Source organism: Streptomyces sp. NPDC048604 (genome assembly GCF_043199435.1).
In the GTDB taxonomy this organism is placed as follows: domain Bacteria; phylum Actinomycetota; class Actinomycetes; order Streptomycetales; family Streptomycetaceae; genus Streptomyces.
Genome location: NZ_JBICVX010000012.1, coordinates 224,358 through 282,028 on the forward strand (window position 1 = coordinate 224,358; position 57,671 = coordinate 282,028).

50 protein-coding genes and 7 pseudogenes (2 of these 57 cut by a window edge) are annotated in these 57,671 nt (G+C 69.9%); 36 read left to right on the plus strand and 21 right to left on the minus strand.

The genetic code is table 11. The features are described from left to right. The 3 genes from ACGFMM_RS24835 to ACGFMM_RS24845 all read right to left on the minus strand — a co-directional run. Positions 1–24 carry the beginning of a GNAT family N-acetyltransferase gene (locus ACGFMM_RS24835; RefSeq protein ID WP_393648624.1) on the minus strand. 909 nt of this gene lie to the left of the window's left edge, so the window shows 24 of its 933 coding nt (coding positions 1–24); it begins with the start codon at positions 22–24; the stop codon falls past the left edge of the window. A gap of 711 nt (positions 25–735) precedes the next feature. After that, positions 736–1,374 (minus strand): HAD family hydrolase, encoded by a 639-nt coding sequence (locus ACGFMM_RS24840; protein WP_393648625.1) that lies wholly within the window; start codon positions 1,372–1,374, stop codon positions 736–738. Positions 1,375–1,943: 569 nt separating this feature from the next. Beyond that, positions 1,944–3,125: a low temperature requirement protein A gene (locus tag ACGFMM_RS24845; RefSeq protein ID WP_393648626.1), complete on the minus strand. Its 1,182-nt coding sequence runs from the start codon at positions 3,123–3,125 to the stop codon at positions 1,944–1,946. Between the two features lie 154 nt (positions 3,126–3,279). Between ACGFMM_RS24845 and puuE the strand changes: the two genes are divergently transcribed. The 5 genes and pseudogenes from puuE (at position 3,280) to ACGFMM_RS24870 (ending at position 8,364) form a co-directional block, all read left to right on the plus strand. Then, positions 3,280–4,182 (plus strand): allantoinase PuuE, encoded by a 903-nt coding sequence (puuE, locus tag ACGFMM_RS24850; RefSeq protein WP_393648627.1) that lies wholly within the window; start codon positions 3,280–3,282, stop codon positions 4,180–4,182. Positions 4,183–4,543: 361 nt separating this feature from the next. Beyond that, positions 4,544–5,128 carry a DinB family protein gene (locus ACGFMM_RS24855; protein WP_393648628.1) on the plus strand — a complete coding sequence of 195 codons (585 nt, stop codon included), beginning with the start codon at positions 4,544–4,546 and terminating at the stop codon, positions 5,126–5,128. A gap of 202 nt (positions 5,129–5,330) precedes the next feature. Continuing rightward, positions 5,331–5,594, plus strand: a pseudogene (locus ACGFMM_RS24860) (transposase); the annotation flags it as partial. A 210-nt stretch (positions 5,595–5,804) separates the two neighbouring features. Next, positions 5,805–6,013 (plus strand): annotated as a pseudogene (locus ACGFMM_RS24865) (LexA family protein); the annotation flags it as partial. Positions 6,014–6,525: 512 nt separating this feature from the next. Then, on the plus strand, positions 6,526–8,364 hold the full coding sequence (locus tag ACGFMM_RS24870) for a VWA domain-containing protein (protein ID WP_393648629.1): 1,839 nt from the start codon (positions 6,526–6,528) through the stop codon (positions 8,362–8,364). A 382-nt stretch (positions 8,365–8,746) separates the two neighbouring features. Here the strand turns inward: ACGFMM_RS24870 and ACGFMM_RS24875 are convergent, their stop codons facing one another. Both ACGFMM_RS24875 and ACGFMM_RS24880 read right to left on the minus strand, forming a co-directional pair. Next, on the minus strand, positions 8,747–9,811 hold the full coding sequence (locus ACGFMM_RS24875) for a ferritin-like protein (RefSeq protein WP_393648630.1): 1,065 nt from the start codon (positions 9,809–9,811) through the stop codon (positions 8,747–8,749). 153 nt (positions 9,812–9,964) lie between these two features. Then, a complete protein-coding gene (locus ACGFMM_RS24880; RefSeq protein WP_393648631.1) occupies positions 9,965–10,324 on the minus strand; it encodes a hypothetical protein in 360 nt (119 codons plus the stop codon). Positions 10,325–10,725: 401 nt separating this feature from the next. Here ACGFMM_RS24880 and ACGFMM_RS24885 point away from each other — a divergent pair, with 401 nt between their 5' ends. Continuing rightward, complete coding sequence (locus ACGFMM_RS24885) at positions 10,726–11,028, plus strand: hypothetical protein (protein WP_393648632.1); 303 nt, start codon at positions 10,726–10,728, stop codon at positions 11,026–11,028. A 27-nt stretch (positions 11,029–11,055) separates the two neighbouring features. Here ACGFMM_RS24885 and ACGFMM_RS24890 read toward each other — a convergent pair whose 3' ends face one another. Then, positions 11,056–11,361, minus strand: a complete 306-nt coding sequence (locus ACGFMM_RS24890; RefSeq protein ID WP_393648633.1) for a beta-Ig-H3/fasciclin — start codon at positions 11,359–11,361, stop codon at positions 11,056–11,058. 1,268 nt (positions 11,362–12,629) lie between these two features. On the opposite strand from ACGFMM_RS24890, the gene ACGFMM_RS24895 reads away from it, so the two are divergent. The 10 genes from ACGFMM_RS24895 to ACGFMM_RS24940 all read left to right on the plus strand — a co-directional run bounded on the left by ACGFMM_RS24895 (position 12,630) and on the right by ACGFMM_RS24940 (position 27,669). Next, positions 12,630–13,055: a hypothetical protein gene (locus tag ACGFMM_RS24895; RefSeq protein ID WP_393648634.1), complete on the plus strand. Its 426-nt coding sequence runs from the start codon at positions 12,630–12,632 to the stop codon at positions 13,053–13,055. 60 nt (positions 13,056–13,115) lie between these two features. Continuing rightward, entirely contained in the window at positions 13,116–13,643 is a 528-nt protein-coding gene (locus ACGFMM_RS24900) for a hypothetical protein (RefSeq protein ID WP_393648635.1), read from the plus strand. Positions 13,644–13,946: 303 nt separating this feature from the next. Continuing rightward, complete coding sequence (locus tag ACGFMM_RS24905) at positions 13,947–14,390, plus strand: hypothetical protein (protein WP_393648636.1); 444 nt, start codon at positions 13,947–13,949, stop codon at positions 14,388–14,390. Between the two features lie 23 nt (positions 14,391–14,413). Then, positions 14,414–16,921: a tetratricopeptide repeat protein gene (locus ACGFMM_RS24910; RefSeq protein ID WP_393648637.1), complete on the plus strand. Its 2,508-nt coding sequence runs from the start codon at positions 14,414–14,416 to the stop codon at positions 16,919–16,921. Positions 16,922–17,340: 419 nt separating this feature from the next. Then, entirely contained in the window at positions 17,341–17,697 is a 357-nt protein-coding gene (locus ACGFMM_RS24915; protein ID WP_393648638.1) for a hypothetical protein, read from the plus strand. Positions 17,698–17,917: 220 nt separating this feature from the next. Continuing rightward, positions 17,918–20,026, plus strand: coding sequence for a B12-binding domain-containing radical SAM protein (locus ACGFMM_RS24920; RefSeq protein WP_393648639.1), 2,109 nt, complete (start codon positions 17,918–17,920; stop codon positions 20,024–20,026). Then, on the plus strand, positions 20,023–21,318 hold the full coding sequence (locus ACGFMM_RS24925) for a YcaO-like family protein (RefSeq protein ID WP_393648640.1): 1,296 nt from the start codon (positions 20,023–20,025) through the stop codon (positions 21,316–21,318). The genes ACGFMM_RS24920 and ACGFMM_RS24925 overlap by 4 nt, the downstream gene beginning before the upstream one ends. Beyond that, a complete protein-coding gene (locus ACGFMM_RS24930) occupies positions 21,315–22,667 on the plus strand; it encodes a TfuA-like protein (RefSeq protein ID WP_393648641.1) in 1,353 nt (450 codons plus the stop codon). The genes ACGFMM_RS24925 and ACGFMM_RS24930 overlap by 4 nt, the downstream gene beginning before the upstream one ends. After that, a complete protein-coding gene (locus tag ACGFMM_RS24935; protein ID WP_393648642.1) occupies positions 22,664–24,220 on the plus strand; it encodes an MBL fold metallo-hydrolase in 1,557 nt (518 codons plus the stop codon). The genes ACGFMM_RS24930 and ACGFMM_RS24935 overlap by 4 nt, the downstream gene beginning before the upstream one ends. Before the next feature lie 20 nt (positions 24,221–24,240). Beyond that, a complete protein-coding gene (locus tag ACGFMM_RS24940; protein ID WP_393648643.1) occupies positions 24,241–27,669 on the plus strand; it encodes a thiopeptide-type bacteriocin biosynthesis protein in 3,429 nt (1,142 codons plus the stop codon). Positions 27,670–28,426: 757 nt separating this feature from the next. Here the strand turns inward: ACGFMM_RS24940 and ACGFMM_RS24945 are convergent. After that, a pseudogene (locus ACGFMM_RS24945) lies at positions 28,427–28,624 on the minus strand (hypothetical protein); the annotation flags it as partial. Positions 28,625–28,817: 193 nt separating this feature from the next. Between ACGFMM_RS24945 and ACGFMM_RS24950 the strand changes: the two are divergent. The 3 genes from ACGFMM_RS24950 (at position 28,818) to ACGFMM_RS24960 (ending at position 30,530) form a co-directional block, all read left to right on the plus strand. Beyond that, positions 28,818–29,453: a VOC family protein gene (locus ACGFMM_RS24950; protein ID WP_393648644.1), complete on the plus strand. Its 636-nt coding sequence runs from the start codon at positions 28,818–28,820 to the stop codon at positions 29,451–29,453. Positions 29,454–29,594: 141 nt separating this feature from the next. After that, on the plus strand, positions 29,595–29,843 hold the full coding sequence (locus ACGFMM_RS24955; RefSeq protein WP_393648645.1) for an aldehyde-activating protein: 249 nt from the start codon (positions 29,595–29,597) through the stop codon (positions 29,841–29,843). A gap of 165 nt (positions 29,844–30,008) precedes the next feature. Next, positions 30,009–30,530 carry a hypothetical protein gene (locus ACGFMM_RS24960; RefSeq protein WP_393648646.1) on the plus strand — a complete coding sequence of 174 codons (522 nt, stop codon included), beginning with the start codon at positions 30,009–30,011 and terminating at the stop codon, positions 30,528–30,530. Positions 30,531–30,724: 194 nt separating this feature from the next. Here ACGFMM_RS24960 and ACGFMM_RS24965 read toward each other — a convergent pair whose 3' ends face one another. Next, positions 30,725–31,915 (minus strand): serine hydrolase domain-containing protein, encoded by a 1,191-nt coding sequence (locus ACGFMM_RS24965; RefSeq protein ID WP_393648647.1) that lies wholly within the window; start codon positions 31,913–31,915, stop codon positions 30,725–30,727. Positions 31,916–32,290: 375 nt separating this feature from the next. On the opposite strand from ACGFMM_RS24965, the gene ACGFMM_RS24970 reads away from it, so the two are divergent. Both ACGFMM_RS24970 and ACGFMM_RS24975 read left to right on the plus strand, forming a co-directional pair. Next, entirely contained in the window at positions 32,291–32,848 is a 558-nt protein-coding gene (locus ACGFMM_RS24970) for a hypothetical protein (protein ID WP_393648708.1), read from the plus strand. Positions 32,849–33,143: 295 nt separating this feature from the next. After that, complete coding sequence (locus ACGFMM_RS24975) at positions 33,144–33,536, plus strand: hypothetical protein (RefSeq protein ID WP_393648648.1); 393 nt, start codon at positions 33,144–33,146, stop codon at positions 33,534–33,536. Between the two features lie 115 nt (positions 33,537–33,651). On the opposite strand, the gene ACGFMM_RS24980 is transcribed toward ACGFMM_RS24975, so the two are convergent. Both ACGFMM_RS24980 and ACGFMM_RS24985 read right to left on the minus strand, forming a co-directional pair. After that, positions 33,652–34,182: a GNAT family N-acetyltransferase gene (locus ACGFMM_RS24980; RefSeq protein ID WP_393648649.1), complete on the minus strand. Its 531-nt coding sequence runs from the start codon at positions 34,180–34,182 to the stop codon at positions 33,652–33,654. After that, on the minus strand, positions 34,163–35,449 hold the full coding sequence (locus ACGFMM_RS24985) for an XRE family transcriptional regulator (RefSeq protein ID WP_393648650.1): 1,287 nt from the start codon (positions 35,447–35,449) through the stop codon (positions 34,163–34,165). Before ACGFMM_RS24985 ends, ACGFMM_RS24980 begins: the two co-directional genes overlap by 20 nt. Before the next feature lie 430 nt (positions 35,450–35,879). Between ACGFMM_RS24985 and ACGFMM_RS24990 the strand changes: the two genes are divergently transcribed. Further along, the gene (locus ACGFMM_RS24990) at positions 35,880–36,491 is read left to right on the plus strand and encodes a hypothetical protein (protein WP_393648651.1); all 612 of its coding nucleotides are present in this window, start codon (positions 35,880–35,882) and stop codon (positions 36,489–36,491) included. A 41-nt stretch (positions 36,492–36,532) separates the two neighbouring features. Here ACGFMM_RS24990 and ACGFMM_RS24995 read toward each other — a convergent pair whose 3' ends face one another. After that, entirely contained in the window at positions 36,533–36,823 is a 291-nt protein-coding gene (locus ACGFMM_RS24995) for a hypothetical protein (RefSeq protein ID WP_393648652.1), read from the minus strand. 310 nt (positions 36,824–37,133) lie between these two features. On the opposite strand from ACGFMM_RS24995, the gene ACGFMM_RS25000 reads away from it, so the two are divergent. Next, complete coding sequence (locus ACGFMM_RS25000) at positions 37,134–37,550, plus strand: nuclear transport factor 2 family protein (protein WP_393648653.1); 417 nt, start codon at positions 37,134–37,136, stop codon at positions 37,548–37,550. Between the two features lie 317 nt (positions 37,551–37,867). On the opposite strand, the gene ACGFMM_RS25005 is transcribed toward ACGFMM_RS25000, so the two are convergent. From ACGFMM_RS25005 to ACGFMM_RS25020, 4 genes are all read right to left on the minus strand, one after another. Next, on the minus strand, positions 37,868–38,254 hold the full coding sequence (locus ACGFMM_RS25005; protein ID WP_393648654.1) for a RidA family protein: 387 nt from the start codon (positions 38,252–38,254) through the stop codon (positions 37,868–37,870). Positions 38,255–39,293: 1,039 nt separating this feature from the next. Continuing rightward, complete coding sequence (locus tag ACGFMM_RS25010; RefSeq protein ID WP_393648655.1) at positions 39,294–39,836, minus strand: SixA phosphatase family protein; 543 nt, start codon at positions 39,834–39,836, stop codon at positions 39,294–39,296. 202 nt (positions 39,837–40,038) lie between these two features. Continuing rightward, entirely contained in the window at positions 40,039–40,800 is a 762-nt protein-coding gene (locus ACGFMM_RS25015; protein WP_393648656.1) for a hypothetical protein, read from the minus strand. Positions 40,801–41,392: 592 nt separating this feature from the next. After that, the gene (locus ACGFMM_RS25020; protein ID WP_393648657.1) at positions 41,393–41,527 is read right to left on the minus strand and encodes a hypothetical protein; all 135 of its coding nucleotides are present in this window, start codon (positions 41,525–41,527) and stop codon (positions 41,393–41,395) included. Between the two features lie 589 nt (positions 41,528–42,116). Here ACGFMM_RS25020 and ACGFMM_RS25025 point away from each other — a divergent pair. The 4 genes and pseudogenes from ACGFMM_RS25025 (at position 42,117) to ACGFMM_RS25040 (ending at position 45,462) form a co-directional block, all read left to right on the plus strand. Further along, a complete protein-coding gene (locus ACGFMM_RS25025; protein ID WP_393648658.1) occupies positions 42,117–44,150 on the plus strand; it encodes a S8 family serine peptidase in 2,034 nt (677 codons plus the stop codon). 70 nt (positions 44,151–44,220) lie between these two features. Continuing rightward, a pseudogene (locus ACGFMM_RS25030) lies at positions 44,221–44,340 on the plus strand (IS5/IS1182 family transposase); the annotation flags it as partial. Between the two features lie 56 nt (positions 44,341–44,396). Continuing rightward, positions 44,397–44,498, plus strand: a complete 102-nt coding sequence (locus tag ACGFMM_RS25035) for an ATPase (RefSeq protein ID WP_393648659.1) — start codon at positions 44,397–44,399, stop codon at positions 44,496–44,498. Between the two features lie 466 nt (positions 44,499–44,964). After that, on the plus strand, positions 44,965–45,462 hold the full coding sequence (locus tag ACGFMM_RS25040; protein ID WP_393648660.1) for a hypothetical protein: 498 nt from the start codon (positions 44,965–44,967) through the stop codon (positions 45,460–45,462). 515 nt (positions 45,463–45,977) lie between these two features. Here ACGFMM_RS25040 and ACGFMM_RS25045 read toward each other — a convergent pair. Next, a complete protein-coding gene (locus tag ACGFMM_RS25045; RefSeq protein ID WP_393648661.1) occupies positions 45,978–46,169 on the minus strand; it encodes a hypothetical protein in 192 nt (63 codons plus the stop codon). A 149-nt stretch (positions 46,170–46,318) separates the two neighbouring features. Here ACGFMM_RS25045 and ACGFMM_RS25050 point away from each other — a divergent pair, with 149 nt between their 5' ends. The 6 genes and pseudogenes from ACGFMM_RS25050 to ACGFMM_RS25075 all read left to right on the plus strand — a co-directional run. After that, positions 46,319–46,885 carry a MauE/DoxX family redox-associated membrane protein gene (locus ACGFMM_RS25050; protein WP_393648662.1) on the plus strand — a complete coding sequence of 189 codons (567 nt, stop codon included), beginning with the start codon at positions 46,319–46,321 and terminating at the stop codon, positions 46,883–46,885. 8 nt (positions 46,886–46,893) lie between these two features. Beyond that, entirely contained in the window at positions 46,894–47,427 is a 534-nt protein-coding gene (locus tag ACGFMM_RS25055; protein ID WP_393648663.1) for a TlpA disulfide reductase family protein, read from the plus strand. After that, positions 47,424–49,268 carry an ABC transporter ATP-binding protein gene (locus ACGFMM_RS25060; RefSeq protein WP_393648664.1) on the plus strand — a complete coding sequence of 615 codons (1,845 nt, stop codon included), beginning with the start codon at positions 47,424–47,426 and terminating at the stop codon, positions 49,266–49,268. The genes ACGFMM_RS25055 and ACGFMM_RS25060 overlap by 4 nt, the downstream gene beginning before the upstream one ends. Further along, entirely contained in the window at positions 49,265–49,747 is a 483-nt protein-coding gene (locus tag ACGFMM_RS25065) for a S26 family signal peptidase (RefSeq protein WP_393648665.1), read from the plus strand. The genes ACGFMM_RS25060 and ACGFMM_RS25065 overlap by 4 nt, the downstream gene beginning before the upstream one ends. Before the next feature lie 134 nt (positions 49,748–49,881). Next, positions 49,882–50,628 (plus strand): BTAD domain-containing putative transcriptional regulator, encoded by a 747-nt coding sequence (locus ACGFMM_RS25070; RefSeq protein WP_393648666.1) that lies wholly within the window; start codon positions 49,882–49,884, stop codon positions 50,626–50,628. Positions 50,629–50,696: 68 nt separating this feature from the next. Further along, positions 50,697–51,085: pseudogene (locus ACGFMM_RS25075) on the plus strand (IS5/IS1182 family transposase); the annotation flags it as partial. A 55-nt stretch (positions 51,086–51,140) separates the two neighbouring features. Here the strand turns inward: ACGFMM_RS25075 and ACGFMM_RS25080 are convergent. The 4 genes and pseudogenes from ACGFMM_RS25080 to ACGFMM_RS25095 all read right to left on the minus strand — a co-directional run bounded on the left by ACGFMM_RS25080 (position 51,141) and on the right by ACGFMM_RS25095 (position 54,350). Continuing rightward, positions 51,141–51,698, minus strand: a complete 558-nt coding sequence (locus tag ACGFMM_RS25080) for a hypothetical protein (RefSeq protein ID WP_393648667.1) — start codon at positions 51,696–51,698, stop codon at positions 51,141–51,143. Positions 51,699–52,375: 677 nt separating this feature from the next. Beyond that, positions 52,376–52,534: pseudogene (locus ACGFMM_RS25085) on the minus strand (transposase family protein); the annotation flags it as partial. A gap of 328 nt (positions 52,535–52,862) precedes the next feature. Continuing rightward, on the minus strand, positions 52,863–53,303 hold the full coding sequence (locus ACGFMM_RS25090; RefSeq protein WP_393648668.1) for a hypothetical protein: 441 nt from the start codon (positions 53,301–53,303) through the stop codon (positions 52,863–52,865). Between the two features lie 444 nt (positions 53,304–53,747). After that, positions 53,748–54,350, minus strand: coding sequence for a TetR/AcrR family transcriptional regulator (locus ACGFMM_RS25095; RefSeq protein ID WP_393648669.1), 603 nt, complete (start codon positions 54,348–54,350; stop codon positions 53,748–53,750). Positions 54,351–54,456: 106 nt separating this feature from the next. Here ACGFMM_RS25095 and ACGFMM_RS25100 point away from each other — a divergent pair, with 106 nt between their 5' ends. The 3 genes and pseudogenes from ACGFMM_RS25100 to ACGFMM_RS25110 form a co-directional block, all read left to right on the plus strand. Next, the gene (locus ACGFMM_RS25100; RefSeq protein WP_393648670.1) at positions 54,457–55,314 is read left to right on the plus strand and encodes a haloalkane dehalogenase; all 858 of its coding nucleotides are present in this window, start codon (positions 54,457–54,459) and stop codon (positions 55,312–55,314) included. A 721-nt stretch (positions 55,315–56,035) separates the two neighbouring features. Beyond that, positions 56,036–56,905 carry a tetratricopeptide repeat protein gene (locus tag ACGFMM_RS25105; protein ID WP_393648671.1) on the plus strand — a complete coding sequence of 290 codons (870 nt, stop codon included), beginning with the start codon at positions 56,036–56,038 and terminating at the stop codon, positions 56,903–56,905. A gap of 76 nt (positions 56,906–56,981) precedes the next feature. After that, a pseudogene (locus ACGFMM_RS25110) lies at positions 56,982–57,261 on the plus strand (transposase); the annotation flags it as partial. Positions 57,262–57,273: 12 nt separating this feature from the next. On the opposite strand, the gene ACGFMM_RS25115 reads toward ACGFMM_RS25110, so the two are convergent. Continuing rightward, positions 57,274–57,671, minus strand: partial view of a hypothetical protein gene (locus tag ACGFMM_RS25115; RefSeq protein ID WP_393648672.1) — the 3' portion only. It continues 301 nt past the right edge of the window; only the last 398 of its 699 coding nucleotides appear in the window; its start codon lies beyond the right edge, outside the window — the gene reads right to left on this strand; it ends in the stop codon at positions 57,274–57,276.

The following is a 57,671-nucleotide window of genomic DNA, read 5'->3' on the forward strand; positions in this document are numbered from 1 at the left end:
GGGGGATACGGCTCTCCAGTCCATCCTCGCAATGTCGCAGGAAGAGGCGATGGGGGCCAGCGGATTTAGTCGGTGCCGCGGCAGTAGGCGACGAGGAGGCAGGTCGGCCGGTCCGCGGTGGGATGCCGCGGACCGGTCGGCCCCTTGTGCTACCAGGTCACCGGCCTGTGATCAGGTCAGTTGGCGTTGCGATAGAAGCGGGCGTTGCCGTTGGCGGTGCGCGCGGTGTAGACGACCGGTCGGCCTGGGTAGCGACGGTGCCCGCGAGCACGGCGAGGCCGCCGCCCACGCCTGCTCGTCCTCACAAACCGGGAAGTCGCCCGCTGACCGACGATCTCCACCGAAGTTACCCCCCCCCGTCACCAGCATGAGTACCCCGGAGCCGACGCACACCAGGCCCGTGACCTGCTACTTCACGATGCACACCACTCAATGCGGCCATGAGCTACGACTAGGCTGTTTGGGAAGGCGTCCGTCCCACCGACGATGCGACGGCAACAACAACCTTCAAGGATCTCTACCGCAAGCACATGAGGCACCTCGATCCACGGTTGGGGGATGCTCACAAGTGACAGCACTACGGTTCCTGCAGGCAGCATTGGACGCTCCTCGTGAAAGGTGCTGGTCATGCTGCGGATGCCGTAGGTCGAGCTGTATGCGGCGATCCGGCGAGATCACCGTGCTGGTATGTCATGCGAGCCCTGGAGCGCGCTGGAGGCCGGGGCCGGGCCGACGTCATCCGAGAGGGACCCGCCCTGCGGCCAGGGGCCCGGCATCCAGATGAGCTGCGATGCGCGTGACGGTCCGGGCGTTGTCCTCGAACAGATGCGCCTGCATGCCCGCCGCCTGGGCGGCCTCAATGTTGACTGCGACGTCATCGATGAACAGGCAGTTCGCCGGCCGCACGTCCAAGCTGGCGCACGCTGCCTCGAAGGCACGCAGGTCGGGCTTCTCGATGCCGATCTCGTGCGAGTAGACGATCTGCTCCACCAACTCGTCGAAGTGATAGAGCGACGTCTCCCGTTCCCGGGCACCGACGAAGCTGTTGCTCAGGATGCCCAGCCTGCAGCTTCCGCGCAGCCCTCGCACATAGTCGATCAACTCCTCGTTCGGCGTCCCCAGATACTCCGCCCAGAGATCAGCCATGAAGGCTTCAACCTGAGGGGTGGCGAGGCTCAAACGGGTCGCCACCTGCTCGAGCACCTCGCGCTCGCTGATACTCCCGACACTCCCAGCCCGCCACACGTCGCGCATCCGCTCATGGACAGTGCCCGGTGGCAGCTCCAAACGCTCCTCCCACCGTTGCACCCATCCCGTTTCCGGCGTGATCTCCAGCACGCCCCCGATGTCGAGAATGACGCATGTCGCGGTCACCCGAACTCCCCCTCTTCGTTCTGGCCCGACTAGCGAGCACAGATCGCCCGCTCATGTGATCGGCAGGGACACTGTCGTCCCTCCCCCTGGGGGAAGGTCAAGTGATCTTCGACGCCTGTGACGGCCCTGTCGCATCCTGCCGACCCAACTCGCCTCAATCAGCAGGCGCCTTGGAAACTCGTGACGATTGGCGAAGCCATCGACCGGACGCTGCTGTCCCAACTCGTCAGAAAGCGCTGGCGCGTACGGAACCTCCTACCAGCGCGCCTTCGCCGAAGCGCTTCGCGGCCGGCCGGTCGCTGCCGGGCTGCCGACAGTGCACTGCTCGGCTTCACGGACGCCGTCCTCCGGGAACGGGCCGTCGCCGTCTGCGCAGGCGAGCCGTAAGTCCTGTGTTTCACGGTCGCCTGACCGCGACCGAGCCGCGCGGGACGTCCCGTCAAGCGTGAAACGGCACATGCGGATCATGAGAGGCCGGAATCCCCGCTTGCCGGGGGATCGGAAGAGAGTGACGCCGGTCGCTGTACGGGATGGCGACTGGGCGGCCAGCGAGGCTCGCGCGGGGCGGGCTACGTGGTGTCGGCGGCTTGACGGCGGGACCGGGCGACCGTCGCATACAGCAGGTGGGCGATGGCCTCGGCCGCGAGGAGCAGGACCACCAGCCAGGGCGCGAGCACGTCCGTGCCGAGGACGACCAGGAGAGGGATGCCGATCCCGGGCAGTGCCCAGACGGCCACCTCACGCAGGGGCCGGCCGAACCGGAGCGCGATCAGGGCGTGCGCTCCGTGGTAGACGGCCAACCCGCCGGCGAGGGCCCAGACCGCGCCCCGTGCCAGGTGGTCGTGGCCGGACTCCTCCACGGCGGTGGCCAGTCCGGCGGCCATGGAGATGACGGCGGCGGTGACGAAGAAGTGCAGGAAGCCGCCCACGTCACGGGCGAGGAAGTAGGCCTCGCGGGTGCCGGCGGCGCCGATGACGCGCTCGGCCGCCGTCGAGGCGAAGTCGAAGTAGGACCACCACAGCGCGGCCAGCAGAACGAACCCGAGCACAGCTACGACCCCGGCGGCGGCAGTCCAGGTGTGGTCTGTAGAGGTGATGAGTGCCAGCACCGACTCGCCGAGGACGATGATCACGAACAGTCCGACCCGCTCGACCAGGTGTCCGGTGTGGACCCGGCCCGGGATGCCTCTCCCGCGCGCGGTCAGCAGCAGGACCATCTCCGCCAGCAGCAGGACGGCCCACACCCCGTAGCGCCAGGGAGCCGGAACCGCCGCCGAGCCGGCCCAGAGCACCCCGGAGAGCAGACAGTAGGTCAGCGGCCGCCAGCGTGGCAGGGTACGGGGCGCGGGGAAGCGGGTGGCGGGCCACCACAGGGCGAGCAGGACGAGGCGGGTGCCCGCGTAGCCGAGGGCGTACGCGGGGGCCCGGTCCCCGTCGGCCTCGGGCACCGCGGCGGCCATCACGGCGAGGCACAACATCGCGATCAGCATGACGACGCGACGGCGGGCGCTGTCGTCCTGGAAGAGGTTGGCGGAGACCGTGAGGTTCGCCCACATCCACCAGGGTGGGAAGTAGAGGCCGAGGAACACGGCGAACTCGCGCCAGCCGGGATCGCCGTGGAGGCCGTGCGAAAGCTGGGCGACGACGGCGACGAAGACCAGGTCGAAGAAGAGTTCCAGCCATCCGGCGTGCCGGGGCCCCGGCTCCGACGTGGGCGAGGGCAACGGTGCCGGGGTGTGCGGAGTGCTCATCGGGCCATCCGAGAGGGGATTCGACAGCAGCGCGGGCTGACTGCATCAGATCACGAATCCGGCCCTTCGCCCGCGAGGCGCCCGCCGCACAGGTCCCGAGGCGGCGCCGCTGCGCCTCGTCAGGACGGTGGTGGATCGACGGTAGGGTGCCGCCGTGTCCGACCATCAGCGCGACTTCGTCGGTTACGGCGCCGAGCCGCCGCGTGCCGCCTGGCCCGGCGGCGCCCGCGTGGCCGTCAGCCTCGTCCTCAACTACGAGGAGGGCGGCGAGCACAACGTCCTTGACGGTGGCATGTCCTCAGAGGGCTTTCTGCATGAGGTCGTCGGCGCGCCGCCGGTGGCCGGCGGACGTGATCTGAACGTTGAGTCGATGTTCGCCTACGGTGCGCGGGCGGGGTTCTGGCGCATTCATCGCACGCTCGTGGCGCACGGTGTGCCGCTGACCGTCCACGCGGTGGGGCAGGCTCTTGAGCGCAACCCGGATGCGGCGCGCGCGATGGGCGCCGCCGGTTGGGAGGTGGCCGGCCACGGCTGGCGCTGGATCGACTACCGCGCCGTGCCCGAGGACGTCGAGCGCGGCGATGTCGCACGCACAGCAGCGACGATCGAGCGGCTCGTCGGACGCCGGCCCGTGGGTTGGTACACCGGCCGGACAAGCCACGCCACACGGCGCATCGTCGTCGAGGAAGGCGGTTTCCTCTACGACTCCGACGACTACTCGGACGATCTGCCGTTCTACGTCGAGGCGGCCGGCCGGCCGCACCTAGTGGTGCCGTACAGTCTGGACGCGAACGACTTCAAGTTCTTGCTCGTCCACGGGTTCACGACCGCGGACGACATGCTCGCGTATCTGATCGACACGTTCGACGCCCTGCACGCCGAGGGCGCCGAACGCCCCCGCATGATGAGCGTCGGCCTGCACTGCCGGATCATCGGCAGGCCCGGCCGCATTCGCGCGCTCGACGGCTTCTTGCAGCACGTCGCGCAGCGTGGCGGGGCGTGGGTCGCCACGCGCGAACAGATCGCCCGGCACTGGCTGGCCACGCACCCGCGGTGACCCCCGGGGGACCGGCGCGGCGCACATTGGGGCGGCCCAGCCCGCCCAGCGTTGGTCACCGCGGAAGTCGGCAACCACGACAGGCGGATGTGGTTCCTGGATCGCTTCTTCCACCTGGGGTACCCCCAGGGCGGAATCGGAGTGGACGCCTGGCTCGGCTGGCACAAATCCCTGATAGACGAAGCACACGCACAGGGATTCCCGAAGGCCACGAGCTGAGAGGTCGTCTCACGCGGCACGTTTCGCGAGCTTCTTGTAGCAGGTCAGGCGGTGACCATGGCCAGGCCTCGGCTCTGTCATTCGTTGCGGACCACGTACGCGATCTTGAGACCACGAGCAGCCCATGGCAGGCTCGTGCCGCATGATCGATGAATTCGCGAAAGACAACCTGCACGGGAGACTGCGGCGGGACCGCAAGGCGCTGCTCTGGAAACTCGACGGCTTGTCCGAATACGACGCCCGCCGACCTTTGACAGCGACCGGGACCAACCTCCTCGGCCTGGTCAAGCACGTGGCCACCGTCGAGGCCAGGTACTTCGGCGAGGTCTTCGACCGCCCGTCCCCGGAACCGCTGCCCCGGTGGCAGGACCACAACGGCAGCGATCTGTGGGCGACCGAGGACGAGACTCGCGATCAGATCATCGCGTTCTTCCTGCGCACGTGGGAACACTCGGACGCGACGATCAACGAGCTTCCCCTCGACGCCCCCGGCCACGTGCCGTGGTGGCCGGAGCCATATCCGAACACGAACCTGTTCGCCGTCATGGTCCATGTCCTCGGCGAGTCCAACCGGCATGCCGGTCACGCCGACATCCTGCGCGAGGGCCTCGACGGCCGGACCGGGATGCGCCCCGAACACGAGCAGCAGATCGACGAGGAAGCCCGTGCAGCCTACTGCGCGAAGATCGAGCAGGCCGCCAGGTCGGCCGTACCGATCAAGGCTTAGAAGGTGTCTCACGTGACGTGATGTTCGCGCGGATGATGCCGGTCGTGGGTGCCGATCCATCGAAGCGTCCGGTTCCGGATGAGCTCTGGGAGCCGGCAGCCCGTTGCTGCCGTCGTTCGCTGTTCGCACGGTATGGACCGAGGCCGGCCTGTGGCGTCGGCTGCACCGGGCGGGTGCTGGACGAACTCGGGGCCGGGGCGAGGTGGACTGGACCTCGGCGATCGTCGACGCGGCCTCCGTTCACGCCGAAGAGGGGGATCGCCGGCCGGGCCGAACCCGGTCGATCGCGGCGAGGAGGGGGCGCAGCAAGCTGCACGTGCTGTTTGATGCCCAGGGCATCCCGCTCGCCGTCGCCATGTCCGGCGTGAACATGCACGACAGCGTCGGGGAACCACGGCGGCGCCGACCCGTCGAACTCCGCGCGGACAAGGTGTACTTCTCCGCCGAACACCCGGCCTGGCTGCGTGAGCGCGGGCTCGTCGCGCGCATCGCGTGGCCCGACATCGAGTCCGGCGCACGCCTCGGCGGCGCCGCTGGAAGATCGAACGGCCACTCGGGCCCCGCGCCCGCAGCGCCGTCGGCGCGGAACGCCCCTGGTCCAGAGCGCTGGATCCAGGGGGGCGAGCGAGGTCGACCGCTTCGCCTACGCCAAGCACACCTGGTCCTCGGGTGTCGGCGTGCCGTAGCGCATCACCGCATCGAGGCTGCCCTCTGCGACGGAGACATCCTGACCGTCCGGCACCAGGGCGCCGCCGACCACGGCGACATCGTTGCCGCACTCCTGGGCGGCGAGGCCACCTGCCGCACAACGCGGCGGACGAGCCGACCACGGGCGACGACGCAGCCATCCTCGGCAAGGTCGTCGCCGTTCTGCGCACTCTCTGAGGACTACGACGAGCGGTCCGCCCGGTCGACGTGCGAAGGACTCCCGGACGGACTCGTTCACCACGCTGCCCTGCCGGCGGCCGAATCAACGTGAACGCGGCCGCGGTCTGGGCCGAACGGGGCAGCCCGATCGCTGTGACGCGAGCGGCGCCTGAATTGTGGCCCTCCCCTTCCAGTTGCTGTGGCGGTGCCCGCGTCCCGGTTCCGCTGTAGGGAGGCAGCCCGATCGGGGTTGCGATCGAAACGGCTCTCCCGTCGCGCTCTGCCTCGCTGCACCCAAGACAACAGAGTTGCGGTCGTCGGAAATGCCGGGAACCATTCGCATATGCACATCGTCCAATGAATCGGGTTCGGGTAACACGCACAAACCCATTGATCAGCAGAGCCGCTCAGACCGCCTTGACCCTCACGTCCCACCGTCCCCGAGCGCCCCTGGCCGTCAGGTGCCGCAGGGGACGGAACACAACCTCCTGGAGATCACGTTCATGTTTCCGAGACCACGCCGTCGACGCGTGCTCGCCGCTGTGTCCGTACTGATGCTCGGCGTGCTCCTGTCGCCGGCGGCGTCCGCGAGCGCCGCCCCCGCAGCGCCCGAGGCCCCGGAGTCCGCCCGGATCGACCTGGTTCTCGACCTGTCCGGGTCGATGAAGGCGAACGACGCCGGCGGCCAGACCCGTCTCGCCGCCGCCAAGCAGGCGGTCACCCGGATCATCGACACCGCCCCCGAGCAAGCTCAGTTGGGACTGCGCGTCTACGGCGCCACGTATCCCGGACAGGACAAGATGAAGGGCTGCACCGACACGCAGCAGGTCCTGCCGGTCGCGCCGATGGACCGGGCAGCGCGGGCCGACGCCAAGAAGCAGGTCGCGGCCTTCAAGGCGGTCGGGTTCACGCCGATCGGCGTCTCGCTCCGCGAAGCCGCCAAGGACCTCGGCACGAGCGGCAAGCGCCGCATCATCCTGATCTCGGACGGCGAGGACACCTGCGCGCCGCCGCCCCCGTGCGAGGTGGCCCGCGAACTTAAGGCGCAGGGCGTCGACCTCGCCGTGGACGTGGTCAGCTTCAAGACGCCCTCCCCGGCACGTGCGCAGCTGAAGTGCATCGCCGACGTGACCGACGGCTCGTACGCGGACGCCGACGACGCCGACTCGCTGACGGCCAATCTGGGCGCCCTGTTCCGCAAGGCGTGGCGGACCTACCACGCCACCGGAAAGCCGGTCGCGGGCTCCCTCGACGGCTGCCAGAACGCTCCGCTGGTCACCCCCGGCCAGTACCTGGACAAGTTCACCGGTGGGCGCGACCTCTACTACAAGGTCAAGAAGCGCCCCGACCAGCTGCTCCAGGTGAGCGCCACGGCAGTCGCCGAGGAAGGGTACGAGCGCGGTTCCCTCATCACCGTCGCGGCCGGCCCTGCGGGCGACGGCGAACCCCGCGCGTGGCTGAGGGAGTTCACTCAGTCGATGGGGTGGGCGAACATCATCACCGCCGGAGGCCGCAGCAAGCCCGGAGAGGGCAACGAGAAGCCCGCGCCGGACGACATCGGCTGCATCATGGTCGAGAACGACGTGACCGACTCCGGCGACAAACCGATGCCCGTCGAGCTGCTCGTCGGCATCGCCGACAAGACGACCCAGGCCGCCGGCGCGCGGACTCCGAAGCCCCGCACCGGAACCGACGCCGAGGGCGGTTTCTCCTTCAACAGCGCCACCCCGATCGGACCGGGCACCCACCGCCAGTCCATCGCCGTCGGCGAGGCCCCCTTCTGGCGGGTGGAGCTGAAGCCCGGCCAGAAGCTGACGGTCAAGGCAGGCGTGGACATCCCGGCCGACTTCCCCAAGTCCGCCACCACCGGATGGAGCGTCGACCTCTACAACGCCCAGCGTGAGTCGACACAGTGCAACGACGACCATGACTCCACCGAGCTCTTCGCGGGCCGGACGGGGCGCATCGAGCGGGCCTGCGGGCCCTGGGAGATCACCGAGCAGGACAGCGGGAAGAGCCCCGACTCCAAGGGCTACGACGTGCCCGGCACGTACTACATCCAGGCGCAGGTCGCCGAGCCGGACGACGAGGCGAAGGGCATCGTCGTACCGATCTCGCTGACCGTGGACATCTCCGGCACACCGCGCGACGGAAAGGGCCCGGTGTTCTCCTTCGGCGACGAGGCGGCCCAGGGCCCCTCGCAGTCCGGTGCGAACGGGAACGGCGACCAGGGCGGGACCAGCGGCACAACGGCTGCGGCGGAGGACGACGACTCGCCCATGGGTATAGTCGCGCTGCCGGCCGGTATCGGTGCCGGGGTCCTTGTCCTCGGCGGCGTCACCTTCCACGCCCTCAGGCGCCGAGCCTGACAACGGCGCTCGTTCCCCGCGGTGCTGGGGAGGTACCGCGCGTCGGCTACCGCCGCTCCTGCATGCTGGCTGGCGCGTAGGCAGAGACTACGTTCTCCATGGCGCGGGAGTGAGTCGGTGCAGCCTGGAGCGAGCACGGCGGCGATGAGCGGCTTCGTCACGCACGCTGCGGATTCTGAAGTCGCTCAGACCGCTCGCCTGTTCCACCGCCGACCTGCTCGCCTCCGGCGGCGGGTGCAGGGCCACCCGGAAGCTCCCGGTTCCTGGCCCGGGGTGCCTTCCGCAGGCAGATCCGGCGGGACCTCGAAGGGCCGTTCACCCGAGCCCGAGCCCTGCTCGCTCATGGCACTCGTTCCTCACCGGGCCAGCCTGCCGGCCGGTTCTAGTCGTCGATGTACCGGAACTCCGGTCCGTAGGTCTTGCCGTGGCCGCCCGGGACTTCGCGGAGCATCAGGGCCCGAGCCGGTCCCTTGAGATCGAGCATCGTGGAAACGGCTTCGTCGAGGAGGCCGGTCGCCGTGTCCGGGTCGTTCGCCTGCCAGGCGTCCTCCAGCAGGTCCAGCATCCGGCTGTACGCCCGGTTGCCCTGGTTCAGCAGGTCCTGTGTCTCGGCGTCGGGGGTCGGCTGTCCCGGCGCTCCCCAACCGCCGTCGGGCACCGTGCCCATCGGGCGGGTGCCGGGCATCGCGATGACGTCCCCGGTGAACTCCCACCGGTCCGGGTTCTCGGCGACCTTGACCAGCTTGCGGCCGTGGAAGAGCTCCCGGAAGACGAAGAAGTGGGCCAGCTCGCCGGCCACCCCGGGGTGCGGGTTCTTCGGCGAGGCGGAGGTGCCCTCGCCCTGCTCCTTGATCACCTCGATGGCCGCCTCGACGTCGGCGAGCGAGTTGAGTGCCACGAGGCTGTTTCCTATGCCATGGTGCTGCATGTCCCGTATGAGCTGGTGAGCCCCGGTGATCAGCTCCGCGTGGTCCTGGAACGCCTCCAGGATCGCGGTGTAGAACGCGCCGATGGAGGTGTGCGACCGGGCCTCCGCGATCGGGTCGTCGGGCTCCTCGATCCGCGCGAACAGATCCAGGGACTCCTTCGACAGCCCGCTCAGGAAGACGGTCAGCGACGGACGTACGCCGCCGGGCAGCGGACCGGGGTACTTCGGCACCGTGTGCACGTCGCCGAGGCGGGGGACTCCGCCGATGGTGGTGAGCATGTTCCCGGCGAGGCCGAGGTGGGACATCTCGTCGAAGACGATCCGCTTGAACGCCTTCAACACCTCTCCGCTCTGGGGCTCGATGGACCACATTGCGGACAAGTACGGCGGAAGGGTGGCGAGTTCCAGCATCATCGCCTGCTGAAGCGACTCCTTCAGCCAGTCGGCGCCGCGGCGCTCGGCGGGCTCCTCCATCAGTTCGACGATCCGGTTGCTCCGGTATTCGAGAAGCGACGTCATGGATAGCCCCTTCCGTGTCGCCTTTTGGGCGTCTTGTCATCACGCCGTCATCGGTGGGCCGCCGGAATCATCCGGGCGAGCTGAGCCGACGGCTCCAGGTCCAGCTCGTCCCGGAGGGCAGCCGGTACGCGCGGTAGTGCCGTGCGGCTTTGATCACCTTGCCCTCCGACGGTGTGCCGCCCGGTGTGCGCATCCCCGGAGCGGCTCGATCCGTACGCTCGCAAGCGCCGCCTCCAGGGCCGGAGCCGGGCTGCCCTGCCGGGTCAGCCGGTCAGCCAGGGCGTCCAGCGCGTGCAGCTGCTCACGCTCGAGAAGTGCCCACGCCTCGTACCAGCCGGGCAGCAGCTCACCGCCGTCCAGCAGGGCGGCGAGGCCGCTGCGACTGACGTGCCCACGCAGCCCCACGAAGGCGAGGAGCCGCTGCGGGTTGCCGCACAGATCGACCGGCCCGGCGGTGGACTCCGGACGGAACTGGCCGAGCAGCCGCAGCTGAGAAAGAGTGACCGTCGACATCTGCTCTTCTCCCAGGGTGCGTTGGCGGGCACGACCGAGCCGAGCAGGCGTCTTCCACCGTACGACAGGACACCGGTGGCGGCGCGCCGAGCCGGTGCGGCGCCCCGCGCGGACCGCGTTTGCCGGCCCCGGCGCCCAGGGTCAGACTGGGAGTGACTGCAGAAGGAGCGCCCCAGCGCAGTGGACCTCAAGCCGGCGGCCCTACCCGGCACTTGGCGCGCACCCTCCCGGACCGCCTCGGACGACCGCCGCCTCGGAGGACGTGCGGCGGGGCCTCTTCTCGTCCGACCGGTACACCTTTCAACCAAGAGTCGGCGATGGGAGCGCTGGCGGGTTCCAGGGTTCCTTCGAGGCCCGGCTGCTGACGACCCACCCCGAGACCGCGCCTATCCACGAGCTGGGTGCCCCAGCTCCGCGGCCGCCGCATTGCCGACCTCGTCGAGGCGCAGCCCGAGCTCACCCCGGCCGAGACCGCCGCACGCCTTGGTTACCCCGCGATCACGCACCGCGGCGCCCCCACGATCGCCGAGGCCGAGCTGCGCAGCCGGCGCGCCCGCACCTACCTGCGGCGGGACGATGGAGATCCACGGTGGCGCCGGGGCGGCACCCCGCGCACGCTGCACCAGCTGCGGGGCGTACTTGACCGAGGCCGGCGTCGTCGCGGCGGCGTGATTGCGGAATTCACGGGGCCCCCACCCTGCTGAAGTGGGGGCCCCGATGCACGTCAACCGTCAGCACACGGCCGTTCGGTCGTACAGGCCCCAGGTTCCGTCGTACCTGTAGTACTCCTGCGCCCCTGCCGCCATGGTGTAGCACGGGCCGTCGGGGGCGTAGGACACGACGACTTGCACACGCATCGTCCTGCCGCACTTGTTGACGAGGATGACACTGAACCCGTCCTGATCGTTGTGCACCGAGCGCACGATGCACGACGGCGCCGTGCCACCTGCCGCGTAGGCCGGGGCCGCGGTGGCGAAGGCGGTGCCGATCGCTGCTGTGGCCACAGCCGTAGCCGTCAACTTCTTGAGCAGACGCATGCCTTTGGTCTTTCGGCGCAATCACTTGTCGTGCTGGCGTCGGCCAGCGATTCTGGGTCGATGCCAGGACAGGGAAAGCGGAAGCGGCGGCTAGAGGCCGGGAGGCAGCGGCTGGCTGCTCGCACTGCGCCGGACGTAGGGCAGTGGGAAGTGGTCCTTGAGACCAAGGACCAGGCGGAGCTGCGCGCGTATGTACGCCGTCTTCAGGAGGCGGGGATCGACGAATCGCTCGTCCGGATTGACACACTGTGTCGGCGCCCCGTGGAACAGAGCACCTATCGACTGAGCCGGTTTGTGGCAGACATGGCGCGTGAATCGGGCCGCGAGCCGTCTGGTTGTTGATCCTGTGGCGGGTCGAGGCGAGTTGAGGGCGCGGCGTGGGAGCGGAGCAAGCTGTTGCTTCCGCGGGTGGACTGGCGCCCCGACAGGTGCGAACAGCCGGGCGATCTTGACCCGTTCTCGATCCGGGACCGACGGATCTCCGTGCCGTGGTGGACGACGAGGCAGGGTGGTTTCGGCCGGAACGGAGACTGGTCGATTCAGGAAGGCTGAGTTCGGCTGCTCTGGAGGGCCGTCGGTCTCAGTGAGATAGGTGCGCCGGTCCGGGGCAGTGCAGAGGCACCGCGCCGCAACTTCCGCGGCGGGTCGTCTATAAGCTGCGCGGATGATTGTCCGCTGCGTTCAGATCATCAGTCCCACGTCGTAGCTGTTGATCTCCGGAGTGGCGCGGACACGTCCGCACCGTCCTTTGAGCACCTGAGCGACCGGGTCGGGGGGAACGCCTGGGGGTGGGCTCGAGCCGAGACGGAGGATGTCCGGCCGGTCAGGGACCCAGTACCGGAGGGGGAGTCGGAGCCACGGTATGGGGCACGGCTACTGTTCGGTGCGGATCATCCTGATTGACTTGTTTCCGGGGGGCTTCTCTCATGTTCAACCGCCATGTCTCTGTCCTGGTGGTGGCCGCATGCTGCCTTGTGCTCTCCGCATGCTCCGGCGGTCCGGCATCCGTGACTGCCGACCACGCACCGGCAGGGACGCAAGATGCCCCGTCAAGGCCGCGGACGGATCCGGCACCGTCCCCTTCCGTTCCCTTGCCGACGCGCGGGGCGGTCGGCGAAGTACCGGACACCGCGCGGTTGCGGGAGCTCGTGCTGCAGCCGGGCGAGGCCGCCGGCGTCCCGGACCCCCAGCGCGGGATCCGGGACGTGCACCCGTCCGAGCTGAGGCCCCTACCCCGGACGGAGCCGTCGCCTGCCCCGTGTCCCACCATGTGGGGCCTGCTCAACCAGAAGGGCGCCCAGGCCGCCGTCGCCCAGACCTTCGACTCCGCCGAACCCGGGAGCCCGCAGGTGACCCTCCTCGCGTCCCATTCGGCGACAGGGGCCGCGACGACCTTCGCCCAGCTGCGCGCGGCCGTTGCCGCCTGCCCCTCAGACAGCTATGGCGGACGCAAGGCCACCGTGCGGTACGAGGACCTCGACAGCGCGGGGTTCCCCGAGGACACGATCCACATCCGGATGACCTTCATCGAGGAAGGCTCCGACGAGCCCGCCGAGGTCATGGATCGCATCGTGGCCCGGGTCGGCGTGTGTATTGTCGACATGTTGCAGATGGGTCCGGAGTCGTACCCGCGCCTTTCGGAGGGTCCCGTCCTCCGGCAGATTGAGCGACTTCGGGCCGCGCAGGGGCTGTGAGACCGACCGGGTTGGGATGGCGGTCACGCACGCACGCTGCGTGCCGCGTACCGTCAGCGCATGCAGGATCAGCAATACCAGGATCAGGACATGGTCTCCGGGGCTACGGATGCCGAAGCGGTGGTGTTCGTTTGCACGACATGTGGAGTCGCGCTGACGGGGCCGCTCACACGGCTGGCCGCTGTTCCCGAGGCTCCGTACTACGCGTGGTGGGACGCAGAGGAGCCGGGCCCGTCGCCGGCGACCGTGCCGTCAGGCTGCTATGCGATCGAGACGGAGCCGTACGGTGCGCCCTTGGTCGTCGCTGAGGTGCCCGGGCCTGTGATGCCGCGCCGCGGGGGGCGCTGGAACGTGGATGGAAAGCCGTTGGTGTCGCAAGGCCCGCGAGGCAACATCGTCATGAACCCGGACGATGCGCGCGGCCTGGAGCTGCAGCACGCATCCCCCGCCTGCTGCGGAGCGACCCCGGATGGCGGAATGAACCAACTGTGCGCCTGCGGAACCCTCGTCGCGACCCTGTGCTCCGATTGCTGCCTGCCGTACGAGCTGCATCTCTCGGCCGACCACGTTCGCGCGGTTCGCACCTGAGCCGGGTGCGAGTCGCTGCTGCTTCTCACCAACGTTCACGCGCTCGACAGGCAGCGCGTGACGCCGAAACCCACCAATGAGTGCTCTCGCGTGAAGCCGACGCAGCCAAAGGGACCCCCGGGTGGTCACATGACCACCTCATAGGTCAGGTGGTCTCAGTGCAGAGGCCGCGGCCGACTCTGAACTCAGTTCTCGAGAAGTGCTGTCCATTCGGTTGGCATCGACGGACAATGAGGTCTCTGCGTCACCTTTCGTGCGTAACTGAACAGTCGGATCACAGGGGGGGCGATGGATCCACTTACGTTGGCCGCAGCGTCTGCGCTGGTGGGACTAGCAGCGACCGATGGCTATCAGCAGGCGCGTGACGGCTTGGTGGCCTTGTGGCACCGCGTGCGTCCGGGACAGGCGGCGGCCGTCGCCGGCGATCTCGACGCGCTGGGCGCGTCGGCTGACGTCGCGGAGGGAAGCAGCGGGGCTCTTGTCGCTTTGTGGCAAACGAACGTACAGGCTCTGCTCGCCCTCGACGAGTCCCTGCGCCCAGAGGTCAGGCAGCTGGTGCAAGGAGTCTTGCTGCCGCTGCTGTCCGAGCCGGAGCAGCGGAATGTGGGCGCTCTGCTGCAGCAGAGCGACATCGCTGATGGGAGAGCGGCCGGTGGTGCCGTGACGGGCAACTATTTTCAAGCGGCGGCTCCCTTCCAGACCGGCGAGGGCAGCTCGCAGACGAATCACTTCGGCCCCGCGGGGTGACAGCCCCGGAGCCGGCCGGCCGCGTGCGCGGCACGGCCTGCGAAAACGAGTTCTACGCACCAACAGCGTTCCAGACCGGCGACGGCAGCCAGCAGCACAACCACTTCTACCAGGGAAATCCGGTGGTGAGCCGGCCCCACTGGATCGGCGTCGTCCCGCGAGAGGCCGACTGCTTTGAACAACGCGGTGCCGTGCAGGGGTTGCAGCGGGCTCTGGGCGAGGAGGAGACGCTCGCGCGGACCCAGGTGATCACCGGTCCCGGAGGCGTGGGAAAGACGCAACTTGCCGCCCACTACGCACGTGCGGCATGGACGGCGAGATCCATCGACCTGCTGCTATGGATCAACGCATCCAGCCGGTCGTCCCTCATCACAGGCTATGGCCGTGCCGGCGTGGAAGTGGCGAGCGCCGATGGACGAGACCTGGAGGGAGCCGCCGCACGGTTCCTGGCCTGGGCCGAGACCACCGACCGTAGATGGCTCGTAGTGCTCGACGACCTGACGAACACTGCTGACCTGCGCGGTCTTTGGCCTCCTGCGCAGTCGAGCAGTCGAGGGAGAGTCCTCATCACTACCCGGCGCCGTGACGCAGCGCTGATCAGCCCTTTCAGACAGCGGTTCAGCCTTGGGCCCTTCACCCCATCCGAGGCCCACTCGTACTTCACACGAGCTCTGACCGCGCACGGCCCCGTCCCAGATCCGGGCGAGGTCGACGTGCTCGTCACCGAACTGGGCTGCCTTCCGCTGGCGCTGGCACAGGCCCGAGCCTTCCTCGTGGACATGGCGTTCACCTGCTCCCAGTACAGGGAGCGCTTGGAGGACAACAGCCAAGCACTGCGTGACCTCTTCCCGGAGGAGGGCAGCTTGCCCGACGACCAGGACAACAGCATTGCAACAACGTGGCGGTTGGCCATCGAGCGAGCGGACAGGCTCACGCCCTCGGGCCTGGCGCGCCCCCTCCTGGAGATCGCGAGCGTGCTGGACCCGAACGGGATCCCGCTGAGTGTCCTGACCTCACCCCCTGTTCTGACCTACTTGGTCACACGCAGAGCAGAGACACACACCGGCGTGGAAGACCAACCGACGGGCCACGACGTGATGCACGCCGTGCGATGCCTACACAGAATGAGCTTGGCCGACCACGGATCAGGTCAGCCAACCGAAACTCTGCGCATCCACGCCCTGGTGCAGAGAGCGACCCGTGAATCCCTCCCCGGTGTCACCCGGGAAGCCGTGGCTCGTGCCTGCGCGGACGCACTGCTTCACGCCTGGCCGCCCGCAACCGTCCATGACGACGCTCTCGCCACGATGCTCCGCGCGAACGCCGAAGCACTCATGGATCACGCCGAGGAAGCGCTGTGGAGCAGCGGCTGCCACGAACTGCTGCTTCGCACGGGAACGAGCCTGGGGGAGTGCGGAATGCCTCAACTGGCGAACGCCTACTTCACACGGCTCACCACCCAAGCCGAAGCCCGACTGGGCGACCGTCGGCATCCTGAGGTCCTCTTCTGCCGGCACCTCACAGCATGGTGGCGCGGAGTAGCGGGCGATCTATCGGGTGCCGCATCGGCGACGAGCCAAGTGGTGGCCGGCCTGGCCGCCGCGCTCGGCCCGGACCATCCTGACGTTCTGGCGGCCCGCAACAGTCTGGCCTACTGGCAAGGTGCTGCCGGAGACCCGCGGGGCGCGGCAACGGCGACCGAGTCTCTCCTGGCCGACCTCCACCGCGTCCTCGGTCCCGACCACCAGGAAACACTCACGGCCCGGAGCACCATGGCATGGTGGTTCGGCATCACGGGAGAATGGCAGAAGGCGGCCACCCAGACACAGGAACTGCTCTACGACCTGGAGCGAGTTCTAGGACCCGACCACCCCCACACGCTCGCAGCAAGGGCGAGTCACGCTCGCTGGCGGGGCACTGCCGGCGCCCCCTTGGCAGCGAAGACCGCCCTGACGGAACTGCTGACCGACCTGACCCGAATCTTCGGACCGGACCACTTGCAATCCCTCGGTACTCGCGGCGCCATCGCCCGGTGGACCGGAGTCGCCGGGGATGCAACACGTGCCGCGGACGACTTCGCCGACATACTCGCGGACTGCCTGCGGACCCTCGGCCCGGACCATCCCTACACGCTCACCACGCGCAGTGGTCTCGCCCGATGGCGAGGTGTGGCCGGCGATGCCGCAGGTGCCGTAGAGGCGCTTACCGTGCTGCTCGCAGACAGAGCACGTGTCCTCGGAACGGAGCATCCTGACACGCTGGCCGCCCGTGCGGGACTTGCCTGGTGGCGCGGAGAAGCAGGAAGGCCGGACATCGCCGCTCGCGACCTGGCAGCACTCGTCACCGATCTCACGCGTGTGCTGGGAGTGGAGCACCCCGACACCGCCGCAGCCCGCCGATCCCTGCTCTACTGGCAAACACCCGCTCAGGACCGACCTGTCATGGACGTAAGCGCGGGGAAATTCCCCACTGGAGCGCGCCGACCCTCTCCACCACGCACGCCGCAGAGGCTGGGTACCCCGTCACCCTAGACGCGTTGCCGCCGGGTTCGGCGGCGACTGGGAGTCGGTCACCCGGCGGTGGGTTGGCGGAGTAGTTGTGCGCCGTGCCCTTGAGACGCGCGCCGGTTCCCTCGACGAGTTCGGTGGGGGCACAGCGGGCGACAAGGTCCGCGGACAGGGGACCGCAGCGGGCCTACAACACCCGGGAACTTCGCCGGCTCGTCCCGTTTCGCGCCGCTGTTCTCTCACGACCTCTTCGAAATCGGTTTCAGCTCAGCAGGTGGATTGCCCTGAAGGCGGGCCCGACTTCTCCGGGGCCTCCCGGGCGTTCGGCGTCACTCGAAAAGGCCAGTTAGAGGGCAGTGTCGTCACGGAAGGTATGCATTGATCACAGAGAGTAGGGCCGTCCGGTCGATGGGCAGGTCCGCTGCTTCAGGAAGGGACACGGCATGGAGAAGTACGAGAAGAACGGCGGAGTCGGGGGCACCATCATCCGCGGAGAGGATGGCGCGCTCTATTTCCTCCGTGACGAGATGCTGGAAGCCTGCAAGGTGACCGAGCCCGACATGGTGCAGTTCTGTGCCAACCTGCTCGACGCGGTGCAGGTGGCGGGTGGTGAGGAAGTGCAGGGCAACGGCTTCCGGATGGGTACCGGCAACGCGGCCCAGGCTCACTCCTTCCTGGGACCGTTCCAGGGTTCCGACCTCACCGACAACGTGAACTGGAAGGCCTCGGGAACCGTGATGTGTCCGGGGACCATGGGTCTCGCCAAGTTCAGAATCAATCCGGGCGCGCAGGTCCGCTGACCGCCCGTCGGCCCGGCGTCGTCGTCGCCGGCGGCCTTGCCGCCCCGCCTGTCGACCTCGCCGAGCCGTCCGTCGGCCCCGGCGTCCTCGCCGGCCGGCTGTCGATCTCGCCGACCGACCGTCAGTTCCGCCGATACGCCCCCGGCCTCCCCGGCCCTGCTCCGCCGCCCGCCTGCACCCCGGCCTCACCTCGCCCGTACGGCCCTCGGATGGCATCCTCGTGCACGCAGTTCTCCTCTTCCCGCCGGCAGCCGACCCCCGCAGCCCCCATCTGGCCCTCCCGTCCCTGACCGCCTGTCTGCGTCGCCGCGGTATCAAGGTGACCCAGCGGGATCTCGATGTAGAGGCCATCGACGGGCTGTTGACCTCCGCTTCGCTGACGCGGGCGGCGGAACTCTGCGGCGAGCGGAGGTCACGCGGCATCCCGGCCGCCGAGCTGGTCCGTCTCGACCGGGTGCTCTCTCTGGCCGACCAGACCCTGGATCTCGCCCCGGTCGCCGCGGACCGGCTACGGAGCCCCGAGGGCTTCTACCACCCGCTGGCCCTTGCCGAGGCTCGCGAGGCGCTGTCCCACGGCGTGCGCCTGGCGGCGGCTGCCCACGGTGTGGACTGGGACATCGCGCCGGTCACGTACACGATCGACGGAGTCGATCCGGCCTGCCTGGCCGATCTCGACCGGGCGACTGCCGACCCCGCCCTCAACGTGTTCGAGGAACAGTGGTCACACGGCATCCTCGCAGACCTCGCCCTCAGTCGTCCGGACGTGGTGGGCATCTCCATCCTCAACCACCAGCAGATCATCCCGGGACTGACCCTGGCCCGACGGTGCCGGGAACAGGGACACACCGTCGTGATCGGAGGCACCGTCTACGCCAAGTTCGCGGCGGAGCTCCTCCGACGTCCCCGGTTCTTCGAGCTCTTCTGCGACGCTCTGGTGCCGTACGAGGGGGAGACCGCCTTGCTGGGCATCCTGGAGCGGCTGGAGAGCGGCCGGGATCTGGCGGGCGTACCGAACACCCTTGCACTCGACGCGTCCGGGACTCCGGTGGCGGGGCGGGTGATGACCGAAGACGTCGCGGCGTTGCCGACGCCTGACTTCGAGGGCCTCCCGCTGGACCGCTATCTGACGCCGGTCCCGGTCCTGCCGATCCTCACCGGCAAGGGCTGCTACTTCAACAAGTGCCGGTTCTGCGACATCCCGTACATCAACCGGGTCGCGCCGCGCCCGTACCGGACGCGCCCTCCGGCCGCCGTGGCCGAGGACATCGCCCGACTGACGGAACGCCACGGCTGCCGGCATTACGAGATCACCGACGAGGCGCTCTCTCCTCGCTTCCTGCTCCGGCTCGGCGAGGCACTGACCGAACGGAACCTGGACGTGTCTCTCGTCGGCTACGCCCGGCTGGAACCGGGCTTCGACGCCGAAACGTGCGGTCGGCTGGCCGAGATGGGGGTGCGCAAGCTGTTCTTCGGATTGGAGTCGGGGTCGCAGCGCATGCTCGACCACATGGTCAAGGGCGTCCGTCTGCCCGTCGCGTCACAGGTCCTTCGCGCCGTGCACGACGCCGGCATCTCCCTGCATCTGTTCAGCATGGTCGGCTTCCCCGAGGAGACGGAGGAGGACGCACGGCAGACCCTGTCCTTCCTGCTCGACCACGCCGACGTGCTCGCCGATCCCCGGCACAGTTTCGACGTACACGGCTTCAGCCTGGACCTCCGGACCGAATACTTCGAGCGGGCCGAGGACTTCGGCATCGAAGTGGACGAAGCAGAACTGGCGTCCGCGGACTTTCCGCTGTCGGTGGCGGCGTGGAAGTCGACCAGGGGACTGTCCGCGGAGCGGGCGGAGCAGCTCATCGCCGAGTTCCACAGCGTGCTGCGGTCGCGGTTCCCCGTGCACCGGCAGTTTCCCGCACACCTCTGGCCCACCTTCGAGGAGTACTCCGTTCTCTATGCCGAACGCTACGGAACCCGGCGCTTCCCATGGCAGCTGTGTCTGCCGCCTCCCGGGGATCCGCTGCTGTTCCGGCTGGAGTGGCCGCGCAGCACGCGGTTCAGGCCAGGCACAGGAGGCTTCGTCGCAGAAGCGTTCACAGGGAAGGCGCAAGCGCACCTTCCACTCCTGCACCTGCTCGCCCGCCCGGGGGCCCCTTCGCCGGTCGACGACCTGCTCACGGCCCTCGCATCCGAAGCCGCCCCGGACCGCGACAGCGACGCCGACGGCATCGCGGTACTCACCAAGGAACTGCGCCGCATGATCGACGAACTGCTCGCTGCCGGGGTGCTGTGGCTGGTGCCCGCCGGCGCCCCCGCGGGAGGAGCCCGATGAGCACGGCCAACGCCGCCCTCCGTGACCTGCTGGCCCCGGGCTCCGTTCCCGTCCCGAAGTCCTTTAAGGGGGGAACCCACCGAACCGTCCGGCCGGAGGACACCCTCAGCCGTGTGCGTCCTCTCTTCGGCCTCATGGGCATCACGCGCGTGGCGGACATCACCGGCCTCGACCACATCGGCATTCCCGTCGTGGTGGTGAGCCGGCCCAACTCCCGTTCGCTTGCGGTGTCGCAGGGCAAGGGAGCCGATCTGCCCGCCGCGCAGGCGTCCGCCGTCATGGAGTCCATCGAGGCCTGGCACGCCGAGCGGATCACGGCGCCCGTGAAGCTGGCCACGTACGAGGAACTGCGCTGGAGCCACACCCTGGCGGATGTGACCACGCTGCCCGCGGACGCCGGATCGGGCTTCCACCCGCATCTGGACCTGTTGTGGACAGAGGGCTGGGACCTGCTGGGGCAGACCCCGACCTGGGTTCCGTACGAGTTGGTCCACACCCGTTTCACGCTGCCCCGGCCGACCGGCAGCGGATGCTTCCTGGCCTCCTCCAACGGCCTCGCCTCGGGCAACCATGTGATCGAGGCCGTGATCCACGGCATCTGTGAAGTGGTGGAGCGGGACGCGACCACCCTCTGGCACATGCTGGACCCGGAAACGGCTGCCGGCGCCCGCATCGACCTCGCGACCGTGACGGACCCGGACGTCCGGACCCTCCTGGACCTCTACGACCGGGCGGGCGTGGAGGCAGCGGTCTGGGAGACGACGACCGACATCGGGGTGCCGGCCTTCTTCTGCGTCATCACCGAACGCGATGACGGGTTCCGTCGCATGCACTCGGCAGCGGGCATGGGCTGCCACCCGGTCCGCACGGTGGCGGTGACTCGCGCTCTGACCGAGGCCGCGCAGAGCCGGCTCACCATCATCGCCGGCTCCCGGGACGACGTGGCGCGCGACGACTACGACCGCGTGCGCAATCCCGACGTACTGGCCCGGGAGCGGGCGCTGCTGCAGGGAACGCCCACACGATCCTTCGACGACGGCCCCGGCTTCGACTCCGACACCTTCGACGACGACCTGGCCTGGCTGCTCGAACGCCTCAAGAGCACGGGCATCACCCAGGTCGTCGCCGTCGACCTGACCCTGCCGCAGCTGCGCATCCCGGTGGTGCGGGTCGTCATCCCCGGCTTGGAGTCGGCGAGCATGCTCGACGGCTGGGTCCCCGGGCCCCGCGTCCAGGCGCTGCGCAGCGGAGTCCTCACCCTCCCGTACGACCGTAGAGGCGACACCCCATGAGCGGAACCGAAGCGCCCGTGTGCGTGTTCGTCGGCCCCACGTTGCCGGAGCAGGCCGTCACGGACGTCCTGCCGGACGCCGTCGTCCTGCCGCCCGCCGCGCAGGGCGACGTGTACCGTGCGGCCCGAGCCCGGCCCCGGGCCCTGGCAATCGTCGACGGCTACTTCGAGCGCGTGCCCGCGATCTGGCACAAGGAGATCCTCTGGGCTCTGCACGAGGGCATCCCGGTGTACGGCTCCTCCAGCATGGGAGCGCTGCGGGCAGCGGAACTGCACGCCTTCGGCATGGTCGGGGTCGGGTGGATCTTCGAACAGTTCGCGGCCGGCGGCCTGACCGACGACGACGAGGTCGCGGTGGCGCACTCCGAGGCCGGTGACGGCTACCGGTCGGCCTCCGAAGCGATGGTCAACATCCGGTGCACCCTGGAGGCGGCGTGCGCCGACGGGATCCTGACAGCAGGGGATGCAGGTACCCTCACCGGGCTCGCCAAACGCCGCTTCTATCCGGAACGATCCTGGTCACAGCTCCTCGACGACGCGATCGTGCACGGTCTGGCGGACACCGCGGCGGCGCTGCGCAGCTGGCTTCCCCGGGGGCGGGTCGACCAGAAGAGGCTGGACGCCCTGGCGATGCTCGACCGGCTGCGCACGGAACCGCCGTCCCCGGTCGCCGTGCCGTGGGCGTTCCAGCACACGCTGTGGTGGGATGACCTGGTGCGCAGCGCGGGGCCGGGCCACACGGCGGGCCACCACGGAGCGACCACCCTGGAACTGGTGCTGGACGAACTCCGGCTGGATCACGAAGCGTTCGCCGACGCCTACCACGGCGCCCTGGTGCGCAGCCTCGCCGCCGCGGAGGCGGCACGCAGCGGACTACGGCCCGACGCCGCGTCGGTGCGCGCGCACGCCAACGAGCTCTGTACCGATCTCGGCCTGAAGGACCAGGCGGCCTTCGACTCCTGGCTGGAGCGCAACCACCTCGATCTGGTCGGGTTCAACGCAATGGCGCAGACGGACGCGGCCGTGGCCCTGGTCGCCGCCCGTGCCGGCGCCGATGTCCTGACCCACCTGCCCGACCGGCTGCGCGCCGCGGGCCGCTTCGACCAACTGGTCGACCGCGCCAAGGACAAGCAGCACAAACTCGCCGCGGCGGGGCTGGAGAACCCCTCGGCCGAAGCGGCAGCGGGCGACACCCGTGCTCTGTACGAGACGTGGTTCGCTCGCAACCGCCTTCCCGTGCCCTCCGATGTCGACCGGTGGGCTCGCTCCGCCGGCTTCCGCGACGAGGACGCGTTCCGGCGGGTGCTCGCCCGCGAAGCTGTGTACCAGCGCTTGGAGGAAAAGGCATGACACGGGTGTGGCTGCGTGCGGACGTGAGTCTCAACGTCACATATGAGGACCGGACGCGTTTCGGCAGCCCCATCACATCGAATCCGGAGCATGCCGCGCGCAGGTTGTACGCGCCCCTCGCCGAGCATGCCGAAGCCCACGGCCACGCCTCGCTGGTGGCAGCGGCCCCCGAGCTCCTCGCCGAGGTGGTCCGGAGTGCCGCCTTCCGGTCCGTCGCCGATGTCGCGAACGACGGCAGTTGGCGACTGCACGGGGACGTTCTGCACCCGGACCCGGCGCTGGCCCGGCCGCGCTGGCTGACGTTGGCCCGCGAGGACCTGCCGGACGACGAGGGACTCGTCCGGCTGCGCCTTCCCGACGGTCACTGGCGGCACGTCCACGCGCTGATCGCGGACCTGAGCACCTCCGGCCTGGCCGAGGAAGCAGCGGCGGAGCTCCATCCGGACATGCGCGCCATGCTCTCGGGCCTGCGCGAACAGGGAATGCTCACCGACGTCCCGCCCGGCCGCCCCGCTGTGGACCTCGACGAAGCGGACGTCACCTTCTGCGGCCACAACACCGTCCTCGTACGAGGACGGGAGGCCTCCGTTCTGGTGGATCCCTGGTTGCCCGCTCGCCGTGCCGTCTACCCCGACACCTACCAGCCCCTGCAGTTCGCCGACCTCGGCCGCGTCGACGCCGTCCTGCTGACACACAGTCACCCCGATCACCTCGACCCGGCGACCCTGCTCCGGATTCCGCCGGACACGCCCGTCGTCGTCCCCGTGGTCGAGCGAGAGAACCTGCTGACCGCGGACATGGCCCTGCGGCTCACCGAACTGGGCTTCACCACGGTCGTTCCGCTCGCGTGGCACGCGTCCTGGCAGGTCGGCGACGTCACGGTCACCGCACTGCCGTTCTACGGGGAGCAGCCCACCGACGCCCGGCGACTCCACCCGGAGATCACCAACGTCGGGAACACCTACCAGGTCAGCACCTCACGCTCCAGCGCTGTCTTCCTCGCTGACGCGGGCCGCGACGACCGCGGGGACATGCGCGACGTCGCCCTCGACGCCCGCCACCGTCTCGGCCGCCCCGACCTGGTCTTCGCCGGCTACCGAGGATGGCGCATGTACCCGGCCCAGCTGCTGTTCTCCTCCATCGCCCGCTACCTCCCCTTCGTGCCTCCGGAGCTGTGGAACTGCCGCATGCAGCTGATGACCGACGCCGACGGTGCGCTGGACGTCGCGGAGCGCTGGGGAGCGCGAACCGTCGTGCCGTACGCCGACGGCGGAGCCCCCTGGCACTGGCGCGTCGGGCTCGGGCCGCGCCTCGACGGGCAGGGAGAGGAGATCGAAGGCTTCGATCCCTTCCCCGAGTGCGTGACACGGGCAGCGCAAAGCCGGTCGACGCTGCCCGACGGGCACACCAGCTCCACCGGTGTGGGCGTATGCCTGCTCCGGCCCGGCGACTCGCTCGTGGCCGTGCGCGGCCGGCAGCGCCTGGTGCGCGTGGCCGGCCACACCTGGCCCTGGCCGGAGGAACGCGAACCGCACCCGGCGAACGCCGTCTGACGCAGGAACGGGTGCCGGACGTGGACGTGAGGGTGGTCGGACCGCCGGTCCTGCGCGTCGCGGCCTGGCCGTACGCGCTGCTCCAAGGCTTCGCCGCGCACACGCTCGCCGGCAACGCCGACCGGATCCTCGTGCTGCGCACCACGATCGCCGCGCGCAGCCGCCACCTCACCGAGGCCCTCTTCCGCGTCGTGCCCGAACTGCCCGGGCGTCTTCGTCGTGACGTGCTCGCTCTGCGCCGAGCGCTGCACGCCGGCGTCGACCCCGTGGCCGTCGACGCCCCCGTACTGACGATGCTGGACGCCCACGACGGGCTGGGCCGACGGATCCGCGACGACCTGGACGAACGACGCCGCCTGGCCGTCCTCGTCGAGGAGTTCGCCGACGCCTGGGCCGCGGAGGACCGCCGACAGCGCGCCCGCCTCCACCGGATCGCCCGCTCCGACCGCTTCCGTACCGCGCTGGCCGTGGGGAACCCCGGCTTGTACGACGCGTGGGAAAGGTCGCTGCACCGGCCCGGCGACTCCCGCAGACATACGCGGCTGGAGCACACCCTGTGGCGCTTGCTGAGCCGCGCCTGTGCCCGCCCGACCCCCCAGGGGCTGTGGTCCGGGACGGTGCACCCCGGCACGACGCGACGCGGGCCAGGAACCCGATTCCACGTCGGCGTGCGACTGGATCCGTTCCGCGCGGCCGCCGAAGCTCTCGCCCACCGAGACCCCCTCCACGGGCCGCTGCGCCGTGACCCGACAGTGCACCGGGACGACGACGGCTGGTGGTGGCTGGCATTCGGACCGGACGGCCCAGTATGGACCCGTGTGCCGGGCCAAACCCTGCTGGACGCCGTACTGACCGCCTGCGACGGCGGCCGGACGATCGACGCCGAGCACCTGCTGAACACGCTCGGCGGAGAGGACGCCGCCGTACGCGCCGCACTCCGACGGGCCCTGCGCGGCTTGGTGGACCGAGGACTGTTGCAGCCCTGCGCAGGGCTCCCCGGCGCGGCAGCGGGGGTGTGGGAAGCGCTCGACGCGGTGACCCCGCAACTCCCGGCCGCGGACGGCGAGGTCTGGGACACGGCGGTGAACAGGATCAGGGCCCTGTGCCGGGAGATGTCCGTGCGGTTGGGCGTATGGCCTCCGGAGCGCGTACGCGAGCAGGTCAGGGCCTGCGACCAGGAGGTCGCCCGATTGTGCGCCCACGCCGGCGTGCCCGGACCGGAGGCCACCGTCGTCACCGTCGACTGCGAGTTCGGCGCCGAGTTCCAGGTCACCTGGACGTCATCCGACGACCGCGCAGCCGAGGAGACGATCGCCGAAGCTCTTGCGGGCATGGGAGCCGACCACAGCGCCGAGCGGTACCGGCGCGCCTCGGTCGCGGACCTCGCCGAGGGCCTCGAGGGCCTGCCACCCGTACCGATCGGGGAAGCGATGCGCCGCTGGGACGCCGTACGGGCCCGGAGGCGGGTTCCTGGCGAGCGGCCCGCGACCGTCGACGCCCCGGACACCCGGCCAGGCATCGTCGATCACCGGTTCGGGGCCCGGCCGTTCACCGCCCTCGGCATGCAGGAGGACTGCGACGTGTGGGAGGAGTGGCTACTCCCCGGCCGGGACCGGCCCGTCCACACGCTCACCGAGCAGCGCCACCCCCTGTTCGGCGGGCACGGCACGGCCGTGCTCACCGCGGACGGCACGGGCCGGCTGGCCTTTCACTGGGGACGTCCCCAGCCCGCTCTCTGCCACTCCCGACACCGGATGGGGGCGGCGGCCGAAGCCGCACTGCGCGAGACGCTCGGCGGCAGGACCGTCGAGGTCATCGGCCGCGACTGCCCCGAACCGGCCGTGGCCGTCCGCCCGGACCTTACCGGCGCGCGACTCGACCTCACAGCGGCAGGGCCGACGTCGACCGACCGCTGGCGGGTCACGGTGGACGGGGAAGGCCGTGTCTGGTGCGTGGACGTACAGGAGCCGGCTCGGCTTCTCATGCCGGTCTACAACTCGGCGGCGGAGATGGGCCGTCGTGATCCGCTCGGCCATCTGCTGTGGACGGCCGCCATGAGCCACGGCTGGGAATGGCTGTCGTTCGGGCTCCCCGCCCTGCCTGCCGAACGGGCCGTCTGGCGGCACCACCCCGAGGTGAGGACCCGTGCAGGCGTCCGGATCGGCGCCCGCCGCTGGACCGTCCCCGCCACGTCGGTGGCGGCGATCGCCGACCGTTCCGGACCGGATCGCTACCTGGCGTGGAGGGAAGCGGTACGGACGACAGGGCTGCCCGACGTGGTGCAGGTCAGGTCGGAGGATCCCGCCGCCACGCCGCTGACCGTACCGTCGTCCAGCCCGCTGGCTGTGGAGGCGTTGTTCCGGTCGGCGGGCAGGGCGGCGACCGGATCCCGGGTGGCGACTGGAGCCATGGTCCTCACCCCTGTCTCCGGCGTCGCGGACCCGCGGCGCCAAGTGGTCGACGACGAGAGACACGAGCACGTGTGGGAGGCGGCCGTGGCATGGACGGCAGTGACGAACGGGCGTGATGCGACGGGGGCCGCTGCGGCAGAGTCCGCTGCCACCGGGCTCCGCCCCGGCGGTGAGGAAACTCCCGCCCTCGACACGGACCTCGCACTCGCGGGCCTGGAGGCGCTCAGGGCGGCAGGCGACCCGTGGGTCCAGTGCGATCTCGATCTCCCACAGGACGCGGCGGGCTGGTCCGAGCTGCGGGCCGCCCTCGCGAGCTGGGAGAGCGAGGGCCTCGTCACGCGCTGGTGGTTCCTGCACAAGTCCCCGGGCATCCGGCTGCGGCTGGATTCCCCGGACCCGAACAACCTGCGCCGCGCGATGACAGGTGCGGCGTCGCCCGCCCGGCTACCGGGGCTGCGGACGACAGGCGCGTACGAGCCGGAGACGTTCCGCTTCGGCGGGCCGAAGGGCCTTGAGCTGGCCCACACTCACTTCGCCGCCGACAGTCGCATGGCCCTGTCGTGGCGCGCGTACCCGAGCGCCCAAGGGACACCGTTCGCCGCGCTGGTGGGACTGACCACCGCTCAGACGCTGTTCTGCAGGATCGCCGAGGACGCGGACGAGCTGCGGGACCTGTGGCTCCGCCTCGACCACGCCCTTCGCACGGTCGTCGACCACGAGGTCACCGACACGGTGAACGGCAGCGCCTTGGACGAAGGAGCGTTGGACGGCGAAGCGTTCGGCACGGCTCTGGCTTCTCTCGACGCGGGCCACGCCCCGGCCGTCGGAGACGCGATGGCCGACACCTTCCTCACTCGCGCCCACCGGTGGGCGGCGCGTACCGGTGACGCAGCCGCACGAATGAGGCGGACGGAGGGCTTCCCGATGCGCACTTGGGCGGCTGCGACGGTGCTCTTCCACTGGAACAGGTGGGCTCTGGCTCCCGACGATCTCGTCCCGCTGGTACGCGCGGGCCTCTCCACAAGCGAGAACACATGACGGAATCTGCCGGCTCACCGGCCTGGCAGGCCTGGCACATCCAGTGCGGGTCCGGAGCCGCAAGGCGCCCCCTGCTGAACCTGGTGGGCGACGAGACGCGAACGCCGTGGTTCTGGATCGATCTCCATGCCCTGGGGCCGGTCATGGAACTCGGCTTCCCCGCCGCCGACTCCCGGGGGCGGCGGGCTCCCTGGCTCGAATCCGCCTTGAGATCAGGACTCGTTGTCGCAGCCAGAGAACAGCCAGCCCCTGCCGTGTGCAACACGGACCTGTTCCCGCACCGTCGACGCCCCACGGTGTGGACCGGTCTGCTGGCAGCGACAAGCGCCCGTGCGCTGAGCCTTCTGGGCGCTCAGGGGTCGGGCGACACCCACGAACAGACATCGGACCACGTGATCGTCGGGGAAGTGACGGCCCTGTACGACTCCCTGGTCCCGGACGGCGACTGTCCGGCGACGGCGTCATGGCATCTGGCCTGGCTTGAAGCCACCGTGGGGAACCCTTCGCCGAGTCCCGTGCGGTCTAGTTCCTCGTACATGCCGCAGCGGAGTTCTCCGCCCGCAGTGCCCCACAGCCTCGTAGCCTCCCTGCGCCGCTGGTCCGCAGAGACGGCCCACCTGATCGGCACCACGGCCGACGAGTTGTGGACCCCGGTAGTCGCCAGGCTCTGCCACATCCAGGCAGTGCGCCTGGGCGGCGCAGAGGCAGGACGCCGAGCGGAAACCGCCGCTCTGCGAGCGATCACCGGCCGCTGAAGTCACGACTGGCGTCCTCGCGCCCGGCGCCTCGCCGGGGAAAGCTGTTCGCGCACCCATTCGGGATCGGGGCTGGCGTGTGGTCGGCCCGCCACGACGACAGTCGGCACGGTCTCGTTCCCGTCGTTGGCTGCCCTCACTGCTGCGGCTCCTGCCGGGTCACGCCAGATGTCGACCCAGTACAGCCGGGGGGCGCTGCGGGGTTAGAGCCGCCAGCGGGTCCGGCCGGTCGCATAGGCGGTGGGGCCACATGGGGTCGCGCGGCCTGCGTCGGGAGCCGGGAGCTTGGGGATGACGATGATCGATCCGCTCCACTGCTGAATCCACGGCGGACGCGGCCGGCGGCGGGCGTGGCGTCAGGATTTGTACGGGTTGTTGGGTGATGATGGCACCGTGCGACTTGATCACGTGTCCTATGCGGTGGCCCGCGACAGCTTCGTCTCGACCGTCCAGCGGATCGGATCGGCCCTCGGCGCCGGGTTCGTCGACGGGGGAGTGCACCCGCGATTCGGCACCCGCAACTTTGTTCTCCCGCTGAGCGGCGGCACCTACGTCGAGGTCGTCACCACACTCGACCACCCCGCCGCCGACCGCGCACCCTTCGGCCAGGCGGTCGCGCGCCGCGCCGCCGAGGGCGGCGGCTGGCTCGGTTGGGTGGTTTCCGTCGACGACATCGCCCCGGTGGAGGCCCGCCTTGGCCGTACCTCGGCCATGGGCCACCGTGTCCGCCCCGACGGGTTCGACCTAAAGTGGAAGCAGATCGGCCTGCTGGAACTGCTGGAGGACCCGCAACTGCCCTACTTCCTCCAGTGGTTGGTCCCCATCGAGGAGCGCCCGAGCGCCGACCCGCGCACCTCCACCACCATCCACGGGGTCTCCATCGCCGGCGACACCGCCTCCATCGCCGAATTCCTCGGCGAACCAGCCGACCACCCCCTCGACCAGATCGACGTCACCTGGGTCGAGGAGGAGGAACCGGGCCTGGTGTCGGTCGAGTTCGCCACCGCCCACGGCCCGGTCACGATCTGACAGGGCCCGACTGCTCCGCGGGAGCAGCCGGCTGGGTTTCCTGGCCATCGCGTGGAAGGACCGCACCAACTCGCCCTGGCGGGACCTGCCCGACGACCTGGCAGAGCATCCTGACCGCCGTGCCGGCGGCCGCGGACGCCGATGGCGACATCGGCAGAACCGTCCAGGTCGACTCCACCGTCGTCCGCGCCCACCAAGCGCGGCTTCTGCGGGACCTGCGGAGGCCGGCCGGCGGCCATCGACGCGAGCGAGCCGAACATCGGCATCAATGTCACCGCCCTGGACGAGATCACCAGCAAGGACCTCGTGCCGGTCGCCCAGCGCTTCCGGCACGACACGGTGTCCTGGCTCCCTGCGGTCTCCGACACCCGTCATACGCCCGGCGGCTGACGCCGAAGCCGGCGACGAGGCTGGTCGCCCTTCTACATCACTGTCGGGGGAGCCGGACCGCTCCGGGACGGGGTCGCAGGGCCGGTCTCCGCACACTCCCAGGGTTGAGGTACCAGACGGCCTGGGTCCGCTGCCGCATGAGGGACGGCGGAGAAGATCCAGACCGTGCTTGACGTCTGCCGTGACGCCGTAGGCCCGAATGAGATCGAGGGGCTGGCAGGACGATCCATCTCGGCCATCGGTAGGATCGGCGCCCGGGCGGATGTGATGTTGCAGGTTCTGTACGGCGGGGAAACCAGGGAGCTCGAGCTCTCGGGGACGCGTCGAGGGCTCCTGGCGCTCGGGCAGCTGCTGCGGGGGAAGGGCGGAAGCTGTGATCTCTCGGAGAACCGGCACCCCTTCCCCTATGAGAGGTCGCAGTCCGAGATCGCGTTCCGGGAGGATCCGGAGCGCGACACCGCTTCGATCGTCACGGAGGACGGGATCCTGAGGATCCAGGGAGGGCGGGAAGCTCTCAACCTCCTTGCCGACAAGATCGAAGACTTCGCCTCCGAGTCAGATGCAAGCGATCATTGCCACGTCGACTCCCCGACATACGACTACATCGCGCCAGAGTCGGACTCGCTGGTGATTGCGTTCATGAGGCGAGCGGCGATCTCTCGGCCGCACTGCGGCCACAGCCGATAGTGCGAGAGAGCGATCGAGCGCCTGGTCGGGTTGCCGGTCAGCCTCGGGTGAGGCGGCGGATCATGATGCCGAACGACCGCTCCAGCAACGGGGCACGGCAGCTCTCAACCACGGTCTCATGGAGCAATGTGGCACGCGGTGATCCGCGGGACACCGCCGCACCCACTGAACCCTCAACGTCCTGACCGCCCGGGTCAGCGGCGCAGCAGGGCGCAGACGAAGTTCTCCTGGACTGCGCGGACCTTGGCCAGCAGTTCCGGCTTGAGGCTCTTGCTGGTCTGGGTGTTGATCGAGAACGTGAGGGAGCGCTCGCCGTCCGCAGTGCCGGCCGCGAACTGGGTGTATCCGGGGAAGTTGCCGGTGTGGCCGTAGACCGTGCCGCACCGCGTCGCGTAGCGGAAGATCGCCAGTCCGCCCGCGTTGACGCCGGGGCCTGCGGGCTCCGAGGCGGCACCGGGGATGAAGGTCCGCTGCTCGTGCCTGGTCTCCTTCGACAGGAAGCCGCCTTTGCCGGCCCAGGCACGGATGAACGCGTTGAGGTCCTTCGGTGTCGAGACGATTCCCCCGGAGGCCCACACGCCCGAGGCGCTGAGGACCTCGCTGATGTCCTCCGGCGGCGCGGGCGGCGTCACGTCGTAGCCGTGCAGGTACGGGTGCGGCAGCCGGTAGCCCTGGGGCAGGCTGGTGTGCCGCAGACCGAGGGGCCGGTACACCAGCTGGTCGAGCAGCCGTTCGTAGCGCCGGCCCGTGACCGCCTCGGCCATCAGCGCGACGGCGATGTTGTCGGAGTTCGAGTACTCGTACCGCGATCCCGGCGGGAACTGCAGGTCGTCCTCGGCGACGAAGTCGAGCAGCCGGCGAGAGTCGAAGAGATGCCGGGGGTCTTCCTGGAGGATCTCCAGGAACGCCGGCGCCGTGGAGAAGTCGGGCAGACCGCTGGTGTGGCTGAGCAGTTGACGGAGCGTCACCTGGTGCCATGCTGCGGGCAGTGACGGCAGGATCTCGCCGATCGTATCGTCGAGGCGCAGCTTGTGGCGGTCCACCAGGCGCAGGGCGACCGCTCCGCTGAAGGCTTTGGCGACGCTCGCGATCCGCATGTGGTCGGTCGTACGGGGCGGGCGGCCGGTCGTCGTGTCGGCGACGCCCGCACGGTAGACCGTCGTCCGGTCGCCCTGACGCAGCAGCGCGATCACTCCGGGCGGCCCTCCGGCGGTGCGGACGAGGTCGTCGAGCTGCCGCTGCAGAGCCTTGTCCGGGGACGGCGGCGTGCCTGTGGCCTGTGCGGGCTGGACCAGGGAGGCGAGGAGGGCGGGGGCGGCCAGAGCAGTGGCACACAGCCGCAGGCGTACACGGGAACGGGAACGGACTTCAGAGCGTGCCGACACGGGGGCTCCTTCGCGGTGGTGCCGGGCGGAGGACACCCGGTTCAGAGGGTTCGCCCCAGCATCGGACGCACGGTCGTGACGTGCCTGCCCAGTGCTCCAATCGGCCCAGTCGCCGCGCCCGCCGAGGCCCGTCCGAGCCCCCGGTGAGTCCGGTCCCCACGTCGGGTCCCGTGCGCCGGGTCGAGCCTCACGGCTGCGCCAGGCCTCCCTTTGCGCCTCGCGTCGCACGTGCTGCGTGCCACGCGCGGTGGAAGAGTTGAACCCGACGACCGATCGGCCGAGCAGCCGCCGTGTCCTCGGCGCCATGACTCGAACGGGAGCCCTCCGTTGCGCATCTACGCTCAGACACCCGCACGTCGGAGCCTCCAGGTGTTGGTGGACCTGATCGCCCTGACCCTGATCGTCGCCGTGGTCTGGGCAGCCCTTGCAGTCCGCGAGACGATCATGCTGCTGGCCGAGCCGGGGCGGAAGGTCGAGAGCTCCGGCGACAGCCTCGCCGAGGAGCTCGGGAACACGGGAGACGCCGCGTCGAACGTGCCGTTCGTCGGCGGCGTCCTCAAGAAGCCGCTCGAGGCCGCGGCCGACGCCAGCTCCGGGTTCGCCGACGCGGGAGTGTCGTTTCAGGAGGCCGTCAGCCAGGTCGCCAACGTGACCACGACGATCCTCATCACCGTTCCGGTGCTCTTCGTTCTGCTGCTGTGGCTCCCGCCGCGCCTCCTCTGGATTCGGCGCAGCGCCACCCTCCGTACTCTCGTCGACGCTCCCGGCGGCGCCGACCTGCTCGCCCTGCGCGCTCTCACCGGTCCTCCGGGCGCACTCGCCAAGCTGCCGGCCCCACTCGGCGGATGGGCCGACGCCTGGCGGAACGGAGACGAGAAGGCCATCGCCGACCTCAGCGCGGTCGCTCTCAGACGCGCCGGGCTCAGGCCCTGAAGATCCATCGTGACGGGTGGATCGTCACCGCCAACAAGCCCGAGGGATCACGCCCGTGCTGACACTCGCCGCGACCACGGCGACGACGGCGGCTGGCATCGTGTGGGCGGGCCTCCTCGCCCATGCCCGCGCACGCCGACGGCCCTGGCGGAGGCGTCTGCGAGGGAGCCGACATGGACGTCACCGTCTGCGCCGGGGACGACACGACCACCTCCGGCGCGAGCGGTTCGCCGGGCTCGGACAGCACGCAGCAGGCCGGCGCCTCGGACAGTGACCGGGGCGACTCCGAGCCGCCGTGCACGTACACCGAGCTCGCCCGCAGCCCCCGGCGGACTCACGGGCCTGGCGGGGCAAGTCCCCGAAGCACGGCGCGCTGTACCAGGTCCACTGCCCCGACTCCCCGCACGTCGGCGCTGTCTTCATCCCGACCGGTGCGGGACCCGCCGCCCCGACGATCGATCCCGAGTTCGCACGCCACGCGGTCGGCTCCATGCGGTTGGACGGCCCCACGGTCGGGTCCCCGCGCGCGGCCGGCCGGTATGTGGTCGGGATGTCGATGTGGATGTGGGTCACCCCATCGGCCACGACGTTCGGCCCGGCGATCGCGTCCGCGACGGCGGGCGGCGTCACCGTCACGGCCAACGCGAAGGTGCCGTCGATCCGGTGGGACAACGGGGCGGCGCGCTGACCCGCCACGGTAGGTACGCCGCACAGCGCGACTCACCAAGGTTGCACCGCTTACCGCCGTACCGGCCACGACCCCGCACCCCTGATGACCACCGGCACAAACATCGCGCAGCGTGTCAGTCGGTGGTGGGGAGTTCGCGGAGCATGACGGCGAAGTTGGGGGAGTCGGGGAATGGTTGGCGGCGGCCGACGCGCCGGTATCCCCACGACTCGTAGAGGGCTTGAACTTTCGGGTGGCTGGGGTCGACGAGGAGCACGGCCAGGGCCTCTGGTCGGCTTGCGAGGAGTGCGTGGTGTAGGTGTTGCCCGGCCCCGGTCTTTCGCCACTTCGGGCGCACCATCAGCTCGGAGAGGGAGAAGGTCGATTCGTCGGTCGGCGGGTGGTCCAGGTGTTCGCGCCACCATTCCCGGCCGCGGGTGGCGGGCGCCCCGTAGGCGAAGCCGACGGGCTCGCCGGCGTCGAAGGCGATGACGCAGGCGAATCCCGGGTTGCTGCCCCAGTGGGTGACGAACCAGGGGAACTGCTGGGTGAACTCGTCGTCCATCTGGTCCGCGTAGGCGTCGGCGTGGACGTCCAGCAGGGTCTGCCGGATCCGGGCCAGGTCCGTGTGCGTGTAGTGGCGCAGTTCAGCGGGGGCCGTGGTCACGGGGGCTCCATTCGGTCCGGTAGCGGTCGGTCCACTCGTCTACGACGTGTGAGGAGGGGGCCAGGGTGATCAGGTCGCGGTGGAAGTCGCCGAGGAGGGAGCGCATCCGGCCGGGCAGCGGGTCGCCGGCCATGATCGCGAACACGTCGCCGCTGGTGCGGCACGCCTGCTCGACGTCGCCCTGGTGGAGCTGGGCGAGCGCGAGCCGGGCCGTAGTGTGGGCGCGGTTGCGCCGGTAGGACGCCGGAAGAGCTTTGAGCGCCTTGTAGGCGGCGGCTTCGGCTTCCTCCGGTTCGCCCACGACGTCCCGGATGATCGCGGTCAGCGAGTGGAGCTCCGCGGGCCCGTAGAACGAGATCCAGGTGGGACGCGGCCCGGTCAGGTCCGCCCGACCCAGGGCGTCCTCGGCGAGCCTGAGGGACCGCACCGCCGCGCGCGCGTCCCCGCCGTGGGCCTGTCCGACGGCGGTCCGGGCGTGGGCCAGAGAAGCGTGCAGGGGGCTGCGGCGGGCAGCGGCAGTCGCCTGGGCGGCCTGCGCGGCAGCCACGGCCACGGCGTAATCGCGCTGCTGCCGGGCGAGCATCGACCGCAGATTCCAGATCTGCATGGTCGTCTCAGGCTCCTGGGACATGCCCGCGAGGGTCAGGGCACGGTCCAGATGCCTGCCCGCCTCAGCCAGTTGACCGGCGTCGATCATCGACCACGCGGCGGACGCGGCGAAGTCGGCTGCCAAGGCGAACAGGCGGTGCCGCACGCGCTGCGTGGCAGAGCGCTTTTGCAGGTCGAGGGCTTCGGCGGCGCCTGCGAGCGCGGCCCGTGCCAGCGCGCCGTGCCCGCCGCGCTCCGCGTCGAGCCGGGCGAGCGTGTCGACGCTGTCGCGCAGCCGGATCACGTCGGACGTTCCCACCCGCGGCGGACGGGAACTGATCATCGGGGCGGCGACGGCGGCGGTCGCCGCCCCGCAGAAACGGCGGCGTTGCACTTGGGGGTCCTCCGGTAACGGTGCGGCGGTCGTGCGCTTCCCCCGAGGCACGAACCCCAGGGCCACGGCGGTGCGGCCGGTGACCTCCTCCAAGGCCCGGCGCTGAAGCGCCTGCGGCCACTGGTTCTCGCCCGACAGCCACCGGAAAACGGTGCGTTCCGATGTGTTGCCCGGCCGTCCGGCAAAGCCGCGGATGGCGTCGTTGACGGCATCGACCAGCGCGTCGGCGCCCATTTCGTGCTCCGCCATCCAGGCGGCCAGGGCCGCGTTTCTGGTCTCCGCCATGTCGTCACGGTAGAGCGGACCGCACCCCATCAAAAGCAAAGAAGAAGTCAATTCGTCAGGGGTGGCGTCACCGACCCGCGCAACTTCGTCATGGTCGAGCAGTAGTGACGGCCAGTTAGGTGGTGTGTACGGCCCCGCTCGCATCCCCGTCCCCCGCGGGGTGCGGGCGGGGCGCACCGATCCGACCGCGAGTGCGAGGCGACGACATGACGACGCGCAGCACCACTACTCCTGACGCCAGCAAGGGTCTGGTGGATGCCCCGGTGATCCACGAGCATCGGCTCAGCCCCGCCCAGCGCGAGGGCCGCTCATGCCCCTGGTGTGCCGCGTGGGCGTCCGGCAGACACCCGGTGCCGATACTCCGTGGCACGGCAGACCTTCAGGCCTGCGAGATCTGCGCGGGCCAGTACGGGGTGCCGGAGTTGACCGGGTGAGGACCGAGCCCCTTGACGGGACCCGGACCGAGCCGGCCGAGCACAAGCTGGCCGGCCGTCTCTCGATCGACCGCGACGCACGCCTGGGGATTCTCGGCGCCGTCGGAGCGAAGCTCGACCGGCAGAGACGCCACGTGCTCTCCCGCACCGCGCACCTGCGCCCGGTTGACGACTCGGGCGTGGAGCGGACGACGGACAACCCCCAGGAGCTTGAAGCCCACAGGGCCGAGCACCCCTCATACGTATGGGAAGAAGGTGGCCAGGTGACCACGGGTCGCGCAGTCGTCTACGTGCACGGCGAACCGGTCGAGGGCCAGCCCGATGCCAGGTACGAGGGGCGGCGGTTCGCAGTCGTGCGCGGTCTTGCCGTTTCCGCCACGCTCGCCGACCCGCCCGGCGTCGCGAGCCCGCAGGACCGTGAGGGTTGGCAGCAGGTGCGCGCCATGGCTGCTCGCGGGGAGGCGGACACGGTGATCGTGCGGTGGGCCGAGACGATCAGCCCCGACCACGAGCAGCGACACGCGGAGATCGCGCACTTGCAGGAGTGCGGAGTGCGGGTGCTGTTCTCCTGGCCGCGACTCTCCGGCATCGGGGCCGAGGGGCGATGACCGCCCGGCACGGGCGCAATGATCCGCCGTCGCGCCCCGGCTCAGCCGTCGGCTTCCCCGGCGTTCTCGGACCGGCCCCGCCGGTCACGATCCTCGCACGGCACAACGCCGTCCCACCGCCGGCCGCTGTCCCCGACATGCGGGCCGCCGAGACAGCAGCCCGTGAACCCGTCGGCCACACAGGTCAGTTGGGCGCCGCTCCAGAGCACCTGAGCTGCGGCCACGGCCCCGACCAGATCGCGGACCAGGCGCTCGAAATCGCTCCGGTGGTTCAGCAGCCGGCTCAGGCAGAACAAGCCCCTGGTTGACCACCCCAGAATGTGACCCAGCACCGATGGCATCGGACGCGCCGAGAGAGGTGGCGCTCCGGGCGCACGTACAGCAGAAAGACGCCCCTCCGACCGGAATGAGATTCCGGTTGGAGGGGCGGCCTGCTGCTACTGGCGACGCTGATGAGGATGTGGTCAGGCGTGGTGTTGTCAGACGTCTGTCGGCGAGTGACGGCTATCTGCCGGTGATCTGTCGGTGATCTGTCGGCAAGTGCTGCGACCTTGAGGTGAAGACCGGGCCGGCAGCGTCCATGAGCGCGCTTGCCCGCCCGCGAGACCTGTGCAGGGCACCAGTAGCAAAGGAGAGTCGGTCGTGGATCAGTCGCTCGTGGAGCGTATGTGGGAGTACCTGAACGCCGGTCTGGCGATGGACGTGGAAGCCCTCGATGCTCTGTACGACCCGGACTTCGAGAACATCCGGTGCGACGAGGCCGGCCAGGTGGTGACCTTGACGAAGGACGAGTTCATGGCGCACTTCCGCGCTCTGCGGGACCAAGGTCAGAGGGTGGGTGAGACGGTCGATGACGTCCGGTTCCTGGCCACCACGGTGTACGGCGGCCAGGGATCGATCCTCATGCACCGACTCGAGGAGGGGGTCCCGGCGCGCTACAACTTCGTCTGGCGCTGGGAGGACGGCCGTTGGGCCACTCTCGTGCGCGAGTTCACCTTCGAAAGGGACATCACTCCCCTCATCCAGATGGTGCAAGCCGCCCGAGCCGCGGCCTCCTGACCAACGCGCTCCTTCCGTAAGCCCGCGCCACTGGGAAACGCGACGCCCACGGTCACGTCCAGCAGCCGTCGGCGGCCAGATGGCTCCCCCACTATCCGGCCGCCGGTGGGGAATTCGAGCTGGCCACGGACAGCAGTCGACGATCGCGAGTGGGTTCTGCCGTTGTGACGCTCACGGCCCCGCCGGTGTCAGCGGGTGGGCGGGGGCTCCGTGGGCAGGGTGTCGTCCTGGTCTCTCTATGGTGCCGGTGGGATGGCGCATGACTTCAGCACAACTCGCGGATTGGGCCGGTCTGCGACTCAGGTGTGAGTGGGCGGTCACCCAGCGGCGATGACCTCGACTTCGACGAGCCAGTCGTTGTCCAACGTAGTGGCGACGATCGCGGTCGTCGGGACGCGCCTGCCGCCGAGTGCGGCCGTTCGGGCGGCGGCGTTGGCCTCGGCGTAGGTGGGGTCTTGCAGGTAGCTGGTCAGACGCACGATGTTTTCAACGGTCATGCCTGCGGAGGCGAGGATGGCGCGAATGTTCGACCAGATCAGTTCTAGCTGCTCCTCCAAGCCGGTCCCTGGCTTTCCGGCTGGGTCGAGCCCCATGGTGCCGGCGACGAACAGCAGACGTCCGGCGCCTCGGACCTCCATGGCGTGCACGTAGTCGTCGGTCGCTGCGTAGACGTCTTCGGTCGGGTTGTGGGGCACGAGTTCCATCAACTGCCTCGCTCTCTAACGAATGGCACAGCTGCGGACCGATCATCGTCCAGAGGCAGGTTGCAAGGAAAGCCGAATGCGGGAGGCCAACACGGCCCGATCGGCGGTCTGGCCCGGCGCGTGCCGCTCGCGAAGCCCCGCGGCGTGGCCGCCGTTCCTGAGCGTAGTCACATCGACGCGCCAAGTCTCGTCGTCCTGATCGGCGCGCGCAGCCGCTCACTGGCCGAGTCCCCACGACCTCGCTCTCCCCGGGTTCGCCCACCTGACGGACCACCCCCAGCAACAGCCGCCCCCGCCACGGCCCCCTACCTCGCCCGAGCGCCACAGCCCGAATCGGAAGCCCGGCACGCCGGTCCAGATTCAGGAACGTCCACCGAGCCAAAGCCCCGGACCTCTCAGGACATGTCCTGGCCCCTTGCGTCCGGCCAGTCGGACCGGACTGCTGTGGTGGCTCTTTCAAAATGACGTGCGGCGCCGCCGGAGGCGGTGCTGCTGCAGGCAAGGCTCTGGCGTCCGCGACCTCGCAGGGCATCCCGGAGGCGGAGGAGCCGCAGGAGGTCGGCGTCGAGGCGCAGAGACTCCACGAGAGTGGGCTCGCACGCGACGCACACATCACCAGGCTCAAGATGCCGAAGCGAGAGGCGCTGTCCACGACTTGTTGGGTGGTCGGGGGCCGGTCCGGTGCCTCCTGTTGGAGTGCGAAGGACGCTCGATATCGGCTCGTAGAGCCGCATAGGCCGGTCCCTGAGACGCTACCGAGCCTCTTGTGCCGGTCGAGTGAATCCACCGCCCCCAGGGCTGGTTCTCATGGCACCCACAACTCGCTGAGTTCGGACACGCATCCATGCGGGTGCTGGGCAGGAACGCGCTCGGCTCACGCCCGCTGCTCGTGCTTCTTCTGGAGTACGACGACAATGCGCAGGACGAGCTTTCGCGACTCGCCTCGGTGCATCCACCTGCCTCTTACGACCAGTTGGCCTTCGGACACCCCGATCCTCCGTTCACGAATCTGTCGCCGGCTCCGGCGACGTGCCGTCGCTCAGGACGAGTCGCGGCCTCCGCGGGGAATCGTCAGGTCCGTCAGGATCGCCTCGCCCGGGCGGAGGCCCGACCAGGTGCCGTAGCAGGTCAGGACGGCGATCGCAGAGGTCGGGAACTTGGCCCGTACACGCTCCAGGGCGTCCCCGACCGCTCTGGCCGCGAGCAGCAGGATCAGGTCTTCGAGGCCCGGGTTGTGACCGACCAGGACCAAGGCCGAGACCTCGTCGGGTACACCGTGGAGGACATCGAGCAGCTCTGGGACGTCCGCCCCGTACAGCCGTGGGTCGTGGCGGGTCGGCACGGGGCTGCCCAGCTCCGCGGCGGCCAACTCCCAGGTGTGGCGGGCGCGCCGGGCCGGGGAGCACAGGACGAGGTCGGGAAGCCCGCCAGTCTCCGCCAGATAGCGCCCGGCGGCCGGGGCGTCGCGCAGCCCGCGCGGGCCGAGGGGACGGTCCTGGTCGGCAACGCCCTCCGGCCAGGCGCTCTTGGCGTGCCGCAGGACGAACAGCCGGCGCGGCCGACTACCACCCGACCCGCTCATCCCTTGTCCCACCGGTCGTGACCGTGCTTTCTTCCCACGCGCTTCTCCCTTGTTCCTTCGATCTCCTCGACGTCCCAGGGACCGGAGACGACCGCAGGGGCCTCACCGGAGATCACGGAGGCCAGCGGTTGGCCCTCTGCGTCGGAGACAGTCGGGACGTCCGTCAAATCAAGACGGGCGTCACGGCGGGCGACCGGCGCGATCAACCGGACTGCCGGGCCGCCTCCGCCAAGGCGGTGAGGATGCGCTTGGTCTTGTTCTCGGAATGCTCGGAGACCGCCAACCCGTGTTCCTGCACAGCCTCCGTCAGGGCTCGCTGCTTGCGCTCGGCCCGAGCCGAGAACTCGTCCGCATCTTCGCTGTTCTTGGGCTTGACCCGGATCGAGGCCTCCAGGAAGTCCAGTCCTGCGGCCGACCACGCCTCCAGGTCCACCTCCAGGTCCCCGATCGAAACGTCGCGGACCTTGGTCGACAAGACCGGGCCCAGCGCCACCATCCCGTCGAGTCGGGCGGCGGGAGCGCAGGCGTCCACGAACTGGTCTTGCACCTCGTCGATCAGCGCGGAGGGATCGGCTCCAGGCTCCACTGCGTCCAGCAGTGCCCCCGGCGGGTGGTCGTGCACCAGAGAGGCTGCGTGCACACGGCCGCTCGCCGACCAGTCCTCCTCGATGCCGTAGGTGAGCGGCCCCGACTCGAAGGGCGCGGAGAACCGCCCGACGAGCTGCTCCCGCACGCAAGGACGCAGCTTGACGGTCAGCTCGTCCGGACCACCGCCACCGATCCTGAGCCGCACGATCACACCGCCCTCCAGCAGTGACAATCGCCCCAGGGCGACGCCGTCGCGGTCCTCGGCGAACCAGATCCGACGCGTTCTCGTGTCAGCGCCACCCGCCCCCAAGGCCGCCAGCGCCGTCGCCACGTCACCCTCCACGTTGACCTTGATCTCGACCGGCAACAGGTCCATCGCCCGGTTCCCTCACCTTTCCCAAAGCACGGCAGATCGGTCGAACGACGTCAGCGTGGATCACGCGGCGCCGTGTCCAGCCTTTGCGACCCACATGCCGCCTCCCCCCGTCCAGCCCCAGGACACGCACCATTTCACCCGTTCGCCCGGCAGGGATCCGCGGACGGGAACGACCTGGCGTGACACGGTTCCCGACACCGCCGAACACCGTGGCCTCCGAGTCCGCACCGGGGGTTTCACGCCGATCCGGCCGGGCGATCCTGGTGCGCCCCGCGTTGACTCGGCAACCGGCAGCCATCCCGCCTGCGTCAGTCCCGACCCTCGCAAGGGTGAATCGGCGCCTGCTGGGCCTGACACCGGCATTCCTGATACCCACCGCGGCCGAACCCTGCTTCTCTCAGCCCCCGAGGATCACGAGTGGTGATTGCGGGGTGACGGGTTGTCAGTGGCGGGTGCTTGGATGGGGCGGTTGCGCAGGGAGGCGCAACACGAACCAGGGAGGGGTCTGCGACGTGCCGTTCATCAGGGAGTACACGAAGAGCGACGGGACAGTGGTCCGAGGACATTGGCGGGCGCCGGCGGGGACGGCGCGTCAGACGGCGATCGCTGTGGGGATCGTGATGGCCGTGGCGGTGTTCGGGAACACCGGTACGTCGGCGGGCAGCGGGGCGAGCACCGAGCGGTTACCCGGCCCGCGGACCTCGTCCCAGGTGACGTATCCGATCAAGTGGCCCGGCTGGCCCAAGCCTGCTACCCGCTCCACTCCTGCGGTGAAGTACCCGATCCCGTGGCGGGATGGAACAAAACCGGCTCCGCGGCCGGCGCCGACGGTGTCGTACCCGATCAAGTGGGGCCGCAGCGGGAGCGAACGGTGAGCCGACGACCGACCGCAAGGGGCGACCCGCTCGTCGACGATCACGCCCGCGACGCCCGCGAGCAGGAACACGCCATGCCGGAGGCGGCCTGAGACCCCGGGGTGGGCAGTGTGGTTGCAGCTACGGCACTGCCCAGCCCGGTACGTCCGTCCGGACCGGCGCGGAGTGGGCCCCGCGCAGCCCTGGAGGCCCGGGCCGACGCGGTCGTCGAGCGCCCTCCCGGAGCAATTCCGAGCCCGGATGGGGGCCTTCGGGCGGGCTTGGCATGCAGGTGGACAGGCACCCGCCTAGCGTTTTCGCCGAACGGAAGAACCACGCAGCCCGGCGTGCCATCGGTCCAGACGGGCTTCGGCCATGTGGGTGTCGGCTCGGGCAGCCGGGGCGCGCCACGGCTGCCCGACGCGCGCCCTGCAGCGTCCCCACACCCTCCGGGAGTTCGGCATGGCCCGTATCACCATCAACGGCGTGACGGTGGACCCACTGCTCCAGTCCGAGGAGATGGTCGCCGCATCGTTGGTGTCCGAGGACGCCTCCGCGTCCAACTATGTGCTCGTGCAGACCACTCACCCACCCACTCCCGAGGAGAAGGAACAACTCTCCGAGCTCGGAGTGGTGATCCAGGAGTACGTTCCGGACGACACCTATCTGTGCGGCTACCGGCCGAGCGATCTCGACGCCGTACGCGCGCTGCCCTTCGTGGCCTGGGCGGACGTGTACCTCAAGGGTTTCAAGATCGGCCAGTCGCTCCGCTCGACCCGGATGCGCTCGGGCGTCGCGGAACTGGCCGGGCCCCTGAACGGTACGAGTCCCCGGCCCCGCGTCGTCGATGTCGTCCTGCACGAGGACGTCGACATGAGCGCGGACGGACTGCGGGACCGGATCGCGGCGGCGGCCGGAGTCAGCCACGGCGACGTAGAGCCCGACACCGACAAGGTGCGCGTCACGATCCGTGAGGAGGACCTGCCCGCCCTTGCCTCGCTCGACGAAGTGAAGGAGATCGAGGAGGTCCCCGAGCGGGTTCTGTACAACACCAAGGCGGGCGCCGTCATGCACGCTCACGTGTCGCTCAACGGGACGAAGTTCCGGGGCGAGGGCCAGATCGTGTGCGTCGCCGACACCGGCTTCGACAAGGGCATGACCACCAATGTCCACCCCGCCTTCACCGGCCGGGTCAAGCGGCTCGTCGCCCTGGGCCGTACGAGCCCCGCGCGGACGGACGACCCCGACGGGCACGGCACCCATGTGGCCGGCTCGGTCCTCGGCGACGGCACGTCGGAGTCCATGGGCGAGTCCGTCACCGGAACGGCTCCCGAGGCACGACTGGTCCTGCAGTCCGTGATGGACGAGGACGGCTTTCTCAGCGGCATCCCGCGCAACCTCCGCAATCTGTTCGAACCGCCGTTCCTGGAGGACGGGGCGCGGATCCACACCAATTCGTGGGGCCCGGTCACTCCGGGGCTGCCCTACAACCGGGCGGCGAACGAAGCCGATCGGATGGTCTGGGACAACAAGGAATTCGTCATCCTCTTCGCCGCGGGCAACGACGGCACGGACCGGGACGGGGACGGGCGCATCAACATGCGGTCCGTCAGCGGGGAGACCGCAGCCAAGAACGTCATCACCGTGGGAGCCAGCGAGGGCGACCGGCCCGAGATCGTCAAGACGTACGGTCAGATGAGGGGCGGGCAGCTCCGGTGGCCGGCCCCGCCGATCAACGGCGACAAGATGGCGGACAATCCCGGAGGGATGGCTGCCTTCAGCAGCCGGGGCCCGTCCCAGGAGGGACGCTTCAAGCCCGATGTCGTCGCCCCCGGCACGTCGATCCTGTCCGCGCGATCCCGGGTGGCGCCGGAGATCACGGACTTCGGTGTCTCCGCGGACCCCGCGTTCTCGTTCATCAGCGGTACCAGCATGGCCACCCCGCTGGTGGCCGGCTGTGTGGCCGTGCTGCGCGAGACGCTCGTGAAGAACGGCACCCCGAAGCCCAGCGCCGCACTCATCAAGGCCATGCTGATCAACGGCGCCGACGAACTGCCCGGCCAGTACGTGCCCAGCGAGGCGGGCCCCTCACCGAACAACAACTCCGGCTTCGGCCTCGTCAACCTCCAGCGTGCCGTCGTCCTGCCGACCGACGCCGGCCGGGCGGGCTTCACCGACGCCAAGGACCTGGACCAGGGCGAGGAGCGTGCCTTCCTCATCACCGTTCCGCAGGGAGCGGCCCGCACGCTGAAGGTGACCCTCGTGTGGACGGACCCCCCGGGGGCGGCCCTGCAGAACGACCTCGACCTGATCGTCCGCACGGGCGGTCAGGAACGCCACGGGAACATGGGCACGGGTCTCGGTTTCGACCGCGTCAACAACGTCGAGCAGGTCCGCTGGCACGACGTACCCGCCGGAGAGGCCGAGGTCGTCGTCAGGGCCCACCGGATCACCCGGTTCGCCCAGCCCTACGCCGTCGCCTGGCGCATTCTCTGACGCGTACCCGGGCCATGTCCCGACCCGTTGGGTCGGGCCGGGACATGGCCCACAGGTCGGACGCCGTCCAGCCAAGTCTGCGGCGGACCGGATCATCGACCACCTCGGGCCGATGCTCGCCCTCCAGGTTCTGACCGAGCGCGAGGAGAAGAGCAGCGTGGCCATCGCCAGAACGAGTCGTTCTCCGACTGGACCAAGACCTGCACTGATCCTTGCCTCTGCGCGGCATCGTCGACCGCCACACCCTTGCGCGGCAACATCATCGAGTCCGGCACCGACTCCTACCGCCTCGCGTCCACCCGCGCCCGCGCCCGCGCCCGCGCCGAACAGCAGGCCACGGCGCGCTGACCTTCCCGTAGCTCAGAGCGCGATCGGCCGGTAATTCAGCGCCGGGCAAGGCAAGTGGCCAGAGCACCTTCCCAGGTGCCGTTGTTCCCGCGCGTGACCGCGCAGGACACGAGGGCGTTTGCCGATCCGGCCACGATCGACGGGCACGAAGGCCGGCCCGGTCCCGGACTGTTGTGGCGGGAGCCACGCACCCAGGGCCCCGGCGTCGAGGCTTCCGGGGTCCACGCGCCGTCTGCCCGCCTCCCTCTCCTGCTTCCGACGCATGGCGGTAGCGACCTGCCGACGGGACCGGCAGATTCCTGGCGTGCTGGCACCCCCCCCCGTACGTCACGGCGTTCAGCACCCCCATCCGGGCGAGTGCCATCACCGTGTCGTCCTGCTTCATCGGGCTGTCGGCGAACTTGAGCAGCTGCACCATCGCGTGGCTCTTCCAGTGCTGCTTCGGATATACAGAGATGTGCATCGGATGACCGGTTCAGAGATCGTCTACGCGTTCGTATGGCACAGGGAACCTCCCTACGCGCTCACAGCGGTCGGCCTGGCGGCTGACCGGCTGGAGGAGGCGGAGGCGCTGGCCGCGGATGCATTGGACGGCCTGGTCCTGCCGGAGTCCTGGGAGGGGATGGAGCCGGAGTTGCGTCGCCGTGTTGTGCGCGCCTGCCGGCCGATTCCCACAGAGGGGCTCTGGCACGTCTCGGACGACCGTTCGGAGGTGCCGGAGGAACGCTCGCGGCGCGACTGCCTGGCGCAACTCCGTGACGAATGGGCACACGCGAGCCCCCTGGCAGGGCGAGGCAATGGGCCGGGGCTGACCGCACTGGCTCAGTTGTCGGCACTGGTGTGCCGTGTGTCTCCCGATGTCCTGCTCGATGCCGAGGAGGACATCCTCGAGATCTACGACACCTACACGGTCGGTGGCCTGGCCGATATCCCGTCGTTTTCCGGCGGCGCGCCCTCGCCCTGAGGTACAGCCGGCCGCCCCACGAGCATGTGGCAACCCCGCCGCCGAGGTCGAGGGAACTCGGTCGGGGAGGCGGCCTTCGCCCAAATCGCGCTTCAGGTTGCGGGCGGCCAGCCATTTGTCGAGGTCGGTCGCGATCCGGTCGAGGCTGGGATTCCGAGAGCAAGACCAGGCGCATTCTCACTGCGTTGGCGGAGGCGGTCCGGCAGCCCGGTTGATCGCGCCGGTCGCGCCGGTGCGAGGCCCGTCTGGGAGCGGGGAGCGAGGAGCGGGTGCTCAAGGCCGGACCTTCGCCGGCCGGTCGCGCGTGTCCAGGGGCAGGCACCGTATGATCGCCGACCTTCAGGGCACGCCATCGGAACACGCCTCCGCGTGGCGGGTGTTCCTCTGTCTCGTCGGTACCGGCAAGGGGGCGGTCCCGGCCGTCGGGTGCGCGTGAGGTTCCTGGGCTGTTCGGTCTGGTCGGGCAGGGGCGGTACAGGCCTCCGCGCCCGTACCGCCCTCTTGTGCGCCGGTCGTCAGCAGCAGCGGCCGGTGTTCTTCCAGCCTTCGCAGAAGGAGCTGTCCCAGCATCGGTTGGTGTAGAGCTGGCCGCGGGAGCAGAACGGGACGTACACGCACTTGGTATCGGTCCACCACGTGGCCTGGGCCGTCATCTTCGGCGCCACCGTGCCCGCCAGCCGGTCGGCGAGGCGCTGCAGCTTGCTCATCACGGTCTCCTTTGCGTCGCCGGCCGCCGGGTGCGGCCGGGCCGAGCGGAAAACTACGGCCCGGGCGCACACGTCCGATCTTCGTCGGCCGGGACGGATCCTGTATGCCGCATGCCTACCGTGCGAAGCCGCGGAAGGAAGGGGCGGGTGTGGGATCAGTGGACTTTCCGGCGTATGCCGCAACGGCCGGGCGGGTGCTGCTCGGGTGCGTGTTTCTGGTGTCGGCGGGAGGCAAGCTTCGTCGGCGCACGGCGTTCGCCGCCTATCTGGACAGCGTTGCTGCGCTGCGGCTCCTGCCGCCCGCGCTCGCGCCCGCCACGGGCGTGGCGGTACTCGCCGCCGAGTGCGCGGTCGTGGTGCTGCTGGCCTTTGGCCCGTCGGTCCGGGCGGGCCTCTGGCTCGCTCTCGGGCTGCTCGCGGTGCTCACGTTCGCCGTCGCCCGGACCGTGCGGCGGGGGGTCAGCGCTTCCTGCCGGTGCTTCGGGGGTGCGGCGACACCCTTCGGGCGCCGCCACGTCGTCCGCAACGTCCTGCTGCTGGCGGCTGCGGCCGCCGCGCTCCTGCGGCCGGACGCCCCCATCGCGGGGGCGCCCGCGCTGCTCGCCGCCGCGGCGGGGGCCGCCGCGGCGGTGCTGGTCGTCACCCTCGACGACCTTCTCGAGCTGTTCGCGCCTGCCGACGAGCCGGCCGCGACCAGCGCCAACGCCGGTCTCTAGGAGGTCTCATGGATGCGTCGGACGCCCTTACCGGGCTGCTGACAGTGTTGTGCCTGTTCAACCTGGTTCTCACCTACGGGATCGTCCGGCGGCTGCGCGCCATGGCGCGGGCCCGTGCCGACAGCCCGGCGACGGTGTCCGGCGAGGTGGACGACTTCACCGTCACCGCCGCTTCCGGCGCCCGCGTCAGCCGCGCCGGCCTGGCGCCGGGCACCGTCCTGGCGTTCTTCTCGCCCGGCTGTCCGCCCTGCACCGCGCTCCTGCCGCGGTTCACCGAGGCGGTGAAGGACGCGGGCCTTCCGGCCGAGCAGGTCCTGGCCGTGGTCATGCCGGGCGAGGACGCCGACGAGGCACGGCAGTACGTGCGGGAGCTGGAACGCGTCGCCACGGTCGTCGCCGGAGATCAGGCCCGTACGGTGTCGGAGGCCTGCGGCGTCCGGGGCTTCCCCGCGGTGTGCGCGGTCGACGCCGGGGGCCGGATCCACGAGATGGGCGGCGACCTGACGGCGCTCGGCGCGCGCCGCCCGGCGGGCGTCGCGTGAGCCGCGTCGCGGGCGGCGTGAGCCGTGCGGGCCGCCGGGCCTCCGCCCTGCGCGCCGTGTCCGCCCTGGCCGTACGGGCCGCACCCGGGGCGGTGGCCGGGGTGCTGCTGACGGCAGTGGTGGAGGCCGCACTTCCGGTGCTCGCCGCCTGGCTGACCAAGACGGTCCTCGACGCGCTGACCGTCCCGGGCGGCGGAACACCGCCGGTGCTTCTGCCCGCGCTCGCTCTCGCCGGCGTCGGCGTCGCCGCGTCCGTGCTGCCCCACGTCACGCAGCTGCTGCGCGCCGAACTCGGCAGGCAGGTCGGCCTGATGGCCCAGGACCGGCTGTACGCGGCCGTCAACGCCCTGACCGGACTGGGGCGGTTCGAGGACCCGGCGGCGCTGGACCGGCTGCGACTGGCGCAGCAGTGCGGTCAGGACACCCCGCCGCAGATCGTCTCCAGTGTCGTCGGGCTCGCCAGGACCGCCGTCACGATCGCCGGTTTCTCGGTGGCGCTGGTGCTGCTGAACCTGTGGCTCGCCGCCGCCGTCCTGCTCTCCGCGGTGCCGGCGCTGCTCACGGAGGTCCGGCTCGCGCGGGCCCGCGTCGGCACGGCCCTGACCGTCAGTCCGCTGGAACGGCGCGAGTCGTTCTACGGGTTTCTGCTCGGCAGCGTGCAGACCGCCAAGGAGATACGCCTGTTCGGCATCGGCGACCACCTGCGCGACAAGATGCGCCGCGACCGCAAGGCCATCAACGCCACGCACAGCGCACTGGACCGGCGTGCGGCGCTTGCGCAGACGGTTCCCGCGCTCGCGGCCGCCGCGACCGCGGCGGGCGGGCTCGTGTGGGCCGTCGGCGCGGTCGCCGGCGGCGAACTCAGCGTCGGGGACGTGGCGTTGCTGCTCTCCGGCGTCGCCGCGGTGCAGGGCGGACTCGCCGGCATCGCGATCATGACCGCCGTCGCCCATCAGCACCTGCTTCTCTTCGGGCACTACCTGGAGGTGACCACGCAGCCCCCCGACCTCCCGGTGCCGAAGCGTCCCCTCCCAGTGGGGCCGCTGACGGGGGGTGTGGAGCTGCGCGACGTGTGGTTCCGCTACTCCGACCGGCACGACTGGGTGCTGCGCGGGGTGAATCTCACGATCCCGGCGGGCGGCACGGTGGCGCTGGTCGGGGACAACGGCGCGGGCAAGAGCACCCTCGTCAAGCTTTTGTGCCGGTTCTACGACCCCGTGCGCGGATCGGTCCGGTGGGACGGCACGGACATCCGCGAACTGTCCCCGGAGGAACTGCGCGGCCGGATGAGCGGCATCTTCCAGGACTTCATGCGCTACGACCTGTCGGCGGGCGAGAACATCGGGCTGGGGGACGTGACGCACGTCGGCGACAGAGGCCGGATCCGCGACGCCGCGGCACGCGCGGGCATGGACGACACGCTCACCGCGCTGCCCCGCGGCTACGACACCATGCTGTCGCGGACCTTCGCCGACGACGGCGTCGACGACGACGGCGTGGAGCTGTCCGGCGGCCAATGGCAGCGGGTCGGGCTTGCGCGCGGACTGCTGCGCCGGGACGCCGATCTGCTGATCCTCGACGAGCCGAGCTCGGGACTCGACCCCGAGGCCGAGCACGAGATCCACCAGTCGCTCCTCGCCCACCGCGCGGGCCGCACCAGCCTCCTCGTCTCGCACCGCCTCAGCGCGGTGCGCGGCGCCGATCTCATCGTCGTCCTGCGCGGCGGCGCGGTCGTCGAACAGGGCGACCACGACCGGCTCATGCGCGCAGAGGGGCGCTACGCGGAACTGTTCCGCAGGCAGGCCGAGGGATACGCCGACGCGCCGACGGCGGCGCGGTGATCCCCGCCGTGATCCCCGCGGCGGTCGCCGCACTGCTCGCCGCGCTGGCGGCCGCAGGGCTGGTGCACCGGGTGCGGCGGCGCCTTCTCGTCGTGACCGTCGACGGATCCAGCATGGCGCCCACCCTGAACGACGGGGACGAGGTGCTGGTCCGGCGCTGTCACGCCGCCGGCCTGTCCGTCGGGGACCTCGTCGTGGTGGAGTGCCCCGTGCCGCCCGCGGCCCGGCCCGAGTGGTCCTGGCCGGACCTGGACGAGCCGCCGGAGCGGCGGCGGTGGATGGTCAAACGCCTGGCGGCGCTCCCGGGGCAGCCCTGGCCCGCCGCCTGCTCCGGCCGGCACGGCGCCCTCCCGGACGGGACGCTGGCGGTCCTCGGCGACAACGCGGCGGCCAGCACGGACTCGCGCCAGATGGGAGCCGTCCCTGCGGACCGGGTGCTCGGCGTGGTGCTGCGACACATGACGGCCCACCGCGACTGACACTTCGTCACACCCGTTGGGCTGCAAGACTTTTCTGCAAAACAATGCAAGTCTCTTGCTAAGTCCGCGTCACCCGATGCATGGTTCAAGCCGACCGGACCGCGCCCGCGCGTCCGGCGGACCCGGGGAGTGGCGTGGAAGCGGCGTTTCGCATGCTGGGGCGGGTTCGCCAGGACGACGGCCGGCCCGGGAGCGCGGCGGCGGACATCGCGGGCGGCAAGGCACGCGCCCTGCTGGTCACGCTGCTGCTGCAGGCGAACCGCACCGTGACCGTGGACCGGCTGATCGAAGCGCTCTGGGACGGCGAGCCGCCACAGTCCGCGGTGGCCAACGTCCGCACACACGCCAGCATCCTGCGCCGGAGCCTGAATCGCGATGCGCGCCTTGTGGGCGCAAGCGGCGGTTACGTCCTGGAGGTCGAGGCCGAGCGCTGCGACCACCTGGTGTTCCTCGGCCGCGCCGCCGACGGGCGGGCGGCGCTGAGCGCCGGCGACAGCGCCGGCGCCGAAGGACTGCTCGCCTCGGCGCTGGCCCTGTGGGACGGGGACCGGGCCGCGGTGGGCGTCCCTCGTCACGGTCCCCTGACCGGTTGGCTGGGCCACCTGGAGGAGGAGCGGATGCGTGCCGTGGAGGACCTGGCCGGCGCCTACTTGCGGCTCGGCGAGCCCAGGGCGGCGCTGCGGGACGTCAACGAACTGCTCGCCGTCTCGCCGCTGCGGGGCCGCAGCTGGGCCCTGCGGATGCGGGCGCACCACGCGCTGGGCGAACGCGGAAGCCTGGCCGAGGCGTACCGGACGGCCGTCCACGTCCACCGCAGCGAACTGGGCGTCGGCCCCGACGAACACCTCAGGCGTCTGTTCGAGGAACTGGTCGCGGGCTGACGGCCGTGAAGAGGAGCGGCAGGCCCTGGCATCCCCGGCGCTCTTTCGGTGAGCAGTTGGGTGATCGCGCTGGTGTAAAGGATTCCGCCGTCGGCACCCAGGCCATCGACCAGGTCGCCGCCGACCACCCGCGGGGTCCGTCTAGTCTGGGTCGATGGCGGCTACCGCCAGCACCTCGTCGAGCACGCCGCCACCCTCGGCATCGATAGGGAAAACACCACTCGCAGGCCCGTGACCAGAGGATTCACACCAATCCCGTAGCGGTGGGGCGGCGGTGCGGACCTACGGCTGGCTCATTCCCCACCGCTGCCTCGCCCGCGACCACGACACCATCCCGACGCGCTCCGAAGCCGTGATCCACATCGCCATGACCGACCTCAAGGCCCGCCGCCTCACCGCAGAGAACACGAACTCCTGGCACGATCCAACTTTGCGAGACCAACTCCACATCACCGGATGCAACGACGGGAGAAAGCGACCTTCCACCGAGGGCGCCGGCTCGGCGGGCGGGCTCACTTCCAGAGGGCGAAGGCCTCGTCGTCGCTGCGCCGCAGCAGGCCGCCCTTGACCCACTCGACCTTCTCGGGGGCCGTGGTGGAGCCGGCCGCGGAGAGGTACACGGCGCAGGCTTCGTAGCTCTCGCCTGCCGGAGCCTTCTTGAACTTGCCGTAGTCGTGCTCATCCAGGCACTTGTCGAACTTCGGCGCGTCCTTGTAGCTGAGCTTGCCGTCCGCGCCCACCACCGGCTCCGGGAAGGCGTTCATGATGCTCAGCCGTGTCAGCAGGTCGCCGCCCGCCGTGACGTCGAAGGACGGACCGCTCACGTCGCCGTCCCCGGTCTTGGTCACCCTGTAGTGCAGGTAGTACGGCGTACGGCCCTGGTATTGAGCCGCATCCTTGAGGACGGACAGGTCGCCGGAAGTCCCGGAGGTCACCCGCAGCACGGTGACCTCCAGGTTGTCCTTTTTCGCGCTGCTGCCGTAGGACAGCTCCTGAGCGTCGGAGCACCCGGTGAGCACGAGCGCGAAGGCAGCGGCGAGGACGGCGCGACATGCGGTGCGGAATTTCAAGGTTCCCCCTTGTATCGACGGTTGGAAGGATCGGGCGGCCGGCACTCAGGACTTGCCGGTACCGCCTCGGGCAAGCGTCAGGTTCCAGTGTGGCGAACCCAGGCTGAGGAACGAGCCACCATGCAGCACCCACCGGCCGCTTAGGAATCCGGTGAAGGGTCAGCTGGGAGTACGCCATTGCCGACCCATAGCAGTGGAAGCGCGCCTGCGCACAGCAGACCCGCCACCCTCATGTTCGGCCCTGAGCATGCGGCCGGCAGCGCGGTAGGCGAGGCTGAACACAGCGACGAACGGGAACACCAGCCAGGGCCAGGTCACCCCGCGTCGCACACGGGGACGGCAGAGGATCTACCGGCGTATCACCGCGGGCACCTGGCTCACGGTTATTCATTCTGCTCCCGCGCATGCGGTCACTGCTCTTGGTTGTGTTCGTCCACGCCCCAAGCCCTCATCTCTTCGCCGGCTCGACGCGGCCGCCGGCGCCGGATCTGTCGCTGCTCGTGCGTGCCGATGAAGGTGTAGCTCCTGACGGCACGGCTGTCACGGGCCTGACGGACTCTGTCGCAGTGCGCTGATTTTCTGATGAAATCTTGTTGGAGCAATGGGGCTCCTGCAGCGCGGAGGCCCTGGAAGCAGGGGGCGTAAGGGGGTCACTGAGCTTCTTCAGCGCGGTCGCACTCGGTGAGCAGCCGGATGACTGCGTTGGTGTAGGCGTGGGCGGTGGACTCGCTGATCCCGAACCCGGCGGCGATCTGCGGCAGGGTGACGTGTTCGCGCAGGAACACCAGTGCCACCATCGCGCGCTGAGAGGCAGGGGTCTTGCACCGGAGGTCCCCTCAGGGCGGCGGGCCCGGACGCTCTCCAGCTCTCCGGTGCCGTCGAAGTGCTTCTCGACGGCGAGGGCGCCTTTATGGTGCCAGTGGTGCCATAGACCTACCGGCCGGCCATGGGTCGCCTGCCCTGCGGACTTCTGCCCGCCGTCGGCCCACCATTCGAGATCGGCACCGTGCGGAACTCCGTCGACGTAGGAAGTGAGTGAGAGTAGTTGGTCTCCCGCAGTCTCGACCACCTCGCCGCTGTACGGCGCACCACGGTACTCGAGTCGCAGATCGGCGTCGTTGCTGATGTCGGCCCGGCCGACACGTCTGTCGATGCGTGTCGGGCTCAAAGTCGTCCCGTCGTTGATGCGTTGTGGGGCGAAGGCTGTTCGGTGGCGGGGGAGGGCGAGCCGCTTCCCGCCGGATGTGCAGTGAGCCGGTTCAACTCGCACTTTGCCGCGTTGAGTGCGCGCTCCTGCCCATTGTCGTGGAGGAGTGTGATGGCGTCGCGGTAGGCGGTGGCGGCTTCGGTCGTGTGGCCCAGGTCGTGCAGGGCGTGGCCGAGGGAGAGGCAGACGTTTCCTTCGAGGAGAGGGAGACTGGCCTTCCGGCACAAGGCGCGGGAGCGTTCGAGGACGGTGGCGGCCGCCGGGACGCGGCGCAGCAACAGCAGGGCACGGCCCAGGTCGCGGCTGGTACGGGCCGCCTCGCTGTGATCGCCGAGGTCACCGAGAAGGATGAGCGCCTGTTCGTTGACGGGGATGCGCTCCTCGTAGCGGCGCAGCATGAACAGCGCTCTGCCGAGCGCTGCCCAGGCATCGGCTCGACCACGGCGGTCGGCGACGCGTTCGGCGGTCTGCCGGGCGAGGTCGGCCAGGGGGACCAGCTCTGCGATGCGGTCCCGCTCCTGCAGGTAGTGGTCGACGAGCTGGGGCAGCGCGATCGTGAGGCCGGGACGCGCGGTGCTCGCGACGCCGGCGGGCGATCAAGGCACGTGACGGCGCGGAACGGAACGGCTCCCGCGCATGCGCAGCAGCCAACTCATCCCAGTCCACACGCGCCGCGTTGAGCAGCCTGTCGCCGTCCTCCGCGGTCGCTACGGCCTGCAGGGCAGTGACCAGATTCCGGTCGGAAATGCCCGGCAGCGGCTCAGCCGCCTCCCACACGGCGTCAGGAGCCCTCCCGTCCTTCATCGTCGGACCAGCGGTCCGACGATTCAGAGAGGCATCTCTTAGGTCACGGCTGTGCCGCGCAAGTAGGCGGCAAGAATGGGCTGCACCGAGACGGTCTGGTTGATGGCGGTCCGGTAGAACACCAGCGAGTCCGTGAGGGCAATCAGTTCCTCGACGTGTATGTCCGAGCTGGGAAGTCCTGCTCCGGCGAGGGCGGGCGCCGTGATCTGTCGGGCGAGGGTGTGGACCTCGGACGCTGCCGTCAACCTTGCTCGAAGGTGTGGCGAGTCATCGAGTTCAAGGATGAGAGCGTATCGGGCTCTCATGTCGTCGCGACGTGACGCGAGGGTCTCGACGAGTCCTGAGACCAGCGCGGCAAGTTCCTCGACGCCAAGCGGGCGTTCGCGTTCGTACGTCGTGGCGAGGGAGCCGGCAAGTGCTACGGCGTCGGCTTTCGAACGGGCGGCGAGCGCGTCGACGATGAGTTCCACAAGCGCGAGCCGCGTCTTGGCGTGGTAGGAGGTCGATCCCTGCGGGATCGAGGCCTCGCGGTCGACGGCTCGATGTGTCAGGGCGCGAACACCGTCGCGGGCGATGATGCGAATCCCGCTGTCCGCGATCGCCTTCCGCCGCTCACTGCCACTCGCCACATTCGAAGACACGACTCGATGCTACAGGTGTAGAGTCTCGATCGCGGATGCTCTACACCTGTAGTGGCGATGAAGGTCCGGGCCGGCAGGACACCGTGCGGACCAGGAGGAGAGCGCGATGATCGATTTCGTTCCCGACCCGAGCCTGTATCCCTTCGAGTCACGATGGTTCGACTCGTCCGCCGGTCGGGTTCACTACATCGACGAGGGGACGGGGCCGCCGATTGTGTTCTGTCATGGCTCTCCCACCTGGAGTTTCCTCTACCGGCACATTGTGAAGAGCCTGCGCGACCGGTACCGCTGCATCGCTGTCGACTACCTGGGCTTCGGCTTGTCCGAGCGCCCGGTCGGCTTCGGCTACACGATTTCGGAGCACACGGCGGTCGTCGGTCAGCTGATCGACCATCTACAGCTCGATGACTTCGTCCTGATGGGGCAGGACTGGGGCGGCCCCATCGGGCTCGGCGCGGCGACCACGCGCGCGGATCGCGTCAAGGGGATCGTGCTGGGCAACACCGCGTTCTGGCCGATCGAGCCGCTGGCGAATCGGGCGTTCAGCGTCATCATGAGCAGCCGTCCCATGCAACGGCGCATCCTCGAACAGAACCTCCTCGTGGAACAGTTCCTGCTCGGCAGGACCGGCCCCACCCTGACCGCAGTCGAGGCCGACCACTACCGCATGGTGCAACCCACGAAGGAAGCCCGACGTGCACTCACGGTCACGCCCAGGGAGATCCGCGCCGCACGCCCGCTGCTGGAGAAACTCGCCCAAGACGTACCTGCCCGCCTCGGTGACAAACCGGCTCTGGCGGTATGGGGCATGCGGGACATGGTGTTCCGGCCGAAAGCATGCATCCCGAGGATTCGCTCCTCATTCACCGACCTCGACATCGTCGAACTCCGCCAGGCGAAGCACTTCATCCAGGAAGATGCACCAGATCAGATCGCGGCAGCGATCGCCGAACGATTTCACTGAGTCGCCACGATCCAGCGCAGCAGGTGGCTGCTGCCGGCAGGCGATCCCTCAGCCGGTCCAGTCGGGCTGTCTCTCCCAGGGCGGCAGGTCGTCCCGTAGGTAGCCGCATCGGCAGCTCAACTCAGCGCATGGTCGCCTAGGGTTCGAGTGGCGTTCGTGGCCGCAGATGGCGCACGGCCAGTCCAGTCCTATGCGTGGGTTGACGAACGACCAAAGATCAACGCCCGGAACCCATTCCATCGTGAACTTGGCGGGCTTCACCGACGCGGAGGGTTCGGAAGGCTCACGATGCTCCGGGAGCGCGGGCGGTTCGGGAGGGTAGGGCAGAGCGAGGCGCTTCATCCGTCCGTACCGTCTGGGGTGCCAGGCCTTCCGTCGCCGTTTCGACGCGCGGACGGCTATCGCACCGCTGATGAGCAGTGCACAGCCCAGCCCTACGAGAAGCATCACGATGGCCGTTCTCGACCCCATCTTCCCCCCTCGGATTGATTGCATTCGGCAGATGCTTCTCTGCCGGACACCGTCCTGTGGTCAGGTCACCATCAGGGGAGGGCATGTCCGTGCCATCGCCGTGAACCGTTGGGAAACAGCCCAGTGCAAGTCGAATGAAAGGGGGATACCCGTGCGGGGGAGTTCGGGGGAAGCGGGGCGTGGTGACGGGGTCGGGCGCCTTCGCCAGGCGGCAGAGGCCGGGGATGTCGTCGCGGTGTTCCGGTACGGCTTGCATCTCAGTACGCACGACGACCGGGACGGCGGCGAACGGTGGCTGCGCCGTGCGGCCACGATGGGGCATCCTGATGCCACCGTCACTCTCGGCGTGCTGCTCCACGAGTGGGGACGTCACGCGGAGGCCGAGCCGCTGCTGCGGGAGGCCGCCGGCGCGGGGCATGCGCGCGCGATGGAGATCCTCGGGTACCTCCTGCGGTTGCGGGGGGAGGACACCGAGGCCGTCCACTGGTATCGGCGTTCGGCAGCGGCAGGGAATCCGCACGCGATGGCCGTTCTCGGCTCCCTCTGTCAGGAGCGGGGCGCCACCGAAGAGGCCGAGGGCTGGTTCCGTCGCGCAGCCGAGGAGGGTCTCGCCGACGCCGCGTACGCCCTCGGGCAGCTGTTGTACGAGCAGGGTGAGGTCGGCCAGGCCGACCTGTGGGCCCGCCGAGCGGCTGCGGGCGGTTCCACCGCCGCGATGAACGCCCTCGGCGCCCTGTCACTGGAGCAGGGGGACCGGGAGGCGGCGAAGTCCTGGTACCGCAAGTCGGTCGCCGCCGGCGACGACGAGGGCGGTCGCCGGCTGGCAGCTCTGCTCAACAGTTCCGAGATGCTTGCCGAGCTCGAGAGCTGGCTGACCGAGCGTGCCCGGAAGGGTGACGTCAACGCGTTCTTGGCCCTCGGGCGTTCCAACGAACTGAAGGGTGATCTGTACGCGGCGCAGGGTTGGTACGAGAAGGCCGCCGAGGCTGGGCACGTGGGGGCCATGACCCAGCTGGCAGAGCTCTCGGAGACACAGGGCCATGCCCGCCAGGCGCGGGCGTGGCGCCGCAGGGCTGCCGCCGCAACGCCCCGGCCGGAAGAGGAGCGACGCGGTCGGTAAACGCCTGGCCATCCAGCGCAACTGGGCCGCCGGCACCCAGACTTTGAGGTAGAAGGCTTCGACTTGATCCACAGAACTGACCCCGCCGTCGAGGGTCCAGCCGCAGCGTGGTGGAACGCAGGACCTGCCTGATTAGGCGTTGCTCGCCGCGATCATCTACGTACTGGCTCCGGCTGCGCCTGGCGGGCCCTGCCGCCATGCTTCGAGGTCTCGACGTCGAGCGCGCATCGCCGGTTCCTGATCCGGCCAAGGGCCGGCGTGTGGGGCCGACTGCACGAGGAGATTCGCCACCACCTGGACATGTCGGCCCCATCGACGTCTCCCGTGACACACTGTCGCTTGCCCTGCTGAAAGCCACAACGCCGTTGTCATGACTCGTCCTGACGTACCGGCGGGTCGGCAAGCTCGGGGTAGAACGCCCGTTCAGTCCGGCGTAACCCCTCGGTCGGTAGCTGACCGCTGCCGCGGCAGATTGGGCAGACCCGCTGTTCCCGGCACTCCGGGCACCTTCGCCGCAGCCCGGCGTCATCGAGCACCCAGCCGAGACCACCGCAGCCCGGACACCAGCCGAGGCCATCGCACTCGTAACAGAGTACGTTCCCCCGCTCGACCATCTCTCTCGTGCGAACGGGGTCGGGGTGCAAAGGAGCCTGCGGTTCCAGCAGGGCCAGCATCGGCGTGACGCCCGCGTACACGACATCGCCGGTATCCGGCCAGACCCGCACCTTGATCCAGAACCCGTCACGGCTCCCAGTCACCACGATCC

Excerpts from the sequence above, each read along its gene's own strand:
- ACGFMM_RS24845 (WP_393648626.1), bottom strand. The coding sequence starts at position 3,125 with ATGAGCACTCCGCACACCCCGGCACCGTTGCCCTCGCCCACGTCGGAG.
- ACGFMM_RS24855 (WP_393648628.1), top strand. The coding sequence starts at position 4,544 with ATGATCGATGAATTCGCGAAAGACAACCTGCACGGGAGACTGCGGCGG.
- ACGFMM_RS24875 (WP_393648630.1), bottom strand. The coding sequence starts at position 9,811 with ATGACGTCGCTTCTCGAATACCGGAGCAACCGGATCGTCGAACTGATG.
- ACGFMM_RS24880 (WP_393648631.1), bottom strand. The coding sequence starts at position 10,324 with ATGTCGACGGTCACTCTTTCTCAGCTGCGGCTGCTCGGCCAGTTCCGT.
- ACGFMM_RS24890 (WP_393648633.1), bottom strand. The coding sequence starts at position 11,361 with ATGCGTCTGCTCAAGAAGTTGACGGCTACGGCTGTGGCCACAGCAGCG.
- ACGFMM_RS24895 (WP_393648634.1), top strand. The coding sequence starts at position 12,630 with ATGTGGGGCCTGCTCAACCAGAAGGGCGCCCAGGCCGCCGTCGCCCAG.
- ACGFMM_RS24900 (WP_393648635.1), top strand. The coding sequence starts at position 13,116 with ATGCAGGATCAGCAATACCAGGATCAGGACATGGTCTCCGGGGCTACG.
- ACGFMM_RS24915 (WP_393648638.1), top strand. The coding sequence starts at position 17,341 with ATGGAGAAGTACGAGAAGAACGGCGGAGTCGGGGGCACCATCATCCGC.
- ACGFMM_RS24925 (WP_393648640.1), top strand. The coding sequence starts at position 20,023 with ATGAGCACGGCCAACGCCGCCCTCCGTGACCTGCTGGCCCCGGGCTCC.
- ACGFMM_RS24930 (WP_393648641.1), top strand. The coding sequence starts at position 21,315 with ATGAGCGGAACCGAAGCGCCCGTGTGCGTGTTCGTCGGCCCCACGTTG.
- ACGFMM_RS24935 (WP_393648642.1), top strand. The coding sequence starts at position 22,664 with ATGACACGGGTGTGGCTGCGTGCGGACGTGAGTCTCAACGTCACATAT.
- ACGFMM_RS24955 (WP_393648645.1), top strand. The coding sequence starts at position 29,595 with ATGGCGACATCGGCAGAACCGTCCAGGTCGACTCCACCGTCGTCCGCG.
- ACGFMM_RS24985 (WP_393648650.1), bottom strand. The coding sequence starts at position 35,449 with ATGGCGGAGACCAGAAACGCGGCCCTGGCCGCCTGGATGGCGGAGCAC.
- ACGFMM_RS25005 (WP_393648654.1), bottom strand. The coding sequence starts at position 38,254 with ATGGAACTCGTGCCCCACAACCCGACCGAAGACGTCTACGCAGCGACC.
- ACGFMM_RS25010 (WP_393648655.1), bottom strand. The coding sequence starts at position 39,836 with ATGAGCGGGTCGGGTGGTAGTCGGCCGCGCCGGCTGTTCGTCCTGCGG.
- ACGFMM_RS25015 (WP_393648656.1), bottom strand. The coding sequence starts at position 40,800 with ATGGACCTGTTGCCGGTCGAGATCAAGGTCAACGTGGAGGGTGACGTG.
- ACGFMM_RS25025 (WP_393648658.1), top strand. The coding sequence starts at position 42,117 with ATGGCCCGTATCACCATCAACGGCGTGACGGTGGACCCACTGCTCCAG.
- ACGFMM_RS25040 (WP_393648660.1), top strand. The coding sequence starts at position 44,965 with ATGACCGGTTCAGAGATCGTCTACGCGTTCGTATGGCACAGGGAACCT.
- ACGFMM_RS25045 (WP_393648661.1), bottom strand. The coding sequence starts at position 46,169 with ATGAGCAAGCTGCAGCGCCTCGCCGACCGGCTGGCGGGCACGGTGGCG.
- ACGFMM_RS25055 (WP_393648663.1), top strand. The coding sequence starts at position 46,894 with ATGGATGCGTCGGACGCCCTTACCGGGCTGCTGACAGTGTTGTGCCTG.
- ACGFMM_RS25090 (WP_393648668.1), bottom strand. The coding sequence starts at position 53,303 with ATGCTGCGCCGCTACGAGGAGCGCATCCCCGTCAACGAACAGGCGCTC.
- ACGFMM_RS25100 (WP_393648670.1), top strand. The coding sequence starts at position 54,457 with ATGATCGATTTCGTTCCCGACCCGAGCCTGTATCCCTTCGAGTCACGA.